44 protein-coding genes and 1 tRNA gene (2 of these 45 only partly in view) are annotated in these 57,671 nt (G+C 70.1%); 17 read left to right on the top strand and 28 right to left on the bottom strand.

What is annotated here, in order from left to right; translation table 11 throughout:
* Window positions 1-327, bottom strand: the 5' portion of a protein-coding gene (locus tag OG562_RS15500; protein ID WP_266397784.1) for an ABC transporter substrate-binding protein. 1,002 nt of this gene lie to the left of the window's left edge; the window shows 327 of its 1,329 coding nt (coding positions 1-327); the start codon lies at window positions 325-327; its stop codon lies off the left edge, out of view.
* Between the two features lie 348 nt (window positions 328-675).
* On the opposite strand from OG562_RS15500, the gene OG562_RS15495 reads away from it, so the two are divergent.
* Window positions 676-1,731 carry a LacI family DNA-binding transcriptional regulator gene (locus tag OG562_RS15495; RefSeq protein WP_266397781.1) on the top strand — a complete coding sequence of 352 codons (1,056 nt, stop codon included), beginning with the start codon at window positions 676-678 and terminating at the stop codon, window positions 1,729-1,731.
* Window positions 1,732-1,775: 44 nt separating this feature from the next.
* Here OG562_RS15495 and OG562_RS15490 read toward each other — a convergent pair whose 3' ends face one another.
* The 5 genes from OG562_RS15490 to OG562_RS15470 all read right to left on the bottom strand — a co-directional run bounded on the left by OG562_RS15490 (window position 1,776) and on the right by OG562_RS15470 (window position 5,292).
* Window positions 1,776-2,288, bottom strand: coding sequence for a GNAT family N-acetyltransferase (locus OG562_RS15490; protein ID WP_266397778.1), 513 nt, complete (start codon window positions 2,286-2,288; stop codon window positions 1,776-1,778).
* A gap of 66 nt (window positions 2,289-2,354) precedes the next feature.
* A tRNA-His gene (locus OG562_RS15485) sits at window positions 2,355-2,427 on the bottom strand.
* 141 nt (window positions 2,428-2,568) lie between these two features.
* Complete coding sequence (gene orn, locus OG562_RS15480) at window positions 2,569-3,171, bottom strand: oligoribonuclease (RefSeq protein ID WP_266397775.1); 603 nt, start codon at window positions 3,169-3,171, stop codon at window positions 2,569-2,571.
* Window positions 3,172-3,337: 166 nt separating this feature from the next.
* Window positions 3,338-4,579, bottom strand: a complete 1,242-nt coding sequence (locus tag OG562_RS15475; RefSeq protein ID WP_266397773.1) for a helix-turn-helix domain-containing protein — start codon at window positions 4,577-4,579, stop codon at window positions 3,338-3,340.
* Window positions 4,580-4,956: 377 nt separating this feature from the next.
* Window positions 4,957-5,292: a hypothetical protein gene (locus OG562_RS15470; protein WP_266397772.1), complete on the bottom strand. Its 336-nt coding sequence runs from the start codon at window positions 5,290-5,292 to the stop codon at window positions 4,957-4,959.
* Between the two features lie 454 nt (window positions 5,293-5,746).
* On the opposite strand from OG562_RS15470, the gene OG562_RS15465 reads away from it, so the two are divergent.
* Window positions 5,747-6,274 carry a universal stress protein gene (locus tag OG562_RS15465; RefSeq protein WP_266397770.1) on the top strand — a complete coding sequence of 176 codons (528 nt, stop codon included), beginning with the start codon at window positions 5,747-5,749 and terminating at the stop codon, window positions 6,272-6,274.
* Between the two features lie 115 nt (window positions 6,275-6,389).
* On the top strand, window positions 6,390-6,962 hold the full coding sequence (locus OG562_RS15460) for a GPR1/FUN34/YaaH family transporter (protein ID WP_266397768.1): 573 nt from the start codon (window positions 6,390-6,392) through the stop codon (window positions 6,960-6,962).
* Between the two features lie 225 nt (window positions 6,963-7,187).
* On the opposite strand, the gene glmS is transcribed toward OG562_RS15460, so the two are convergent.
* Both glmS and OG562_RS15450 read right to left on the bottom strand, forming a co-directional pair.
* A complete protein-coding gene (gene glmS, locus OG562_RS15455; protein WP_266397767.1) occupies window positions 7,188-9,005 on the bottom strand; it encodes a glutamine--fructose-6-phosphate transaminase (isomerizing) in 1,818 nt (605 codons plus the stop codon).
* A 44-nt stretch (window positions 9,006-9,049) separates the two neighbouring features.
* Window positions 9,050-9,307 carry a hypothetical protein gene (locus OG562_RS15450; RefSeq protein WP_266397765.1) on the bottom strand — a complete coding sequence of 86 codons (258 nt, stop codon included), beginning with the start codon at window positions 9,305-9,307 and terminating at the stop codon, window positions 9,050-9,052.
* A gap of 186 nt (window positions 9,308-9,493) precedes the next feature.
* Between OG562_RS15450 and OG562_RS15445 the strand changes: the two genes are divergently transcribed.
* The gene (locus OG562_RS15445; protein ID WP_266397763.1) at window positions 9,494-11,068 is read left to right on the top strand and encodes a metallophosphoesterase family protein; all 1,575 of its coding nucleotides are present in this window, start codon (window positions 9,494-9,496) and stop codon (window positions 11,066-11,068) included.
* Window positions 11,069-11,127: 59 nt separating this feature from the next.
* On the opposite strand, the gene OG562_RS15440 is transcribed toward OG562_RS15445, so the two are convergent.
* The 12 genes from OG562_RS15440 to OG562_RS15385 form a co-directional block, all read right to left on the bottom strand.
* Window positions 11,128-11,997, bottom strand: a complete 870-nt coding sequence (locus tag OG562_RS15440; protein ID WP_266397761.1) for a DUF4429 domain-containing protein — start codon at window positions 11,995-11,997, stop codon at window positions 11,128-11,130.
* A gap of 23 nt (window positions 11,998-12,020) precedes the next feature.
* A complete protein-coding gene (locus OG562_RS15435) occupies window positions 12,021-13,571 on the bottom strand; it encodes an RICIN domain-containing protein (RefSeq protein ID WP_266397759.1) in 1,551 nt (516 codons plus the stop codon).
* Window positions 13,572-13,735: 164 nt separating this feature from the next.
* Window positions 13,736-15,523 carry an IucA/IucC family siderophore biosynthesis protein gene (locus OG562_RS15430; RefSeq protein ID WP_266397757.1) on the bottom strand — a complete coding sequence of 596 codons (1,788 nt, stop codon included), beginning with the start codon at window positions 15,521-15,523 and terminating at the stop codon, window positions 13,736-13,738.
* Complete coding sequence (locus OG562_RS15425; RefSeq protein WP_266397754.1) at window positions 15,520-16,068, bottom strand: GNAT family N-acetyltransferase; 549 nt, start codon at window positions 16,066-16,068, stop codon at window positions 15,520-15,522. The genes OG562_RS15430 and OG562_RS15425 overlap by 4 nt, the downstream gene beginning before the upstream one ends.
* Window positions 16,065-17,333 carry a lysine N(6)-hydroxylase/L-ornithine N(5)-oxygenase family protein gene (locus tag OG562_RS15420; protein WP_323187653.1) on the bottom strand — a complete coding sequence of 423 codons (1,269 nt, stop codon included), beginning with the start codon at window positions 17,331-17,333 and terminating at the stop codon, window positions 16,065-16,067. Before OG562_RS15420 ends, OG562_RS15425 begins: the two co-directional genes overlap by 4 nt.
* A gap of 13 nt (window positions 17,334-17,346) precedes the next feature.
* Window positions 17,347-18,789, bottom strand: a complete 1,443-nt coding sequence (gene desA / locus OG562_RS15415) for a lysine decarboxylase DesA (protein ID WP_266397751.1) — start codon at window positions 18,787-18,789, stop codon at window positions 17,347-17,349.
* A gap of 145 nt (window positions 18,790-18,934) precedes the next feature.
* Window positions 18,935-19,744 carry a siderophore-interacting protein gene (locus tag OG562_RS15410; RefSeq protein WP_266397749.1) on the bottom strand — a complete coding sequence of 270 codons (810 nt, stop codon included), beginning with the start codon at window positions 19,742-19,744 and terminating at the stop codon, window positions 18,935-18,937.
* Window positions 19,745-19,890: 146 nt separating this feature from the next.
* A complete protein-coding gene (locus OG562_RS15405) occupies window positions 19,891-20,940 on the bottom strand; it encodes an ABC transporter substrate-binding protein (protein ID WP_266397747.1) in 1,050 nt (349 codons plus the stop codon).
* Window positions 20,941-21,129: 189 nt separating this feature from the next.
* Window positions 21,130-22,290: an acyl-CoA dehydrogenase family protein gene (locus OG562_RS15400; protein WP_266397745.1), complete on the bottom strand. Its 1,161-nt coding sequence runs from the start codon at window positions 22,288-22,290 to the stop codon at window positions 21,130-21,132.
* Between the two features lie 5 nt (window positions 22,291-22,295).
* Window positions 22,296-23,243 (bottom strand): hydroxymethylglutaryl-CoA lyase, encoded by a 948-nt coding sequence (locus OG562_RS15395; RefSeq protein WP_266397744.1) that lies wholly within the window; start codon window positions 23,241-23,243, stop codon window positions 22,296-22,298.
* Window positions 23,240-25,201: an acetyl/propionyl/methylcrotonyl-CoA carboxylase subunit alpha gene (locus OG562_RS15390; RefSeq protein WP_266397743.1), complete on the bottom strand. Its 1,962-nt coding sequence runs from the start codon at window positions 25,199-25,201 to the stop codon at window positions 23,240-23,242. Before OG562_RS15390 ends, OG562_RS15395 begins: the two co-directional genes overlap by 4 nt.
* A gap of 11 nt (window positions 25,202-25,212) precedes the next feature.
* The gene (locus OG562_RS15385; protein ID WP_266397740.1) at window positions 25,213-26,805 is read right to left on the bottom strand and encodes a carboxyl transferase domain-containing protein; all 1,593 of its coding nucleotides are present in this window, start codon (window positions 26,803-26,805) and stop codon (window positions 25,213-25,215) included.
* Between the two features lie 214 nt (window positions 26,806-27,019).
* Between OG562_RS15385 and OG562_RS15380 the strand changes: the two genes are divergently transcribed.
* From OG562_RS15380 to OG562_RS15365, 4 genes are all read left to right on the top strand, one after another.
* On the top strand, window positions 27,020-27,613 hold the full coding sequence (locus tag OG562_RS15380; protein WP_266397737.1) for a TetR/AcrR family transcriptional regulator: 594 nt from the start codon (window positions 27,020-27,022) through the stop codon (window positions 27,611-27,613).
* Between the two features lie 118 nt (window positions 27,614-27,731).
* Entirely contained in the window at window positions 27,732-28,889 is a 1,158-nt protein-coding gene (locus tag OG562_RS15375; RefSeq protein ID WP_266409276.1) for an acyl-CoA dehydrogenase family protein, read from the top strand.
* 35 nt (window positions 28,890-28,924) lie between these two features.
* Window positions 28,925-29,797 carry an acyl-CoA thioesterase II gene (locus OG562_RS15370; protein ID WP_266397735.1) on the top strand — a complete coding sequence of 291 codons (873 nt, stop codon included), beginning with the start codon at window positions 28,925-28,927 and terminating at the stop codon, window positions 29,795-29,797.
* Window positions 29,798-29,824: 27 nt separating this feature from the next.
* Entirely contained in the window at window positions 29,825-30,502 is a 678-nt protein-coding gene (locus tag OG562_RS15365) for a maleylpyruvate isomerase N-terminal domain-containing protein (protein WP_266397734.1), read from the top strand.
* Between the two features lie 65 nt (window positions 30,503-30,567).
* Here OG562_RS15365 and OG562_RS15360 read toward each other — a convergent pair whose 3' ends face one another.
* Both OG562_RS15360 and OG562_RS15355 read right to left on the bottom strand, forming a co-directional pair.
* Window positions 30,568-31,356, bottom strand: a complete 789-nt coding sequence (locus OG562_RS15360; RefSeq protein WP_266397732.1) for a phosphatase — start codon at window positions 31,354-31,356, stop codon at window positions 30,568-30,570.
* 110 nt (window positions 31,357-31,466) lie between these two features.
* Window positions 31,467-33,179: a helix-turn-helix domain-containing protein gene (locus OG562_RS15355; protein ID WP_266397730.1), complete on the bottom strand. Its 1,713-nt coding sequence runs from the start codon at window positions 33,177-33,179 to the stop codon at window positions 31,467-31,469.
* A 122-nt stretch (window positions 33,180-33,301) separates the two neighbouring features.
* Here OG562_RS15355 and OG562_RS15350 point away from each other — a divergent pair, with 122 nt between their 5' ends.
* Genes OG562_RS15350 through OG562_RS15340 form a run of 3 tightly spaced genes read left to right on the top strand, consistent with a single transcriptional unit; the run spans window position 33,302 to window position 37,508 of the window.
* On the top strand, window positions 33,302-34,771 hold the full coding sequence (locus OG562_RS15350) for a sodium:solute symporter (RefSeq protein WP_266397728.1): 1,470 nt from the start codon (window positions 33,302-33,304) through the stop codon (window positions 34,769-34,771).
* A gap of 56 nt (window positions 34,772-34,827) precedes the next feature.
* Window positions 34,828-35,826, top strand: a complete 999-nt coding sequence (gene speB / locus OG562_RS15345; RefSeq protein ID WP_266397726.1) for an agmatinase — start codon at window positions 34,828-34,830, stop codon at window positions 35,824-35,826.
* On the top strand, window positions 35,823-37,508 hold the full coding sequence (locus OG562_RS15340; RefSeq protein ID WP_266397723.1) for a thiamine pyrophosphate-binding protein: 1,686 nt from the start codon (window positions 35,823-35,825) through the stop codon (window positions 37,506-37,508). Before speB ends, OG562_RS15340 begins: the two co-directional genes overlap by 4 nt.
* A gap of 37 nt (window positions 37,509-37,545) precedes the next feature.
* Here the strand turns inward: OG562_RS15340 and OG562_RS15335 are convergent, their stop codons facing one another.
* Together OG562_RS15335 and OG562_RS15330 are read right to left on the bottom strand one after the other, a co-directional pair.
* Window positions 37,546-37,884 carry a CU044_2847 family protein gene (locus OG562_RS15335; RefSeq protein ID WP_266397721.1) on the bottom strand — a complete coding sequence of 113 codons (339 nt, stop codon included), beginning with the start codon at window positions 37,882-37,884 and terminating at the stop codon, window positions 37,546-37,548.
* A 39-nt stretch (window positions 37,885-37,923) separates the two neighbouring features.
* A complete protein-coding gene (locus OG562_RS15330) occupies window positions 37,924-41,226 on the bottom strand; it encodes a CHAT domain-containing protein (protein ID WP_266397720.1) in 3,303 nt (1,100 codons plus the stop codon).
* Window positions 41,227-41,466: 240 nt separating this feature from the next.
* On the opposite strand from OG562_RS15330, the gene OG562_RS15325 reads away from it, so the two are divergent.
* The gene (locus OG562_RS15325; RefSeq protein ID WP_266397719.1) at window positions 41,467-42,105 is read left to right on the top strand and encodes a DinB family protein; all 639 of its coding nucleotides are present in this window, start codon (window positions 41,467-41,469) and stop codon (window positions 42,103-42,105) included.
* A gap of 17 nt (window positions 42,106-42,122) precedes the next feature.
* Here OG562_RS15325 and OG562_RS15320 read toward each other — a convergent pair whose 3' ends face one another.
* The 3 genes from OG562_RS15320 to OG562_RS15310 form a co-directional block, all read right to left on the bottom strand.
* Entirely contained in the window at window positions 42,123-42,728 is a 606-nt protein-coding gene (locus OG562_RS15320) for a hypothetical protein (RefSeq protein WP_266397717.1), read from the bottom strand.
* A gap of 199 nt (window positions 42,729-42,927) precedes the next feature.
* Entirely contained in the window at window positions 42,928-43,734 is an 807-nt protein-coding gene (locus OG562_RS15315; RefSeq protein ID WP_266397715.1) for an endonuclease I family protein, read from the bottom strand.
* 229 nt (window positions 43,735-43,963) lie between these two features.
* Window positions 43,964-46,333 (bottom strand): glycosyltransferase family 39 protein, encoded by a 2,370-nt coding sequence (locus OG562_RS15310; RefSeq protein ID WP_266397714.1) that lies wholly within the window; start codon window positions 46,331-46,333, stop codon window positions 43,964-43,966.
* Between the two features lie 157 nt (window positions 46,334-46,490).
* Here OG562_RS15310 and OG562_RS15305 point away from each other — a divergent pair, with 157 nt between their 5' ends.
* The 5 genes from OG562_RS15305 to OG562_RS15285 all read left to right on the top strand — a co-directional run bounded on the left by OG562_RS15305 (window position 46,491) and on the right by OG562_RS15285 (window position 54,385).
* Window positions 46,491-47,345 (top strand): serine hydrolase, encoded by an 855-nt coding sequence (locus tag OG562_RS15305; protein WP_266397713.1) that lies wholly within the window; start codon window positions 46,491-46,493, stop codon window positions 47,343-47,345.
* Window positions 47,346-47,416: 71 nt separating this feature from the next.
* Window positions 47,417-48,439, top strand: coding sequence for an esterase-like activity of phytase family protein (locus OG562_RS15300; RefSeq protein WP_266397712.1), 1,023 nt, complete (start codon window positions 47,417-47,419; stop codon window positions 48,437-48,439).
* 136 nt (window positions 48,440-48,575) lie between these two features.
* Window positions 48,576-52,331, top strand: coding sequence for an ABC transporter ATP-binding protein (locus tag OG562_RS15295; RefSeq protein ID WP_266397709.1), 3,756 nt, complete (start codon window positions 48,576-48,578; stop codon window positions 52,329-52,331).
* Between the two features lie 99 nt (window positions 52,332-52,430).
* Window positions 52,431-52,817, top strand: a complete 387-nt coding sequence (locus tag OG562_RS15290; RefSeq protein ID WP_266409275.1) for a hypothetical protein — start codon at window positions 52,431-52,433, stop codon at window positions 52,815-52,817.
* A gap of 110 nt (window positions 52,818-52,927) precedes the next feature.
* The gene (locus tag OG562_RS15285) at window positions 52,928-54,385 is read left to right on the top strand and encodes a S28 family serine protease (protein WP_266397707.1); all 1,458 of its coding nucleotides are present in this window, start codon (window positions 52,928-52,930) and stop codon (window positions 54,383-54,385) included.
* A 50-nt stretch (window positions 54,386-54,435) separates the two neighbouring features.
* Here OG562_RS15285 and OG562_RS15280 read toward each other — a convergent pair whose 3' ends face one another.
* Window positions 54,436-57,671, bottom strand: partial view of a trypsin-like peptidase domain-containing protein gene (locus OG562_RS15280; protein WP_266397705.1) — the 3' portion only. 940 nt of this gene lie beyond the right edge of the window; the window shows 3,236 of its 4,176 coding nt (coding positions 941-4,176); its start codon lies beyond the right edge, outside the window — the gene reads right to left on this strand; it ends in the stop codon at window positions 54,436-54,438.

Below are 57,671 nucleotides of genomic sequence, written 5' to 3'. Positions count from 1 at the left end.
GGCCTGGACGTCCATCAGGCCGCTGTTGGTGGTGAGGTGGTTGACGAGCGCCGGGTAGTAGTTCTCGTTCTTCTCCGTGACGTTCTCGGCGATCTTGATGTCGGGGTGGAGCTTCTCGTACTCGGTGTAGAGACCGGCCTCCTTGAAGCCGAAGGTGCCGAACAGGCCCAGCGTGATCGTCGTCTGGCCCTTGCCTCCGCCCGACGAGGAATCGTCGGAAGCGCTGTCCTTGCCGTCGTCGGCACAGCCGGCCAGCAGCCCGGCGCCCAGCGACGCGACGGCCGCGAGGACCACCACCCGGCGGGTGGTTCGGGTACGTGCTCGCATTGCGTCCTCCTGTTGCCCTGACGTGCCGACCCCCCGGCCAACTGCATTGTTGGGCCCGTTAGTTACTCGCTGCGGCTCGGGCGGGGAACGTGCGGGATGTGTATGTGTCAGGTACCGTGGGAGCGCTCCCACAGGTGATGTGTTGAAGAGTCGTCGGTTCGGGCGGGGGTGTCAAGGGTGGGGGCGCGGAGAGATGCGTTCAGTTATCGGGCTGTTAGCTAACCCCGGAGAGTGGTGCACATATGGCCCATTTCGGGATAGAACAGACTGTCGGGCGACGATCGGTCGAACAGTCGGGACTGTTAGATTCCAGGCCAGCGTGATGACGACGGCGGGAAGGCGGAGCCCATGGCAAGCCACGGACCACGGGGGCGGAGCGGTGGTCGGCCGACCCTCGAAGAGGTGGCCGCACGCGCCGGCGTCGGCCGCGGCACCGTCTCCCGGGTGATCAACGGCTCGCCGAGAGTCAGCGACGCGACCCGCGCGGCCGTCGAGGCGGCGGTCGCGGAACTCGGCTACGTCCCCAACACGGCCGCCCGCGCCCTCGCCGCCAACCGCACGGACGCGATCGCCCTGGTCGTCCCCGAGCCGGAAACCCGTTTCTTCGCCGAACCGTACTTCTCGGACATGCTGCGCGGTGTGGGCGCGGAACTCGCCGACACCGAGATGCAGTTGCTGCTGATCTTCGCGGGTAGCGACCGCGAACGGCGAAGGCTCGCCCAGTACCTCGCGGCGCACCGCGTGGACGGCGTGCTGCTGGTCTCGGTCCACGCCGACGACCCGCTCCCCGACCTCCTCTCCCAGCTGGAGATCCCGGCGGTGATCAGCGGCCCGCGCTCGGCCGCGGAGACCCTCCCCTCCGTGGACTCCGACAACTACGGCGGCGCGCGTTCGGCGGTCGAGCATCTGCTGTCCCGCGGTCGCACCCGCATCGCCCACATCACCGGCCGCCTCGACGTCTACGGTGCTCAGCGGCGCGTCGACGGCTACCGCGACGCCCTGCGCGACGCGGGCCACGAGGTGGACGAGGGCCTCATCGAGCTGGGCGACTTCACCGAGGAGGGCGGCCACCGGGCGATGACGGACCTCCTCGCCCGCACCCCCTCCCTCGACGCGGTGTTCGCCGGCTCGGACGTGATGGCGGCCGGCGCCCGCCAGGCCCTGCGCGAGGCGGGCCGCCGCATCCCCGAGGACGTGGCCCTGGTCGGCTACGACGACTCGGCGATCGCCCGCCACATGGACCCGCCCATGACCAGCGTCCGTCAGCCCATAGAGGAGATGGGCCGCAGGATGCTGGACCTGCTGCTGACGGAGATCGCGGACCGCCGCCCGGCGGTGTCCCGGGGCCTGGAGCCGCGCCAGGTGGTGCTGGCCGCGGAGCTGGTGGGACGGGCTTCTTCCTAGGGCCGGTCCGGCGGATCAGGTCGGAGGGCGGGTGCGGCGGCTGATCAGCGGGGCAGGTCGAGTCGCCATCTGGTCTCGCCGTCCTGCTGTTCCTCCGTCGGGGACAGTCCGGCCGCCGCGGCCACGGCGGCCGACGCCCGGTGCTCGGGATGGATGTGCGCCACGACCGTACGAACGCCCTGTTGCCGGAGCCACCCGACGAGTCCCCGGGCCGCCTCGGAGGCGAGTCCGCGGCCCTGCCAGGGGACGCCGACGACCCAGGCGATCTCGGCGAGACGCCCCTCGTCCGTGACGGTCGCCTGGACGGTGCCGACCAGGCAAGTCCCTTCCCGCAGCACCCAGTTGCACCAGCCGACGCCCGGATCCGGGGACCCGGCGACGAGCCGCTCGTAGCGCGCCCGCAGCGCCTCGGCCGGGTGGGGGGAGCCGCCGATGAAGGTGTGCAGCGCGGGATCGTCGAGAACGGCGGCCATCTCCCGCGCGTGTGCGACGCGCAGGGGGAGGAGGGCGAGGCGGGCGGTGCTGATCGGCTCGGCGGGTATGGCGGACGACCGCATGACTGCTCCCGGGAAACACATCAGCCGGTGACCTCCCTTACGGGAAGTCACCGGCTGATGACTCAGGGTGAGTGACGGGACTCGAACCCGCGGCATCCTGGACCACAACCAGGTGCTCTACCAGCTGAGCTACACCCACCATGACCGGCGGTTCACTTGGTGGTTTCTCCGACCGGCTGAGAAAAAGTGTACAGGGTCCGAAGGGGTGCTCGCGCACGGCTTTCTCGGGGCCGTTCGCGGGACTTCTGCGGGGCTTCCAGCGGGGCTTGTGGCGGGGGTTCTAGTGGGTGGGCAGGACGTGCTTGGCGGCGATCGCCTTGGCGGTGTCGGAGTCCGGTCCGGGCTGGGGCACGAACACGGCCTCGCGGTAGTAACGCAGTTCCGCGATGGACTCGCGGATGTCGGCGAGGGCGCGGTGGTTGCCGTTCTTCTCGGGGCTGTTGAAGTACGCCCGCGGGAACCAGCGCCGGGCCAGCTCCTTGATCGAGGAGACGTCCACGATGCGGTAGTGGAGGTAGCCCTCCAGCGCCGGCATGTCCCGCAGCAGGAAGCCGCGGTCGGTGCCCACGGAGTTGCCGCACAGCGGCGCCTTCCCGGGCTCCTTCACATGCTCCTTCACATACGCGAGCACCTGCTCCTCGGCCTCGGCGAGCGTCGTCCCGCCGGCCAGCTCCTCGAGCAGCCCCGACGTGGTGTGCATCTGGCGCACCACGTCCGGCATCGTCTCCAGTGCCCTGTCCGGCGGCCGGACGACGATGTCGACACCGTCGCCGAGAATGTTCAGCTCGGAGTCGGTGACGAGGGCGGCCACCTCGATGAGAGCGTCTTCGGACAGCGAGAGGCCGGTCATCTCGCAGTCGATCCACACCATGCGATCGTTCATGCGACCACCCTAAAGCTGACGTCGGCTTTTAGGACGCCCCAGGTCGGTGCCGACCTTGCTGGGGGCTGTCGCCCCCCGGCCTCCGCTTCGGCCCTGAAGGGGCCTCGTGCTCGAACGCCGGACGGGCTGAAACACCCGTCCGGCGCTTGAGGAATCCCTTACACGGTCACATGCCGCTGCGCTGCCCCGGCAGGCTCGCCCGTGATGCGTACGCGTCACGGCCGTGGTCCGACAGGGACGATCCCGAACCCACCGCGCCCGCGGAGGCGGTACGCCTCAGCTGGGGCGGCACCGGACCCGGGCCCTCCGGATGCAGCACCGACGGCGGGCCCGTCGGCGCGCCCGAAGGAGCCGGCTCCCGCGGCTCGCTCTCCGTCGGGCGTTCGGCCTGCGGCCTGCGGGCCCGGTACGCCGCCCGGTACGCGGCCGGGGACGAGCCCAGCTGACGGCGGAAGTGGCCGCGCAGGGCCACCGGCGAACGGAAGCCGCAGCGGCCCGCGACCTCGTCCACCGAGTAGTCCGACGTCTCCAGCAGGCGCTGCGCCTGCAGGACGCGCTGGGTGATCAGCCACTGGAGCGGTGCGCTGCCGGTCAGGGACCGGAAGCGACGGTCGAACGTCCGGCGGCTCATGTACGCGCGCGCGGCCAGCGTCTCCACGTCGAACTGCTCGTGGAGATGCTCCAGCGCCCAGGCGACGACCTCGGCGAGCGGGTCGGCGCCGATCTCCTCTGGTAAAGACCGGTCGAGATAGCGCTCCTGGCCGCCCGATCGGCGCGGGGGGACCACCAGACGCCGGGCCAGCGCGCCCGCCGCCTCGTTGCCGTGGTCCGTCCGCACGATATGAAGACAGAGATCGATTCCGGCCGCCGTACCCGCCGACGTCAGTACGTCGCCGTCGTCCACGAAGAGTTCTCGTGGATCCACGTGCACCGACGGATAGCGCTTGGCCAGCGTCGGTGCGTACATCCAGTGGGTCGTGGCCGGTCGGCCGTCCAGCAGGCCCGCCGCAGCCAGCACGAATGCGCCGGTGCACAGGCCCACGATGCGGGCGCCCTCTTCGTGCGCCCGGCGCAGCGCGTCGAGCGCCTCCTCCGGTGGCGGAGAAGTGATCGAACGCCAGGCCGGTACGACGACCGTGCCCGCTCGCGAGATCGCTTCCAAGCCATGTGGCGCGGTGAGTTCCAGGCCCCCTGTGGTGCGTAGCGGACCCTCTTCGCCGCCGCACACCAACAGGCGATATCGCGGCACGCCGGCGTCCTGGCGGTCAATCCCGAACACCGACAGCGGAATGGAACTCTCGAAGATGGGGCCGCCGCTGAACAGCAGCACCGCGACGATCTCCTTGCGGCGTCGCCCGGAAAGTTTCCGGGCCGCGGCTTCCGGCGCGGCAGTGGAGTCGTGGCTCATACTGCTAAGCCCCCCTCGGTGGTCGCGGCTCCTCGGTTGTGTCGCTCCTGCACGTTTCCCCTCGGTCCTGCACGAGTCCCCCGCCGTAGACAGTCAAGATCGAATCTACTGTGTCGCGTGGTGCCGGAGTGGCCAGTTCACCACCCGGCAGATTGTCGACTTGGCAACTTGGCGTGAAGCATTCGATCACGAAGCGTTGCACTCGTGGGCCGTGCAGGGAAGTGCGCCTCGTCGTGGTGGCCAATCCCCGTAGGGTGCGCAGGTCCCCTGAGGCCCTTTCCGTGCAGGTGGAACGGGGGGTGGGGGGTGGTTACGGCAAGGGATGCACAGGGGACGGAAGTTGGCTGAAAAGAAGCGGGCGCGTGCGTGAAAACCGGTCAACCGACCGGTGAGTTTCCCCCGGAGTGACGAGCGCCACGATGAGAGCCCGTTCCGGAGCGCTGGCGGCGGCCCCGATGGTGCGGGTGCGGCGGCTCCTCCTCGGCGAGCAGCCGGGCCGCGTACCGCTCGGACCGGCGCAGCAGCAGTCGGCACACGGCCGTGACGGCGGCCAGGCCCAGGGCGGTGCCGGCCGCGCCGGCGAGGGAGGCGCCGTACCAGAGGAGTACCACCGGGACGAGGACGCAGCTGAAGGCCGCCCAGCGGATCAGGTCGGTCGCCCGGTCGTCGCCGGCGGCGGCGGGCGCTTCGGGGGTGCTACGGGACGAGAGCATGGGGCCGGCTCCTCTCCTTCGGCGGTGAACGGCGGTGAACGGCGGTGAACGGCGGGAAACGCCGGTGGGGCGATGGGACGGCGGTGGGGCGGCAGTAGGTGACGGTACGCGGCGGTGCACAGGGTTCAACGCGTGTTCGAGCGGTCGGTCACTCACCTGTGTGTCCCGGATAAGCGAACCCTGTGCAAACCGCCTGTACGGGGCAGCAGCCATTGCGTTACGGGCGGCTGCTCGTGCATGCTCCCTGGAACCCCCACCGACCGTGGGCGGGATCTGGGCCGAAGAGGCGTGCCGCCGTACCCTTGGGGGTATGGGGTTGGGAAGATGATTCCCGGACACAGCTCCGGTGCTCATCGCCGTCCCACCCGCACAAGGCACGCACCACGTTCCACCTCGCACCACGTACAACAAGGACTGTCGTCCCCCGCATAAGGATCGATTCGCCGAGACAGCCATGGCCGGTCACGAATTCTTCGAACCCGCGGACCGCAAGCGGCCCGTCGCCGATCCCACGGCGGCCGAGCCCCTGGCGGCGGAAGAGGCACGCCCCTCCTGCGATCCCGCCTTCAAGCACGGTGTCGTCGTCGGCTTCGACGGCTCCACCTCCAGCGAACGCGCCCTGGCGTACGCGATCGGCATGGCCCACCGCTCCCGCGCGGGCCTGATCATCGTGCACGTGGCCAACCGGCTGCCCACCACGGTGTGGGCCGGCTGCGAGCCGCCGGTCTTCGTGGACGTGCCGGACCATCGCACCGAGGTGCTCGGTCTGGAGCTCGCCTGCGCGGAGTATCTCGCCGAGGTGCCCTGGATCCTGGTCGAGCGCGGCGGCGACATCTGCCATGAACTCGAAGAGGTGGGGCGGGAGTACGAGGCGGACGCGATCGTCGTCGGGTCCACGCACGGCATCGTGGGCCGGATCTTCGGCTCTGTCGCCGGACGGCTCGCCAAGCGGGCGAAGCGGCCTGTCATCGTGATTCCGTAACTCTCCCGGAAATCTCCCGGAACTCTCCTGAATTCGCGGTCCTCTCAGGGTGTTTGTGCGTTTGTGAAGGGCATATATCGCTCACACAAGTGCACATGCATGAAGGGAGCCCGCCGTGGACAACGACGTCTCTGCGGGAAGCACGGGAAGCACCACCGTGATCGCCGGCCGACTCGCCCTGGGCGTCACCCTGTTGGCCTTCGGCCTCGGGTACACCGATCTCATCGACGGCGTGACGGCGGCCGACGCCGTCTCCATCGCCCACTACGTCGGGGGCGTCGCGCTGTTCGTCGCCGGCCTGCTCGCCCTCCGGGACCGCGACTCGGCCACCGGCACCGCCTACACCGTCCTGGGCGCGTTCTGGTTCACCTGGGCCGTCTCCTCCGGGGCACAGGTCTCCGACAACGCCGCAGGGCTCTTCCTGCTCCTGTTCGCCCTCGTGGCGCTCTCCCTGACCCTCGCCGGCGGCGAGCCGCTCGCCCAGGGCGCGCACGGGCTGTTCTTCGTCTCGCTGGTGCTGCTGGCCGTCGCCCGCTTCGCCGACAGCGACAGCCTCACGAAGGCGGGCGGCTGGTTCGCCGTCGCGGCGGGGGCGGTCGCGTGGTACGCGGCGACGGCGGCGCTCGCGCACTGGCCTACGGCGTTTTCGCGACGGGCTGCCCGGCCCGGGGTGACGGCTACGGGTTGACGGCAGCCGGTGCCGGGGGTTGGGCTGCCCCCGGCTGACGAGAGCGGACCCCCCGCGACAGGTGGCGTCACGTGGGGGTCCGTTCTGTTCGTGTGGCCTCTGCGGGGGCGGGTGGGGGCTGGTCGCGCCCACGCGGCGGAGCCGTACGTCGGTAAAGCCCCGCGCCCCTGAGAAGCCTGCCTCCTCGCGCCCCTGAAAAGCAGCCGCTACTCGACGAGAACCGTGCTACTCGACCGTCACCGACTTCGCCAGGTTCCTCGGCTTGTCGATGTCTCGGCCGAGGGCCTTGGCCGTGTAGTAGGCGAGGAGCTGGAGGGGGATGCCCATGAGGATGGGGTCGAGCTCGTCCTCGTTCTTGGGGACGACGATCGTCTGGTCGGCCTTCTCCTGGCACTCGTGCGCCACGGCGAGGATCTTGCCGCTGCGGGCCTTGATCTCCTCCAGGGCCGCGCGGTTCTTCTCCAGCAGGTCGTCGTTCGGGACGATCGCGACCGTCGGCAGCGCGGGCTCGATGAGGGCCAGCGGGCCGTGCTTGAGCTCGGAGGCCGGGTAGGCCTCGGCGTGGATGTAGGAGACCTCCTTGAGCTTCAGGGAGGCCTCACGGGCCACCGGGTAGCCCCGGACGCGGCCGATGAAGAGCATCGAGCGGGCCTCGGCGAACTGCTCCGCCAGCTTCTCGATCTCCGCCTCCTGCTCCAGGATCTCGGCGATCTGGCCGGGCAGCTTGCGCAGACCCTCGATGATCCGCTTGCCGTCGCGCACGGACAGGTCGCGGGTGCGGCCCAGGTGCAGGGCGAGCAGCGCGAAGGCGACCGTGGTGTTGGTGAAGCACTTGGTGGAGACCACGCAGACCTCGGGGCCGGCGTGCACGTACACACCGCCGTCGGCCTCGCGGGCGATCGCCGAGCCGACCACGTTGACCACGCCCAGCACCCGCGCGCCCTTGCGCTTCAGCTCCTGGACGGCGGCCAGCACGTCGTACGTCTCACCGGACTGCGAGACGGCGATGTACAGGGTGTCGGGGTCGACGACCGCGTTGCGGTAGCGGAACTCGGACGCGGGCTCGGCGTCCGCGGGGATGCGGGCCAGCTCCTCGATCATCTGCGCGCCGATCATGCCCGCGTGGTACGAGGTGCCGCAGCCGAGGATCTTCACGCGGCGGATCTGACGCGCCTCGCGGGCGTCCAGGTTGAGGCCGCCGAGGTGCACGGTGGAGAAGCGGTCGTCGATGCGGCCGCGCAGCACGCGGTCCACGGCGTCGGCCTGCTCGTGGATCTCCTTGTGCATGTAGGTGTCGTGGCCGCCCATGTCGTAGGAGGCGGCCTCCCACTCCACGGTGGTCGGCTCGGCCGTGGTGCGGGTGCCCTCGGTGGTGTAGGTGCGGAAGTCGTCGGCCTTGAGGGTGGCCATCTCGCCGTCGTCCAGCGTGACTATCTGCCGGGTGTGGGCGACCAGCGCGGCGATGTCCGAGGCGACGAACATCTCCTTCTCGCCGATGCCGAGGACGACCGGGGAGCCGTTGCGGGCGACGACGATGCGGTCGTTGAAGTCGGCGTGCATGACGGCGATGCCGTACGTGCCCTCGACCACGCGCAGCGCCTCGCGGACCTTGTCCTCGAGCTTCTCGGCCTGGGAGCGGGCGACGAGGTGGACCAGGACCTCGGTGTCGGTCTCCGAGAGGAACTCGACGCCGTCGGCCTCGAGCTTCTTGCGCAGGTCGGAGGCGTTGTCGATGATGCCGTTGTGCACGACGGCGACCTTGAGGTCGGCCGACATGTGCGGGTGGGCGTTCACGTCGGAGGGGGCGCCGTGGGTGGCCCAGCGGGTGTGGGCGATGCCGGTGGTGCCCCTGAAGCGCGCCGGGACCTTGGCCTCCAGGTCGCGGACCCGGCCCTTGGCCTTGACCATCTTCAGGCCGGTCGCCTTCGGGGAGGTGACGACTATGCCCGCGGAGTCGTACCCGCGGTACTCCAGGCGCTGCAGGCCCTCCAGGAGCAGGGGAGCGACGTCACGCTTCCCGATGTATCCGACGATTCCGCACATATATACGTATTCCCCAAGTTCAATGAGTACGGCTGAGTAGCGGCTCAGCCGTAGACCATGCGGCGCAGCTGCCTGAGCGTGAGCTCCGGCGGCGCCACCGCGCGGTATTTCAGGTCCGCCTCGATCCGTTCGAAGATCTCCGCGTTCACCAGACCCTGCGCCTGGAGCTCGCGGTGGCGGCGACGGACGTAGTCCTCGGTCGTCTCGTCGAAGTAGGCGAGCACGTCCTGGATCACCCGCAGTGCCTCGCCCCGGCTGAGGGGTGTGGAGCGCGTCAGGTGATCAACAAGTTCGTCGTGCACCCGGTAGATCCTGAGGTACGCGAGCCGCTCATGCAAGAAACCTGCCCGATTTCGGGCAAGCCCCTGTTAAGAAGCCTTGGGGGAACATTGAATGTGTTATGAGCGCCTGTTCGTGAACCGTCCATTTGGAGTCTTGCGGCCCGTCGCCCCGGGCGACGATTTTCAGACCTCATGGACACTCCTCGCATGGGCGTACCCGAGCAGCTCGCCGAGCGCATGAGCATGGCCGAGCAGCACGAGTACCTGCGCGCCAGATTCTCCCGGCGCACGATGATCAGAGGCGGCGCGGTCACGCTGGGCGCCGTCACGGGCGGAGCGTTCGTCACCGGCGCCACCGCACAGGCCGCCGTACAGACCTCCGCACCCACCCAGACCTCCTCGCACACCCCGAGCGTCGACGGCGCCCTCGTCGCTCCCTTCGGCCGCCACCTGGCCTACGGCGCCGACCCGCGCACCGAGATCACGGTCTCCTGGCAGGTCCCGGTCGCGGTGAAGAAGCCCTTCATCCGGATCGGCGCCCGCCCCTGGGACCTCTCCCGCAAGATCGAGGCCGAGGTGCGCACGCTCCACACCCCGGCGGGCGTCGGCGCCAGCGGCGACCACACCCAGTACTACCTGCACGCCGAGCTCACCCACCTCAAGCCCGGCAAGACGTACTACTACGGCGTCGGCCACGCCGGCTTCGACCCGGCCGAGCCGCACCTCCTGGGCACCCTGGGCACCTTCACCACCGCCCCCGCCCACAAGGAGCCGTTCACCTTCACCGCCTTCGGCGACGAGGGCGTCAGCTACCACGGCCTCGCCAACAACAGCCTGCTCCTCGGCCAGAACCCGGCCTTCCACCTGCACGCGGGCGACATCGCCTACGCCGACCCGGCCGGCGCCGGAAAGACCGCGGACACCGGTTTCGACTCGCGGATCTGGGACCAGTTCCTCGCCCAGACCGAGTCCGTCGCCAAGTCCGTCCCGTGGATGCCGGCCTACGGCAACCACGACATGGAGGCCTGGTACTCGCCCAACGGCTACGGCGGTGAGGAAGCCCGCTGGAACCTTCCCGACAACGGCCCGGACGCCAAGAACCTCCCCGGCGTCTACACCTTCGTCTACGGCAACACGGCCGTCATCTCGCTCGACGCCAACGACATCTCCTTCGAGATCCCGGCCAACCTCGGCATCTCCGGCGGCACCCAGACCAAGTGGCTGGAGGCGCAGCTCAAGAAGTACCGCGCCGCCAAGGACGTCGACTTCATCGTGATCTTCTTCCACCACTGCGCCTACTGCACCTCCACCGCGCACGCCTCGGAGGGGGGCGTGCGCCAGGAGTGGGTGCCGCTGTTCGAGAAGTACACGGTGGACCTCGTCATCAACGGCCACAACCACCAGTACGAGCGCACCGACGTCATCAAGGCGGGCGCGGTCACCAAGAAGCTCCCGATCGGCGGCACGGCCTACCCCGAGACCGAGGGCGTCGTCTACGTGACGGCGGGCGCGGCGGGCCGCAGCCTGTACGCGTTCACCGCCCCGCTCTCCTACGAGGGCCACGAGAACGAGGTCGACTCCGTGGCCTCCTTCATCAACACCAAGGACGGCAAGGTCAACGAGACGGTCGCCTGGTCGCGCGTGCGCTACCTCGACTACTCGTTCCTGCGCGTGGACGTCACCCCGGCGGCCAAGGGCCGCACGGCCACGCTGACCGTGCGCGGCATCGCCGAGACCGGCGACCAGGTCGACCACTTCACGGTGGCCCGCAAGGCCAAGTAAGGCCGTACATACGCCCGGAAGGCAGGGCGTAGGCACGACGGGGGCGGTCCTCACCCGCGCTACATGCGCCTGAGGACCGCCTGCTTGGCCACGGTGAACTCCTCGTCCGTCAGCACCCCGGCCCGGTGCAGCTCACCCAGCTCCCGCAGGCGTCGCAGCAAGGCGTCGTGGTCGTCCACGGGCTCCAGCGGTGGTACGGCGTCCTCGACCCCCGTAGGCCCCTTGGCCGCCGCCGGATGCGGCAGCCGGGCCTGTACCGCCGCCGCGACCAGCGCCATCAGCGGATCCTTCTTGAAGCCCCACAGCTCGACGGCGTGGGGGTCGTACTTCGGCGGGGCCTTCGTGGCCGCGCCGCGCACGGTGAAACGCAGGCAACCGTTCTCCAGGCCGACCGCCGGATGCCACTCGACTTCGGCGATGTCCGCCACCGCGATCGTGCGGGCGCCGCCGGCGGCCTTGGCGTCCTCCGTCTTCCAGTTCCACTCCAGGCGCACCCGCTCGCCGTCGAAGCTCGCGGTGCCGTCCCCGGCGGAGGCCGACAGGGGCACGGCCGGGCCGGGCAGCAGGTAGGCGTCCACGGGGTCGGCCGGGATCCGGTCCAGGGTCAGCGCATGCCGCACCTCGTCGGCGACGTACTCGGCGACGCCGTACCGGTCGGACTCCACGGCCAGTTGGTACGGGTCGTGCGGCTCGGTCAGCCGGCCGCCGGTCGCGAGCAGCAGTGGATCGGCGCCGTCCCGCAGCCGCAGCCTGAGCCGCCCGGACTTCTTCCCCTGCTCGAACGACACTCCCGCCAACGCCCCTAGCGGGACGACCAGTTCACCCAGTTCCCTGCGCACCAGCGACACGCTCTTGTCCCGTCCGGGCGTCAGCCGCAACGCGTCACCGTCGAAGACCCAGGTGCCGTCCTTCTGGATGATTTCCGCCATGGGGGAATTCTGGCATCGGGCCGTCACAAGCCCAGCGCGTCCGCCTCCCCGTCGTCGAGCGCGAAGCGAACCGCCTTGCCGTAAGCGCCGGTTGTCCGCATCGCGGGCTCGCCGGAGCGCACCCCGAGGGCGATCTCGGGGTTGTCCTGGCAGATCAGGGCGAACGAGTCACCGTCCACGGACCTGGGCAGGAACGCCTGGTCCTCGGGGAAGGGCGCGTCGGCGCCCCGCTCGTACGCGCACGGCCGCTGCTGCATCCCGTCGCCCTCGACCCGGTCGCCCGCGATGTCCAGACAGAGCTTCGAGGCGACGTTCACCAGGGCGACCGCGCCCTTCTCCAGGCGGACCACCCGCCACTGCTGCGCCTCGCCGCCGCCGTCGCCGTCGCAGGCGGCCAGGACGGGGTCGGGTGCGAGGGCGGGGCCGGGGCCCGAGGAGGCGTCGGCGGCGGGGCCGGTGACACAGCGTCCGGTGGACACGCTCTCCAGGGTGATCGTGCCGGTGGAGGCGCCGGTCGTGGGAGACGCGGACGGGGACGCGGACGCGGACTCCTCCGGCGAGGGCGAGACGGACCCCTCCGGAGCAGGCGCGGCGGAGGCGCTCGCTCCGGCCCCGGGGCGCTCGGCCCCCTCGGCGGAGTCGGAGCCGGACAGCAGCCTCAGCACCGCGGTGGTCAGCACGGCCGTGACGACCACGGTGACCGCCACCAGGAACACCGGCCGTCTGCGCCGCCTGTCCTCGCCGTCCTCGGGCCGGCCGCGCCGGACGTCCCCGGCCGGCCCGGGAGGCGTACCGGACTCGACGGCCGGCGCCTGGTCCGCCGGGCGGGCCTTCCGGTACGCGGCCCCACCCCACACCAGCACCTGGTCGACCAGCAGCCGCCGCACCTCCTGCGCATCGCCCGACGCGAGCGTGCGCAGCAGTCGCAGGTCATGGGCGCAGAAGCGGCAGGCGTCCAGATGCTGCCCGAGGTCCGCGGGCGCCTCACGATGCGTGCCGCGGGCGATGGCGCCGAGCATGCCGCCGTAGCGGACGCAACAGGGGTCGGCGGTGCGGTCGGCGCGCACGCGCAGGAAGGTGTCGACCAGGCGGCTGCGGGCCGACTGCGCCAGGGACTCGGCGAACTCCTCGGACGTGTTCAGGATCCTGGCCGCCGAAGCGCTCTCGGCCTCGGCCAGGCACAGCCACAGCGCGGCCCGCGACTGGTCGGCCAGTTGCTCGAAGGCGGCCAGGAACACCGAGCTGCGCTCCGCGCGGCGCAGCGTGTCGGTGGGACCGAAGGCGTCGGCGGCCCGTTTCGACCAGGCGCGGAACTCCGGGTGCAGCAGCCCGGAGCGCCCGTCGCGCAGCCAGCTGTCGGCGGTGCGCCGCACGTCGGCGAGGAGCGCGGTCCGTAACGCGGGCCCCTCTGACTGCGAGCCGCGTGCGAGGACGTGGCCGGCCAGGTCGGTGGCGTCGCGCGGCTCCACGCAGAAGGCCTCGGCGTACGCGCGGACGGCAGGGGCGTGTTCCGGGAGGGTCCCGGAGACGGACCTCGGGTCGTGCAGGGCTTGCTGTGCGAGGTGCTCGTACATGAATCGACTCCCCACGGAGCGGGCACGGCAAGACACAGACCGTAGTGCCACTCTCTGTGACGGGGCTGTACGTTCATATGCCCGTGCTGTCGGCACGGAGAACGGGCCGCAGACGACGACGGATCCCCCCGGGGACCGTACTCGGGGGGATCCGTCTGTCTTGATCAGAACCCTGCGACGGGATTCTTCAGGGTGCCGATCAGCTGGAGAGCGCCCGCGGGGTCCGCCAGATCCACCATCTGCCTGTTGTTGCGCAGCTGGAGACGGTTGAGGCAGGACAGGGCGAATTCGGGGGCGAACATGTCGTACTGGCGGAACTTGTCGGCCAGTTCGGGGTTCGCCTCCTGGTAGGCGTGGGTGACCTCGGCGACCGTGCGCCAGAAGTCGTCCTCCGCCAGGATCCCCTCGGCGGCGAGGTCGGCCGCGAGGAAACGGAAGAAGCAGTCGAAGACGTCCGTGAAGAGGGAGAGGAGCTTCGTGTCCTCGGGGACCTCCACGCGCAGTCGCCGGACCTCGGGCGGCAGCACCGCGTCCGGGTCCATGACCGCGATCTCCTCGGCGATGTCCTTGTAGATCGCCCGCTGCACGACGCCGTCCTTGAGGACCAGGATGGTGTTCTCGCCGTGCGGCATGAAGACCAGGTCGTAGGCGTAGAAGCTGTGCAGCAGGGGCGTGTAGTACGCGGTGAGGTAGCTGCGCAGCCACTGCGTCGGGGGCAGGCCCGACTGCTCGATGAAGGCGCCGGCCACCGACCTGCCCTCGTGGTCCACGTGCACCAGGGAGGCCATGGTGGCCAGGGACTCGCCCTCGGCGAGGGAGGGGACCGGGCTCTCCCGCCACAGCGCCGCCAGCATCTTGCGGTACGGCGAGTAGCGGTCCGTCGCCGCCTCGTACTCCAGATGCCGGTAGCCGACGGCGGCCCGCTCCCGGATGATCGACAGACCCGTCGACTTCAACACGGGGTCGTTGTCGATGAGTTGGGCGAGCCAGTCGTTGATCGCCGGGGTCGCCTCCATGTAGGCGGCGGACAGACCGCGCATGAAGCCCATGTTGAGGACGGACAGCGCCGTCTTCACATAGTGCTTCTCGGGCCGCGAGGAGTTGAAGAACGTCCGGATGGACTGCTGGGCCAGGTACTCGTCGTCGCCCTCGCCCAGGCACACCAGGTTGCGCCGCGCGACCTCGGCGGCGAAGGTGACGGTGAGCTTGTTCCACCACTGCCAGGGGTGGACCGGGATCAGGAAGTAGTCGGCCGGGTCGAGCCCCTGCTCGCGCAGGACGTCGTAGAACCGTTCGACGGTCCGCTCGCCCAACTCCTCCCGCACGAAGGACTCGTACTCGATCCCGACGCCCGCCGTGAACGCGGCCCGCGACCGGTGCGCCGCCAGCCACACCAGCCGGACCGGGCTCGCCGTCTCGGGGGCGTACGACAGGTACTCGTGGACGCCGAAGCCGAGCCGCCCGTTGTTGGCGACGAAGCACGGGTGACCCTCGGTCATCCCGGTCTCGATCGCCTGGAAGCCGCTTCTCGCCAGCTCGGCCGAGGTCGGCTGCGGCTTGGCGAGCTTGTAGCAGGCGCCGGAGACGGTGGAGGAGATCTCCTCCAGATAGACCGGCAGGATCTCGTCGCTCAGGCCCAGCGTCCGCTTCAGCTCGATGAAGAAGTCCAGCGCGGCGACGGGGAGTTCGACGTCGTCCCGGGTGCGGGTGATCGAGTCGGCGTCCACCTGCCAGTGGTCGAGGGCGCGGCGGACGGCGGTGTAGCGGTAGTACGTCAGCCCGTCGTCGCTGCGCACGACGTACCGCTGGTCGTCGTCCTGCCCCGAGGGCTCCTCCTCGGGCGTGATCAGGCGCTCGTGCGCGAACTCGGCGAGGGCCTTGCGCACCAGCAGTCGGTTGGCCTTCTCCCAGCGTTCGGGGGAGAGGTGGGCCACGGCGTCGGCGAGGGTCATACCAGTACCGCCTTCTCGAACTGCTCGCGTGTGCAGAAGCTCAACAGCGCTTTCTTCTCCGGCTTCCGGATCTCCCGCTCGGGCACGAACCCGACGGCCTCGTTGAGCGTGTGCACGGCCTTGTTGGACACGTCCGGCTCGACGACCACGCGGGCGGTGGCCGGGTCCTCGAAGAGGCGGGCCATCACGGCGGTGATCACGGCGCGGGTGAACCCGTGCACGGGCCGGTCGGTGGGGGCCACGAGGAAGTGCATCCCGACGTCCCCCGGCCGCGGCTCGTACAGCCCGACCAGCTCGCGGTGGGCCGGGTCGTAGTACTCCATCAGGAACGCGGGCGCGCCGTCGTGCAGACCGAGGAGCGCGTGGTGGTGCGGATCGGCGGCGATGTCCAGGTAGGCGCGCTCGACGTCCACCGGTTTCGCGTCCTGCATCATCCAGTAGGCCGCTTTGGGGTCGGTGACCCAGCCGTGCAGCAGCTCGGCGTCCTCGAGGGGGTCGAGCGGGCGGAGGGTGAGACGGCCGACGGCCGTCGTGGTGGTGGTCATGCGCTGAACTCCTGGAACGCGATGCTCTTCTCGACCGGGTAGTACTCGCTGCCGAGCAGCTCGCGGATGATGTAGCTGTTGCGGTACGCGCCCATGCCGAGGTCGGGCGAGGTGACGCTGTGCGTGTGCACGCCCGCGTTCTGCAGGAACACTCCCCGGCCCGTGGTGTCGATGGCGTAGTTGCGGGCGATGTCGAAGTTGCCCTGGGAGTCGTAGCGCAGCCGGTCCTTGACCGGGGCGAGGAACTCCGGCTCGGCGTACCTGTAGCCGGTCGCCAGGACCAGTCCCTCGGAGTTCAGCTCGAAGTCCCTGCCCTGCTCCTCCTGCCGGAAGGCGAGCGTGTACGTGCCGTCCTCGTACGTCGCCCCGGTCAGCGCGGAGTTGGTGAGCAGCCGGGTGGGGACGGGACCGCCGAGGTTCTTCTGGTAGAGCAGGTCGAAGATCTCGTTGATCAGGTCGCCGTCGATGCCCTTGAACAGGCCCTTCTGCTCGGCGGTGAGCCGGTAGCGGGTCTGCTCGGGCAGCTCGCGGAAGTAGTCGACGTACTCCGGGGAGGTCATCTCCAGCGTGAGCTTGGTGTACTCCAGCGGGAAGAAGCGCGGGGAGCGGGTGACCCAGTTCAGCCGGTAGCCGTGGACGTCGATCTCGCTGAGCAGGTCGTAGTAGATCTCGGCGGCGGACTGCCCGGAGCCGACCAGCGTGATCGACTCCTTCTTCTGCAGCTGAGCCTTGTGCTCCAGGTAGCGGGAGTTGTGCAGGAAGTCCCCGCCCAGCCCGGCGCAGGACTCCGGGACGTACGGCGGCGTGCCCGTGCCGAGGACCAGCCGGCGGCCCCGGAACTCCTCACCGGCGGCCGTCCTCACGACGTACGCCTCGTCGTCGTACGTCACCTCGGTGACCGTCGTCGAGAAGCGCACGTTGCTCAGCTTGTTCGCGGCCCAGCGGCAGTAGTCGTCGTACTCGACGCGCAGCGGGTAGAAGTTCTCCCGGATGTAGAACGAGTACAGCCGGCCCTTCTCCTTCAGGTAGTTGAGGAAGGAGTAGGGCGAGGTCGGGTCGGCCAGGGTGACGAGGTCCGACATGAACGGCGTCTGGAGGTGGGCGCCCTCGAGGAACATGCCCGCATGCCACTCGAAGTCGGGCTTGGAGTCCAGGAAGACGCCGTCGAGTTCGGTGATCGGCTCGGTGAGGCAGGCGAGGCCGAGGTTGAAGGGGCCGAGCCCGATGCCCACGAAGTCGTAGGTCTTTTTCGCGGCGCCGTTCAAGGCGACAGTGGGCTCAGGAAGCGCGGTCAAGGGACTCTCCCAGGTACTGCTCGGCGTGGCCGGCGATCAGGTCGAGGACGGCCGTGATGTCGTCGGCCGTCGTCTCGGGGTTGAGCAGGGTGAACTTCAGGTAGTGGCGGCCGCTCACCTTGGTGCCCGCGACCACCGCGTCGCCGGAGGCGAACAGGGCCTTGCGGGCGTGGAGGTTGGCGCGGTCGATCTCGGCCGGGTCGGTGACGGCGGCCGGGATGTAGCGGAAGACCAGGGTGGACAGCGACGGCTGTACGACGACGTCGAAGCGGGGGTCGGCGGCCAGGATGTGCCAGCCCTCCACGGCCAGGTCGCACACCTCGTCGAAGAGCTGCCCGATGCCGTCGGCGCCCATCGTGCGCAGCGTCATCCACAGCTTGAGCGCGTCGAAGCGCCGGGTGGTCTGCAGGGACTTGTCCACCTGGTTGGGGATGCGCTCCTCCACCATCCGGCGCGGGTTGAGGTACTCGGCGTGGTAGGTGGCGTGGCGCAGGGTGGCCGCGTCCCGGACCAGCACGGCGGACGAACTCACCGGCTGGAAGAAGGACTTGTGGTAGTCCACGGTGACGGAGTCGGCGCGCTCGATGCCCTCGATGCGGTCCCGGTACTTGACGGAGGCGAGCAGTCCGCAGCCGTAGGCCGCGTCGACGTGCATCCACGTGCCGTACTGGTCGCACAGCTCGGCTATCTCGGGCAGCGGGTCGATCGAGCCGAAGTCGGTGGTGCCGGCGGTGGCGACGACGGCCATGGGGGTCAGGCCGGCGCTCTTGCAGCGCTCCAGCTCATGGGCGAGCGCGACGGTCTGCATCCGCTTGTCGGCCCCGACGGGGATCGAGACGACCGAGTCCGCGCTCAGCCCGAGCAGTTTCGCCGACTTCTGCACGCTGAAGTGGCTGACCTCGGAGGCGAAGATGCGCAGTTCGGCCAGGCTGTCGGTCTTGGCCTCCTCGCGGGCGAGCAGCAGCGCCTGGAGGTTGGACTGCGTGCCGCCGGAGGTGAACACGCCGTCGGCGGCCGGGCCGAGGCCGATCCGGGCGGTCGTCCAGTCGATCAGTTTGCGCTCGATGAGCGTGCCGCCGGCCGACTGGTCCCAGGTGTCCAGGGAGGAGTTGACGGCGGAGAGCACGGCCTCGCCGAGCACGGCGGGGATGACCACGGGGCAGTTGAGGTGGGCGAGGTAGCGGGGGTGGTGGAAGTAGATCGCGTCGCGGAGGTAGACCTCCTCCAGCTCGTCCAGCACGGCCGCGGTGTCGCCGAGGGGCTGGTCGAGGTCGATCCCGTCGATGCGCGGCGCGAGCGAGTCGACGCTGACGCCGGTGAACGGCCGGTCGGTGGCGGCGAGTTTGGCGGCCACCCGCTCGACTCCTTCGGTCACGGAGCGGCGGTACTGCTCCGCGGTCGTGTCATTGAGCAGGTGCGAGCGCATGGTGGGGGTCCTCCGGGGGAAGGGGACGGGTCCGCTGCGGAACGGACTCAGGGGCGGAACCTCGGCTTCAACTTAGGTAAGCCTAACCTAAGTAACTCCGTGGAGGCCCCGCCCCTGTCGTGACTGTGATCACGTCTGCGAACGCCTACTCCTGCTCGCGGAGTTGCTCCTCGCTGAGCCCCTGCCGCCAGTACCCGACGAAGGTGACCCGACGCCGGTCGATCCCGCGCTCGCCGACGAAGAGCCGGCGCAACGCCTTCACGGACCCCGACTCGCCCGCGATCCAGACGTACGGGTGCGCGGCGACGGGCAGCCGGGCGGCACGGAGCGCGTGGAGGGACTGCCCGGCGTGCAGCCAGGTCACCTCGGCGTCCGCCGGGGAGGTCAACTCGTGGACGTTCCCGGAGTCGTGGGCCTCGATCCACGCCCGGACGCGCAGCCCGGCCGGGAGGGTCTCCAGGATCGACGAGATCGCCGGCAGAGCGGTCTCGTCGCCCCACAGCACCACCAGATCGGTGTCCCGCGGCGGCCGGAACCGGATCGCCCGGTTGTCGGCGACCGCCGGCCCGAGCAGCACGACCCGATCCCCGACGGCGGCACGCGCGGCCCACGCGGAGGCGGGCCCTGCCGGAGCGTGCAGCACGAAGTCGACGTCGATCTCGTCGGGATCGCGCCGCAGCGCCCGCAGCGTGTACGACCGCATCACCGCCCGCACGTCGTCCGGCAGTTCCCGCCACCCCTGCCACCACCCGTCCCCCAACTCGAAGGGAACCTGCGGCTCCCGCTGCCCGGGATGCGGCAGGAAGAGCGACAACGACTGGTCGTGTCCGTCGGAGAAGAAGTGCTCGAGATCCGGTCCGGCGAAGGTGACCCGGACGAGCGACGACCCGATCCGCCGAGCCCGCACGACCTGAAGCGAGAAGAACCGGAAGGGCGCGACAACGGCGGTGGTCATGTGTACTCCTGTAGCTCCGTCAGGCTCTGAGTGGGGGTGGGGCAGCCGACCGAGGGGTGCGGGGCCGCATCGATGTGCGGCTCCGCCGCGTGGGCGCGCCCGCCGCTGACGGCCTGCGCAGTCACCCGCGCTGCCCAGCGGAGCGCCTAGCTGACCTTCTTCGCCTTCTCGAGAGCCTCCGCAAGGTTCTCCAGCAGCGGCACGCACTTGTCGTACGACAGAATCGGCTCGGGCGACCGGGCGATGACCTGCCCCGCCTTCACCGCAGGCAGCTTCTTCCAGGTCGCCTCGGTGATGTCAGCCGGCTGAATCGTCGAGGACCGATCGTCCATCATGATGACGTCCGCCGCGTACTTGTCGACGTTCTCCCAGCTCAGCGACTCGTACCAGCCGCCGCCCTCTGCCTTCGCGCTCTCCGGCGGCTCGACGAAGTTCACGCCGAGGGCCTTGAAGTACTCCAGGTCGATGGAGAGGTCGGTGCCGGAGACGTAGAACAGCTCGGCGCTGGCGGAACCGGCCATGACCTTGATGTCGGGCTTGGCCTTCGCCGCGGCCCGCAGTCGGGTGGCGGCGGTCTCGAACCGCTTCTTCGCGTCGGTGACGGCGGCCGCGGTCATGTCCGCGCCGAGGGACTCGGCGAGCTCCCACATGCGCTCCAGGGGAGCGGTCAGCTGACGGTCGTAGACGGAGACGCCGACGCTCGGGGCGAGCTTGGCGATCTTGTCCTTGGACGCCTCGGGGACGTACCAGAGGGTGCCGGCGTCGTCGAACATCGTGGAGATCAGCACGTCGGGCGCGAGGGTCGCGTACTTCTCGACGTTGAACTCGTCCCAGACGTTGCCGAGGATCGTCACCTTGGAGACGTCCATGTCACCGGCCTGGACGTCGGCCTTGCCGTCGGCGGTCTTGGTCGGGCCGAAGACGCCCTTGACCTGGATGCCGTAGTCGAAGAGGGCGGCGCCGACGCCGGTGAAGGCGACGATGTTCGCGGGGATCTCGTCGAGCTTCACCGTGGTGCCGCGGTCGTCCTTGAACGCCCAGGGACCGGACTTGGCGGAGGCACTCGTCGTCGCTTCCGAGCCACCGCTTTTCGCGTCGTCGTCCCCGCAGGCTGCGAGTGCGGCACCGAGGCCGAGGGCGCCGCCGGCGGCGAGGAGACCGCGGCGGGTGAGGTGGGTGGCTCTGGCGTTGGACATGAGAGTGGCTGCTTTCGAACGTGCGGATCACCGCCGGACAATTCGAAGGTAGGTTAGCCTAACCTCAGCTCGTGTCCAGGGGCAGGGGTCACAGGATCCCGGCCTGTGGGATGCCTGTGACCTGCCCCGTCTCTCAATTTGCCGTTTGTAAAAGGAAGTTGAAGGGGAGGGTCGAAGGGAGCCGAGCGGTCAGCCCACCAGCCCCAACTCCCGTGCGATCAGCATCCGTTGCACCTCGCTCGTGCCCTCGCCGATCTCCAGGATCTTGGAGTCGCGCCACATCCGCGCCACCGGATACTCGTTCATGAAGCCGTAGCCGCCGTGCACCTGGGTGGCGTCGCGGGCGTTGTCGACGGCGATCGTCGACGAGTACAGCTTCGCCAGGGCCGCCTCCTTCTTGAAGGGCTCGCCGGACACCAGCCGCGAGGCCGCGTCCCGCCAGGTCAGCCGCGCGGTGTGGGCCTTCATCTCCATGTCGGCGATCTTGAACTGGATGGCCTGGTTGGCGCCGATCGGACGCCCGAAGGCGTGCCGTTCCTTCGCGTACCGCACCGACTCGTCGACACAGCCCTGTGCCAGGCCGGTGGCCAGCGCCGCGATGGCGATGCGGCCCTCGTCGAGGATCCGCAGGAACTGCGCGTAGCCGCGCCCCTCTTCGCCCAGCAGGTTCGCCGCCGGGACGCGCACGTCGGCGAAGGCCAGCTCACGGGTGTCGGACGCGTTCCAGCCGACCTTCGAGTACGGCGCCGCGACCGTGAAGCCCGGTGTGCCGGACGGGACGATGATCGCGGAGATCAGCGGCCTGCCGTCCGGCTTGCGCCCGGTGACCGCGGTGACGGTCACCAACCCCGTGATGTCCGTGCCCGAGTTGGTGATGAAGCACTTGGTGCCGTTGATCACCCATTCGTTCGTCTCCGGGTCGAGGCGGGCCGTCGTACGCGTCGCCCCCGCGTCCGAGCCGCCGTCCGGCTCGGTGAGTCCGAACGCGCCCAGGATCTCCCCGGAGCACAGCCGCGGCAGCCACTCCCGCTTCTGCTCGGGCGTGCCGAAGAGGTGGATCGGCATCGCGCCCAGCGAGACGCCGGCCTCCAGGGTGATCGCCACGGACGAGTCGACGCGCGCGAGCTCCTCCAGGGCGATGCCGAGGGCGAGATAGTCGCCGCCCATGCCGCCGTGCTCCTCCGGGAACGGCAGCCCGAACAGGCCCATCCGGCCCATCTCGCGGACGATCTCGTAGGGGAACTCGTGGCGCTCGTAGAGGTCGCCGATCTTGGGGGCGACGACATCGTGCGCGAACTGCTCGACCGTGCGCCGGAGTTCTTCCAGCTCGGGGGAGAGACGGTGGTCCATGCTGATCACTGGTCCTTGTGGGGCTGTGTCGTTTTACCGAGTGCGCGGACGGTGCGGGACGGGCTGGGCCGGCCCAGTCGCTCGGCCATCCACACGCTGGTGGCGGTCAGTCGGCCGAGGTCGACCCCGGTCTCGATGCCGAGGCCCTGGAGCATCCACACGAGGTCTTCGGTGGCGAGGTTGCCGGTGGCGGACTTGGCGTAGGGGCAGCCGCCGAGGCCGCCGGCGGACGCGTCGACCGTCGTGACGCCGTGTTCGAGGGCGGCGTAGGTGTTGGCGAGCGCCTGGCCGTAGGTGTCGTGGAAGTGCACGCCGAGGACGTCGGTCGGCACGCCCTCCTCGTTGAGCAGGGAGAGGAGTTCGAGGACATGGCCCGGGGTCGCGACCCCGATCGTGTCGCCGAGGCTCAGCTCGTCGCAGCCCATGTCCCGCAGCGCCCGGCAGACGCGCACCACCTGGTGGAGGGGGACCGCTCCCTCCCAGGGGTCGCCGAAGCACATGGAGACATAGCCGCGGACATGGACGCCCTCGGCCTTGGCCCGGTGCACCACCGGCTCGAACACCGCGAGCGACTCCTCCAGCGTGCGGTTGAGGTTGGCCTTCGCGAAGGACTCCGTGGCGCTGGCGAAGACGGCGACCCGACGCGCGCCGAGCGCGAGGGCGCGGTCCAGTCCGCGCTGGTTCGGCACCAGCACGGGGAGCGCTGCCGGCAGATCGGCGACGAGCGGGAAGAGGTCCTCGGCGTCGGCGAGCTGCGGCACCCACTTGGGGTGGACGAAGCTGGTCGCCTCGATCGTCGTCAGGCCCGCGTCGGCGAGGCGGCGGACGAACTCCGCCTTGACGGCCGTCGGCACGCTCGTCTTCTCGTTCTGCAGCCCGTCGCGCGCGCCGACCTCGTGGATCCGCACCCGGGCGGGCAGGCCGGTGGCCGGCACGATCATGGGGAGCGTCATTTCTCCTCCTCCGCAGGGGTGGCGACGGCGGTGACGACGGGGGTGATGACGGCCAGCACCTGGTCCATGGCGACCGTCGTGCCCGGCTTCACGTCCAGTTCGGCGACCGTGCCGGCGTGCGGGGCGGAGATGACGTGCTCCATCTTCATCGCCTCCACCACCAGCAGGCTCTGACCCGCGGCCACCTCGTCGCCGACCGCGACCTTCACGACCGTCACCGTGCCGGGCATGGGCGCGGTGAGGGAGTCGGTGCCCGCGTGGACGGCGCCGGAGAGGGACGCGGCGACCGGGTCGTGGTCGCGCACGTGCCAGGCGTCGCCGTCGCGGCCCAGCCAGGTGCCGTCCGGCAGCGCGGCGAAGGTGTGGACGACTCCGTCGAGGGTGACGGTGACCCGGTCGGGCGTGACCGTGTGCGTCCCCCGTGGGCGGTACTCCACCGGGTCCTGAACGCGCAGCGGGAAGGCGACGGACTTCGGTGTGCCTCCCAGACGCCATCCGCTGGGCACGTCGAAGGGGTCGACCCAGCCCTCGCCCTCGCGCGGACGCAGCGCCTCCAGCCGTACGGCCGCCGCCGCCTCGTACACCTCCTCCGGCACGTCCGTGGTGACCAGCTCGTCCACCACCCGCTCCACCAGCCCCGTGTCCAACTCGCCCGCGACGACCGCCGGATGGGCCAGGAGCCGGCGCAGGAAGCCCGCGTTGGTCTGCACGCCCAGGGTCACCGTCTCCGCCAGGGCCGCCCGGAGTTTTCTGAGCGCGGTCTCCCGGTCGGGCCCGTAGGCGATCACCTTGGACAGCATCGGGTCGTACAGGCTGCCGACCTCGGCGCCCTCGCTGAGCCCGGAGTCGGTGCGCACGCCGTCGCCCTGGGGTTCGTACAGCCTGAGCACGGCTCCGCCGGAGGGCAGGAACCCGCGTGCGGGGTCTTCGGCGCAGATGCGCGCCTCCACCGCGTGCCCGGTCAGCCGTACGCCCTCCTGTCCGAAGGACAGGGCCTCGCCCGCCGCGACCCGCAGCTGCCACTCCACCAGGTCCAGCCCGGTGACCAGCTCGGTGACCGGATGTTCCACCTGGAGACGGGTGTTCATCTCCATGAAGTAGTACGAGGAGGGGTCGCCGCCCGGCACGATGAACTCCACCGTGCCCGCGCCCGCGTACCCGCAGGAGCGCGCCGCCTGTACGGCCGCCTCGCCCATCGACGCGCGCGTGGCCTCGTCGAGCAGCACGCTCGGCGCCTCCTCGACGACCTTCTGGTGCCGCCGCTGGAGGGAGCACTCGCGCTCGCCCAGGTGCACGACGTTGCCGTGGCCGTCGGCCAGGACCTGGATCTCGATGTGGCGGGGCCGGTCGATCCACCGCTCGACGAGGAGCGTGTCGTCGCCGAAGGAGGCGCGGGCCTCGCGGCGGGCGGCGGCGATCTCGTCGGCCAGCAGGGACACGTCCCGCACCAGCCGCATGCCCTTGCCGCCCCCGCCTGCGGAGGGCTTGAGGAGCACCGGCACGCCGATCTCCTGGGCCGCGTCGGCGAGTTGCGCGTCCGTGAGTCCGCTGCCGCTGGACCCCGGGACGACCGGGACCCCGGCCGCCTCGACGGTCTCCTTGGCGCGGATCTTGTCGCCCATGAGGGAGATCGCGTCGGCGGGCGGCCCGATGAAGACGAGCCCCGCGTCGGCGCAGGCGCGCGCGAAGCCGGCGTTCTCCGCGAGGAATCCGTACCCCGGGTGGACGGCCTGCGCGCCGGTCCGAGCCGCCGCCTCCAGCAGCCGCTCCACGGACAGATAGCTCTCCGCGGCCGGCGCCGGACCGATCCGTACCGCCGTGTCGGCCTCCCGCACATGCCGGGCGTCCGCGTCGGCGTCGGAGAAGACGGCCACCGAGCGCACGCCCAGCGAACGCAGCGTGCGGATGACGCGGACGGCGATCTCGCCCCGGTTGGCCACGAGCACTGTGTCAAACATGAGTCCCCTCCTCACATCCGGAAGACGCCGAACTGAGGGTCGCTCAGCGGCGCGTTGGCGCAGGCGGTCAGGGCGAGGCCCAGCACCTGACGGGTCTCCAGCGGGTCGATCACGCCGTCGTCCCAGAGTCGGGCGGTCGCGTAGTAGGCGTTGCCCTGGCGCTCGTACTGCGCGCGGATCGGTTCCTTGAAGGCCTCTTCGTCCGCGGCGGGCCACTCCTCGCCGCGCGCCTCCGACTGGTCCCGCTTGACGGTCGCCAGCACGGACGCGGCCTGCTCGCCGCCCATGACGGAGATCTTCGCGCCGGGCCACATCCACAGGAAGCGGGGCGAGTAGGCGCGGCCGCACATCGAGTAGTTCCCCGCGCCGTACGACCCGCCGACCACGACCGTCAGCTTCGGCACGCGGGCGCAGGCGACGGCCGTGACCATCTTCGCGCCGTGCTTGGCGATGCCCCCGGCCTCATAGTCCCGGCCGACCATGAAGCCGGAGATGTTCTGCAGGAACACCAGCGGGATCCCGCGCTGGTCGCACAGTTCGATGAAGTGGGCGCCCTTCTGGGCGGACTCGGAGAACAGGATGCCGTTGTTGGCGACGATGCCGACCGGGTGGCCGTGGATCCGGGCGAAGCCGGTGACCAGGGTCTGCCCGAACTCCGCCTTGAACTCGGCGAAGCGGGAGCCGTCCACCACGCGCGCGATGACCTCCCGTACGTCATAGGGGGTGCGGGAGTCGACGGGCACCGCGCCGTACAGCCCATAGGGGTCCACCTTGGGCTCGACGGCGGGCACGACGTCCCAGGGGAGGGCCCCGCGCGCGGGGAGCGTGGAGACGATGGTGCGCACGATCCGCAGCGCGTGCGCGTCGTCCTCGGCGAGATGGTCGGTCACGCCCGACACGCGCGCGTGGACCTCGCCGCCGCCCAGCTCCTCCGCCGTGACGACCTCGCCGGTGGCGGCCTTCACCAGCGGGGGGCCGCCCAGGAAGATCGTCCCCTGATTGCGGACGATCACGGCCTCGTCGCTCATCGCGGGCACATACGCCCCGCCGGCCGTGCACGAGCCGAGGACCGCCGCGATCTGCGGGATCCCGGCCCCCGACATCCGGGCCTGGTTGTAGAAGATCCGCCCGAAGTGCTCCCGGTCCGGGAACACCTCGTCCTGCATGGGCAGGAAGGCCCCGCCGGAGTCGACCAGATACACACAGGGCAGCCGGTTCTCCAGGGCCACCTCCTGCGCCCTCAGGTGCTTCTTCACCGTCATCGGGTAGTACGTGCCGCCCTTGACGGTGGCGTCGTTGGCGATGATCACGCACGTCCGTCCGCTCACCCGCCCGATGCCGGCGATGACCCCGGCGGCCGGGGCCTGTCCGTCGTACATCCCGTCGGCGGCCAGGGGAGCGAGCTCCAGGAAGGGCGACCCGGGGTCCAGGAGGCCGTCGACCCGGTCGCGCGGCAGCAGCTTCCCGCGCGCGGTGTGCCGGGCCCGCGCCTTCTCGCCGCCCCCGAGCCGGGCGGCGGCGAGCTTGCCGCGCAGCTCGTCGACGAGCACGCGATGCGCCGCCTCGTTGGCCCGCCAGGCCTCCGACGCGGGATCTTCCCCCACGCTCGAAAGGACTCGCGCGGGGGGACCCCCATCGCTCGTCAGCTCCGGTGCCTCTTGCATCCTGCGGTCCCCTCACCCGGTGTGCGGACAGTGCCTCGATCGGTGCCTCGATCAGTGCCTGTGCCGGCGGCCGGCCATTGATCGACCTGTTAATGAGCGTTAACCATTTCCTCTAGGTTAACGACCGCTAACCTCCCTGTCTAGAATTGCTTTCATGGCCACCAGAACCGACGCACCCACCCGCCGCGAGCAGATCCTCAAGGAGGCCGCGCGGCTGTTCGCCGAGCGCGGTTTCCACGGTGTCGGGGTGGACGAGATAGGGGCCGCGGTCGGCATCAGCGGCCCCGGTCTCTACCGGCACTTCCCCGGCAAGGACGCGATGCTCGCCGAGCTCCTGGTCGGCATCAGCGGCCAGCTGCTGACCGGCGCGAAGCGCCGCCTCCAGGAGGCCGACGGGGCGGGTCCCGAGCCGGCCTTGGACTCTCTCATCGAGGGCCATATCGACTTCGCCCTCGACGACCGCCCGCTGATCACGCTGCACGACCGGGAGCTGGACCGCCTGCGCGACAGCGACCGCAAGCTGGTGCGCCAGCTCCAGCGGCAGTACGTCGAGCTGTGGGTGGAGGTCGTCCGGGAGGTGTACCCGGCCCTCGCCGAGCCCGCCGCCCGCTCGGCCGTCCACTCGGTCTTCGGCCTGCTGAACTCCACCCCCCACCTGGGCCGCCCGGGCGCCCTGCCGGGCCGCGCGGTCACCGCGGAGCTGCTGCACCGGATGGCCAGGGGGGCCTTCGCGGCCGCCGGGGCGTGACGAGCGTTACCCCCGTCCTGCCCCGTCCCACCCTGGACGCCTCTCCCTACCCGCCGGTACGGTGAGGTTCTGAGCAAGCGCTTAGACGCGGAACTTGAGCCAGGTGGAGGTGGCGGCGGTGCGCCGTACCGTATTTGACGAGGATCACGAGGCGTTCCGGGAGACCCTCCGGGCCTTCATCGAGGCCGAGGTCGTCCCCGTCTACGACGAGTGGTTCGCCGCCGGCCAGGCGCCGCGCGACTTCTACTACAAGCTCGCCGAGCTGGGCGTCTTCGGCATCCGCGTCGACGAGGAGTACGGCGGCGCCGGCATCGACTCCTACAAGTTCGAGGCCGTCCTGTACGAGGAGACCGCGCGCGCGGGCGTCTCCTTCGGCGGCTCCGGCGTGCACGTGCTGCTCGGCCTGCCGTACATCAAGCTGCTCGCCACCGACGAGCAGAAGAAGCGCTTCCTGCCGAAGTTCGTCTCCGGCGAGGAGATGTGGGCGATCGCGATGACCGAGCCGGGCACCGGCTCCGACCTCGCGGGCATGAAGAGCACCGCCAAGCTCTCCGAGGACGGCACGCACTACGTCCTCAACGGCTCCAAGACCTTCATCACCGGCGGCGTCCACGCCGACCGCATGATCGTCTGCGCCCGTACCTCCGCGCCCACCGCCGAGGACCGCCGTCACGGCATCTCCCTCTTCGTCGTGGACACCAAGGCCGAGGGCTACTCCGTCGGCCGCAAGCTGGACAAGCTCGGCCTGAAGACCTCCGACACCGCCGAGCTGGCGTTCGTCGACGTCAAGGTGCCCGTCGAGGACCTGCTGGGCGAGGAGAACAAGGGCTTCTACTACCTCGGCCACAACCTGGCCTCCGAGCGCTGGGGCATCGCCTACGGCGCGTACGCGCAGGCCAAGGCCGCCGTCCGGTTCGCCAAGCAGTACGTGCAGGAGCGGGTCGTCTTCGGCAAGCCGGTCGCGCACTTCCAGAACACCAAGTTCGAGCTGGCCGCCTGCCAGGCCGAGGTGGACGCGGCCGAGGCCGTCGCCGACCGCGCCACGGAGGCCCTGGACGCGGGCGAGCTGACCCCGGCCGAGGCCGCCAGCGCCAAGCTGTTCTGCACCGAGGTCGCGCACCGCGTCATCGATCGCTGCCTCCAGCTGCACGGCGGCTACGGCTTCATGAACGAGTACCCGATCGCCCGCCTGTACGCGGACAACCGCGTCAACCGCATCTACGGCGGCACCAGCGAGATCATGAAGTCGATCATCGCGAAGGACATGGGCCTGTAAGGTCCGCGAAATTGCTCGCCGGTAGAACTGGGCTCATGAGTCAGGCACTACACGATCTCCTCGATCTCCTCGACCTGGAGCAGATCGAGGAGAACATCTTCCGCGGCCAGTCCCGGTCCGCCGTCGTCCCCCGGGTCTTCGGCGGGCAGGTCGCGGCCCAGGCGCTCGTCGCCGCCGGGCGGACGGTCTCCGAGGACCGCCTCGCCCACTCCCTGCACGCGTACTTCCTGCGCCCCGGCGACCCCGGCGCGCCCATCGTCTACACGGTCGACCGCATGAACGACGGCCGTTCCTTCACCGCGCGCCGCGTCCTCGCCGTCCAGCACGGCCAGCCGATCTTCGCCCTCTCCGCCTCCTTCCAGCGGTACGAGGAGGGCTTCGAGCACCAGGCCCCCATGCCGCCGGCCCCGGACCCGGTCACACTCCCCACCTCCGCGGAGCGGCTGCGCGGCTACGACCACCTCGACCCCGAGGTCGTCGAGAAGTTCCTGGAGGCCCGTGAGGCGGTCGACCTGCGCTACGTCGACGAGCCGCCCTACGGCCAGTACGGCGAGCCGCGCGAACCGCACTCCCAGGTGTGGTTCCGCGCCAACGGCAAGCTGGCCGACGACCCGCTCCTGCACGTCGTCCTCGCCACCTACGTCTCCGACATGACCCTCCTCGACTCGATCCTCCTCGCGCACGGCCGCGGCGGCTGGGCGGTCGGGGACGTGGTCGGGGCCTCGCTGGACCACGCGATGTGGTTCCACCGGCCCTTCCGCGCCGACGAATGGCTCCTCTACGACCAGGAGTCCCCGTCGGCCCACGGCGGCCGCGGCCTCGGCCAGGCCCGCATCTACACGCAGGACGGACGCCTCGCCGTCTCGGTCGTCCAGGAAGGCGTGGTCCGCGCACCTCGGGAGCGCTGAGGGGCAGCCGCCCTGTTGGATGGGCCCATGACCGTCACGGAAGAGTCGTGGAACCAGTACGGCGCACGCCTGCGGCAGGCCTACGCGGAGGCCGTCGCCGGGGTCGCCGACCTGCTCGCCGCCCCCGCCGTCGCCACCGCCTGGAACCGGCCCAGCGCACTGGCCGACCTCGGCGTCGGCGGCCTCGCCGGGCACGCCGTCCGCCAGGACCTCGGCCTGCCGGACCTGCTCGCCGGCCCCGAGCCCCAGGAACCCGTGATCTCCCTGCGGGAGTACTACGTCGAGCGGGTCACCTGGCTGGACGCCGGTGTCGACGGCGCCGTCAACCGGCGCATCCGCGCGAGCGGCGAGGAGACGGCGGCGGACGGACACGGGGCGCTTCTGGCGCGCCTGCGCGGGACGGTCGTACGACTGCGGGAGGAGCTGCCGCACGCACCCGCCGCGCGGCCCGTCCGGATGGCGTCCTGGGGCGACTGGTCCCTCGACCTCGACGACTTCCTGCTCACCCGGCTGATGGAACTCGTCGTCCACGCGGACGACCTGGCGTACAGCGTCGGGCTGCCGAACCCGCCGTTCCCGGAGCGGGTCACCGCCCCGGTGGTGGACCTGCTGGCCCGGCTCGCGGTGCGCCGGCACGGCACCGCGGCCGTGATCCGGGGGCTCGCCCGCGCCGAGCGCGCCCCCGCCTCGATCGCGGGCGTCTGACCGGTCCCGAGCCGCGGTTCGGCCGGTTTCCGGTCAGGGCTGCTTCCGGTCAGACCGGCTTCCGGCTAGGAGAGCCCCGCCTCCGCCAGGAGATACGCCGTCAGCGGGTCGTAGTAGCGGGGGCTGACGACGTGGTCGTCGAGGGGGACCGTGACCTGGACGGTGCCCTCGGCCTCGGCGAGGAACAGCGCCGGGTCGTTGGAGTCGGCGTATCCGACGGAGTCGACGCCGTGCTGGCCGGCGTAGCCCGCCCAGCCGTGGTCGGCGACGACCAGGTCGGGCAGCGGGCGCTCGGCGCGCTCCAGAGCGGTGAGGATCTGGCGCATCGGCTCGCCCGAGTGGGTGTGCCACAGCGTCGCGCCGTGCTCCAGCATCGCCACGTCCGCGAACTGCATGACGTACCCCTCCTCCGTCTGCAGCCCGTCCGGGATGACGAGGATCTCGCAGCCGGCCGTGCGCAGGGCGGCGGCCGTGGCGCGGTGCACGTCGAGCAGACCGCCCGGGTGACCGGTGGCGAACAGCACCCGCTGCTGTCCGTCGGCGGCCTTGCGCAGCCGCGCCGCCAGCCGGTCCAGGCCGTCGACCGTCAGCTCGGGGTCGATGGTGTCCTGGCCGTAGCGGTACTCGGGATCGTCGTTCACGCCGACCCGCTCCGCCATCACCGCGAGCACGTCCTGCTCGTCGGTCCAACGGTCGCCGAGTTCCAGGCCGAGCCAGAAGTTGCGGACGCCGTTGGCGAGCTGACGGTAGTGGGAGAGGTTGTTCTCGCGCGGGGTGGCGACGTCCCCGGCGATACGGGTCTTGACGAGGTGGTCGACGAGTTCGGCGCGGCTGGGCGTCCCGGGTATCGGCATGGTTTCCATTGTGGGGCAGTGGACTGCGCGCGTCTGCGCTGTTCCGGACGCTGGGACGTCCCTCACAGCCCACCCTCGTCACCCTTGTCCGTACCGGCCGCGCCCGCCCCTCACCCCTGCTTCAGCGCGAACCACAGCTCCATGCGTACGTCGGGGTCGTCCAGGTCGGCGCCGAGCAGGGCCGCGCAGCGGGCGATCCGCTGCCGCACGGTGTTGCGGTGCACCGACAGCGCCACCGCCGTGCGGTCCCAACTGCCGTGCAGGGACAGCCAGGCGCGCAACGTCTCGCCGAGCGCCGGGGCGTCGGCCAGCGGCCCTAGGAGGGCACGGGCGTGCGCCTCGGCCGCGTCGCGCGGGACGAGCTCGACGAGCCCGGCCCGGCCCCCGTGCCGGACCAACGGCGCGCGGACGGCGTGGGCCCGGGCCAGCGCACGGGCGGCCTGGGCGTCGGCGGCCGGCCAGTCGCGCGGACCGACGGGTGCGCTGACCCCGAGGGTCCAGCCGGGCTGCGGGGCGGGTTCGCGCTCGGCCGGCACGAGGACGCGTACGACGTCGGCGGCGAGGTCGACCAGCGGGGAGCCGAGGGCCGCGCCGAGGGCCGAGGCCGCCACGGGGTCCGGCCGCTGCGCCTCCGGCCGGGCGTGCACCACGAGCCACCGCCGACCGGCCTCGCCCCGCTCGCCTCCCTCGCCCCGCTCGCCGTCGAGCAGCGGGGCCACCTCCTCGGGCGGACTGCCCAGCAGCAGCCGTACGAGGGCGGAGGAGCGGGCCGCTCCCGAGCCGCTGTGGTGCTCGCCGGTGAGGAGGGAGAGCAGCACGGCGGCGACGGAGGCGATGGTGTGGTCGCCGGGTTCGCGCCCGGGGGCCGCGACCCCCAGCACGAAGCCCTGCCCGGATCCGAGGGCGTAGGCGGCGAGATGGACGCCGGAGGCGGTGGTGGCGCTGGCGGTGGTGGCGCTACCGGAGGCGGTGGTGGAGGTGGCCGTACCGGAGGCGGCGGGAGGGGAGACGGCGCTACCGGAGACGGCGGTCGTCGCGAGGCTCGTGCCGGTCCGGGAGGGGGCGGTGGTGTTCGGGCCGGTCCGGGAGGATCCGGTGCTGCGCGGGCCGGTCGCGGAGGGCCCGGTGGTGTTCGGGCCGGTTGTGGAGGGCCCGGTGCGGTGCGGGCCGGTCGAGGGGCGGCGGGTGACCACGGCGGCCAGCTCGGCCAGGGCGTGGCTCACCGGGGCGCCGGGCTCCTGTCCCGCCCCCGCGATCTCCGCGCCCTCCGGTCCGAACAGCACCGCCCGCCCGCCGACCCGTCGCGCCAGGTGCCGTAGCACCGAAGGCACCGGATCCGGGCGCGCCGCGGCCGCCGCCAGGCCCTGCTGGGCCTCGGTGACGCGGCGCAGCTCGGCCAGCCGGGCCTGGGCCATGAGCTGCCAGACCGCGCGGGCCACGCCCGAGAACGTGGTCTGCGGAGGGACCTCCAGGAGCGGGAGTCCGTAGGCGTCGCAGGCCGCGACCAGCGCGCGCGGCACCGTGTCGTGCACCGGCGCCAGGCCGAAGCCGAGGGCCGCGCCGCCCGCCGCGACGACCCGGGACACGTAGTCGTCGAAGTAGGTCCCCGACCCGACCGCCTCCGGAATGTGCACCCCGGCCGTCAGCAGCAGCTCACCGCCCAGGAGGTACGGGTACGGGTCGGCCATCTCCGAGGTGTGCGCCCAGTGGACGACGATGCCGGGATCGGTGGGCCCGGCGATCTGGCGCAGGGCCAGGTCCTCGCGGGCCAGGAGGGACGCGAGGGGCACGGGGGGAGTGGGCGGCACGGCGGGATCCGGCATGGTGTGCGTTTCCTCCATCCTGTTCGCCTCGAATGGATGAAACGTACACTTCGCAGCCGTCTTCCGGCCACCTAGTGTCGGTCCTCGTCATCCGCTGCCGAGAGCGAGCGAAGGAGGGCCCCATGGCCGTCGACTACACCGTGATCGTCGTCTATCTGGCCGGCATGCTGGCCATGGGCTGGTGGGGCATGCGCCGCGCCAGGTCGAAGAGCGAGTTCCTGGTCGCGGGCCGTCGGCTCGGGCCGGTGATGTACTCCGGCACCATGGCGGCGATCGTCCTCGGCGGCGCCTCGACCATCGGCGGCGTGGGCCTCGGCTACCAGTACGGCCTCTCCGGAGCCTGGATGGTCTTCGCCATCGGCCTCGGCCTGCTCGCCCTCTCCGTCTTCTTCTCGGCCCGCATCGCCCGCCTGAAGGTCTACACGGTCTCCGAGATGCTCGACCTGCGCTACGGCGGCCGGGCGGGCGTGATCTCGGGCGTCGTCATGTGGGCGTACACCCTGATGCTCGCCGTCACCTCGACCATCGCCTACGCCACGATCTTCGACGTCCTCCTCGACATGAACCGGACCCTCGCGATCGTCCTCGGCGGCTCGATCGTCGTCGCGTACTCGACGCTCGGCGGCATGTGGTCGATCACGCTGACGGACATGGTGCAGTTCGTCGTCAAGACGATCGGCGTGCTCCTGCTCCTGCTGCCCATCGCGGTCGTCAAGGCGGGCGGCTTCGGCGAGATGAGGGCGAAGCTGCCGACGGAGTACTTCGACCCGCTGGGCATCGGCGGCGAGACGATCTTCACCTACGTCCTGATCTATACGTTCGGCATGCTCATCGGCCAGGACATCTGGCAGCGCGTGTTCACCGCCCGCGGCGACCGGACGGCGAAGTGGGGCGGCACGGTGGCGGGTACGTACTGTCTCGTGTACGCGCTCGCCGGAGCGGTGATCGGTACGGCGGCCAAGGTGCTCTACCCGGACCTGGCCTCCGCGGACGACGCCTTCGCGACCATCGTGAAGGACGAACTCCCGGTCGGCGTACGGGGGTTGGTGCTGGCCGCCGCGCTGGCCGCGGTGATGTCGACGTCGTCCGGCGCGCTGATCGCCTGCGCGACCGTCGCCAACAACGACATCTGGTCGCGGCTGCGGGGCGTCGCCGGCCGGGCGTCCGACGACGACGAGCGGGACGAGGTCAGGGGCAACCGGGCCTTCATCCTCCTCATGGGCGTCGCGGTGATCGGCACGGCGATCGCGCTGAACAACGTGGTGGAGGCGCTGACCGTGGCGTACAACCTGCTCGTCGGCGGGCTGCTGGTGCCCATCCTCGGCGGACTGCTGTGGCGGCGCGGCACGGTCCAGGGCGCGCTCGCCTCGGTCGTGGTGGGCGGCGTCACGGTGATCACCCTGATGGCGACCTTCGGCATCCTCGCCAACGAGCCCGTCTACTACGGCCTCCTGGCCTCCCTCGCCGCCTACGTCGCCGTCTCCCTGGCCACCCGCCCGACCGACCCCGCCGTACTGGCCGCCTGGCGCGAGCGGCTGGCCGGGCGTACCCCCGGGACCACCCTCTCCTCGCCCGTCCCGACGCCCCGGTAAAGTCGTACGAGAAGTAGTACATACGCAATGAAGCGTGAGAAAGAAGGCATTTGACCATGAGCAGCAACGAGACGCCTCGCGGCCCCGTCGACTCGTCCCGCGTCCCGCGGTACGCCGGCCCCGCGACCTTCGCCCGGCTGCCCCGCCTCGACGAGGTCGGCCGCGCCGACGTCGCCGTGGTGGGCGTGCCGTTCGACTCGGGCGTCTCCTACCGGCCGGGTGCCCGCTTCGGCGGCAACGCGATCCGCGAGGCGTCCCGGCTGCTGCGGCCGTACAACCCGGCGCAGGACGCCTCCCCCTTCGCCCTCGCCCAGGTGGCGGACGGCGGGGACATCGCGGTGAACCCGTTCAACATCAACGAGGCCGTCGAGACGATCGAGGCCGCGGCGGACGACCTGCTCGGGACCGGGGCGAGGCTGATGACCCTCGGCGGCGACCACACCATCGCGCTCCCCCTGCTGCGTTCGGTCGCCAAGAAGCACGGCCCGGTGGCACTGCTGCACTTCGACGCGCACCTCGACACCTGGGACACGTACTTCGGCGCGGAGTACACCCACGGCACGCCGTTCCGGCGGGCGGTGGAGGAGGGCGTCCTCGACACGTCGGCGCTGTCGCACGTGGGTACGCGCGGGCCGCTGTACGGCAAGCAGGACCTCACGGACGACGAGAAGATGGGCTTCGGCATCGTGACGTCCTCCGACGTCTACCGGCGCGGCGCGGACGAGGTGGCCGACCAGCTGCGTCAGCGCATCGGCGACCGGCCCCTCTACATCTCGATCGACATCGACTGCCTGGACCCCGCGCACGCGCCCGGCACCGGGACCCCGGAGGCGGGCGGCATGACCTCCCGCGAGCTGCTGGAGATCCTGCGCGGCCTGGCGTCCTGCAACCTGGTCTCCGCCGACGTCGTCGAGGTGGCCCCCGCGTACGATCACGCCGAGATCACGTCGGTGGCCGCATCCCACACGGCGTACGAACTGACCACGATCATGTCCCGCCAGATCGCAGCGGCCCGTGCGGCGGGTAAGACGGCCGAGGAGACCGAGACCAAGTGACCCACGACCACGACCTGGTGCTGCGCCCGACCCAGGCGCAGATCGAGGCCGCTCTGCACCCTCCCGTCGGCCGCAACGGCGGAGACCTGGTCGTGGAGACGTTGGCCGGCCTCGGCGCGACGACCGTCTTCGGCCTGCCGGGACAGCACGCGCTCGGCATGTTCGACGCCCTGCGCCGCTCGTCGCTGCGCTACGTCGGCCTGCGGGTGGAGAACAACGCGGGCTTCGCGGCGGACGCGTACGGCAGGATCACCGGCGAGGCGGCCCCGCTGCTGCTGTCGACGGGCCCGGGCGCGCTGACGTCCCTGGCGGCGCTCCAGGAGGCCGCCGCCGCCTCCGCCCCCGTGCTGGCGATCAGCAGCCAGATCCCGACGGCGGGCCTGGGCGGCGGCCGCCACGGCTATCTGCACGAACTCCCCGACCAGTCGGCCTCGTTCCGGGGCGTGGTGAAGTCGGTCCACACGGTCCGCGCCCAGTCCCAGATCCCGTCGGCGCTCGCGGAGGCCTGGAAGTCGGCGCTGACGGCTCCGCACGGCCCGGTCTGGGTGGAGATCCCCCAGGACGTGCTGCTGGCCGAGACCCCGCTCCCGGTGGTGACGGCGGTGGACGCGACGCCGGAGGACCTGGTCCCGCGCCCCGAACTGACGGCGGTGGCGGCCGACCTGCTGTCGCGCGCGTCCCGCCCGGCGATCATCGCGGGCGGCGGGGTGATCCGCGCCGACGCCTCGAAGAAGCTGCGGCACCTGGCGGAGAAGCTCCAGGCCCCGGTCGTCACGACCCCCGGCGGCAAGGGCGCGTTCCCCTGGACGCATCCCCTCTCGCTCCAGTCCTGGCTGGAGGACCGCCACACGACGGACTTCCTGGAGGACGCGGACGTACTGCTGGTGGTGGGTTCGGGCCTGGGTGAACTGTCGTCGAACTACCACACGTTCGCCCCGCGCGGCCGGGTGATCCAGATCGAGGCGGACCTCGGCAAACTGGAAGCGAACCACCCGGCGCTGGGCATCCACGCGGACGCGTGGCACGCGGTGCAGGCCCTGCTGGAGACGGTGACCGAGCGAGCGGACGCGACGGCGGCGGAGCGGGTACGGGAGCTGCTGGCGAAGGTCCGGGAACGCATCGACGCCCAGGAACTGACCCTGGAACAAGGCGTGTTGGAGTCGGTACGCAAGGCGCTGCCGGCCGACTCCCCGTCGTTCTGGGACATGACGATCCTCGCGTACTGGGCCTGGTCGGCCTTCGACGCGAAGGGCCCCAACCATCTCCACTCCGCCCAGGGCGCGGGCGGCCTCGGCTACGCCTTCCCGGCGGCGCTGGGCGCGGCGGCCGCGGACCCGACCCGCCCGGTCCTCGCCGTGTCGGGCGACGGCGGAGCCCTGTACTCCCTCGCCGAGTTGGCGACGGCCCGCCAGTACGACCTCGACGTCACCTGGCTCATCATCGACGACGGCGGCTACGGCATCCTCCGCGAGTACATGACGGACGCCTTCGGCGAGACGACGGCGACCGAACTGACCCGCCCCGACTATGTGGCCCTGGCGGAGTCCTTCGGGGTGCCGGGGGTACGGACGTCCCCGGAGACCTTGGAAGCGGACCTGACGAAGGCCCTCTCCACACCGGGACCGTCGGTGGTGGTCCTCCCGGCGGTGCTGCGGATGTTCGCGGCTACGCATCTGGGGTGAGGGGACCTCTTGCGTCATTGAGGTAGCTGTCGTCGGGCTATTCGGAGGATCGAGGCTCGTTCCGGTTCCAGGTGAGGGTGACAGTGAAATTGGCTGTGGTGCTGGCGGCGGCAATGAAAGCGCCTGCCTGGGCGTGCAGGTTGAGACCGAACTCGACCTGGACTTCGTCGGGAGACTGAGTCGCTGATTGAAGATGGGAGACTACCGCCTGCATGGCCGGCTGCAGGCGGTGTACGGCTTCCTCGAAGGTCTGCTGTGCGCGTTCGGATATCGTGGATCCATTGATCCCACGCGTCACCGTTCCGATCGATTGGTCGCTGACTTCGACGAGTACGGTACTGCCGTCCGCCGTGGGGAATTCAACAAGTCGTCCCATGGTTTCTTCTCCCTCATTCCGGGGAGCCCCTAAAGGATGCTATCGAAGTTCCCACACCTTGACGGCGCGCTGGGTGCCCGTGGCGAGTCGAGTGCCGTAGGAACTGAATGCCACCGATCGAACAGGGGATCCGTGGGTTATCTCGCAGATCAAACGTGCGCCGAAGACGTCCCAAATCTGCGTGATGTGATCTTCGCAGCCGGCGGCTAGAAGAGTGCCGTCAGGGCTGAACGCCACTGATCTGACGGAGCTGTCGTGGTTGAATTCATGAATCTGGCGTATGGGGGCGTTGGCAACCCAAAGTCGCGTGGTGTGATCCTTGCCGCTGGTGGCGAGAAGGGTGCCATCAAGGCTGTGCGCCACTGTATTCAGAACATCTTTACGGCTACGATCTTCAAAAATTTTCCGATCGGCGAAGAAGTCCCATATATGTAGCCCGTCTTGATCGGCGACAGCCAGCTGATTACCGTCCGGACTGAAGGAAATTGACCTCACCGAACGCTGGGGTTGCCAGAAGATCTTCTTGCCGGTGTTCGCATCCCAAATATGAATCGAGTCGTAGGCTCCGGTGGCAAGAAGGGTTCCATTCGGGCTGAAAGCAGCTGCGGTAACCCCTTTATTTGCAGGTACTTGAAATATTTTTTTGCCTGTGAAGGCGTTCCATATCGTGCCACCTGTCCTGACATTGCTGACGAGGCGTGCGCCGTCTGGGCTAAATGCCAGGGCGTAAGGGCCCGACTTGTCTCCCATTATTCCTGTTCTGATGTTTAGCCGCTCGCCGCCGGTCGAGTTATAAACGCGAATTCGCGCGCCGCCCCAGGTGCTGACGGCTATTATTCGCCCGCTTGGATCCCAAGCCAGGGCCCCGCAAGGAGTAGTTATTCTGACTGCTTCAGTTGGATTTACGGTTGTTTCGTCGCGGGTGTCGGATATCGGCTTGGCGATTCTCGTGCGATCCAGGCAAATTTTGCGACGTTGCGCGCTGTCCTTGTATTCAAGGCCGTCACGCAAAAGGGTGTCGTAGTTGCTGATGGCGGTGTCCCAGTCCTCGGAGTTTTCGGCTGCTCGGGCGCTGGTGTACAGGTTTTCCAGTTCGGCGGCGTTTTGAGCTTCTTGCATTGCTTGGTGGGCGCGTGTGGCCAGTCCTTCGGGGTCGGTGGTGGTGGGGTCCAGTTGGTTGAGTTCTTCGTTGATGTCGAGGACGGTCTGCCAGCGGTCTGCGTCCGCGTGATGGCGCATTTTTTGCTGGAGGTGGGTGATGTACTGGCGGTTGCGGCAGAAGTCGCGTCGTGAGAGGACGTCTCGGTATTCCGGTTCTGTCTGCAGGATCTGCTCGTAGTTGTTGATGGCGGTGGCCCAGCCTTCGGCGTTTTCGGCTATGCGGGCGCTGGTGTACAGGTTTTCCAGTTCGGCGGTTTGTTGGGCTTCCTGCATTGCTTGGTGGGCGCGTGTGGCCAGTCCTTCGGGGTCGGTGGTGGTCGGGTCCAGTTGGTTGAGTTCTTCGCTGATTTCGAGGACGGTCTGCCAGCGTCCTGCGTCCGCGTGGTAGCGCATTTTTTGCTGGAGGAGAGTGATGCGCTGACGGTTGCGGCAGAAGTCGCGTCGTGAGGCGGCATCTTTGTACTCGGGGTCTGCCTGCAGGATCTTTTTGTATCTGTGGATGGCGGTGGTCCAGTACTCGGAGTTTTCGGCTGTCCGGGCGCTGGTGTACAGGTTTTCCAGTTCGGCGGTTTGTTGGGCTTCCTGCATTGCTTGGTGGGCGCGTGTGGCCAGTCCTTCGGGGTCGGTGGTGGTCGGGTCCAGTTGGTTGAGTTCTTCGCTGATTTCGAGGACGGTCTGCCAGCGGTCTGCGTCCGCGTGGTACCGCATTTCTTCCTGGAGGTGGGCGATGCGCTGACGGTTGCGGCAGAAGTCGCGTCGTGAGGCGGCATCTTTGCGCTCGGGGTCTGTCTGCAGGATCTGCTCGTAGCTGTCGATCGCGACCGACCAGTCCTCGGATTTTTCGGCTTCTGTTGCCTGGGCATGGAGCTTGATGAACTGCTCCTGGCCGACGGCCTCGGCGCGCAGCGCGATCGCATCTTTGTGCTTTGGGTCGAGGATGAGCAGGTCATCGAGCAACTCGATGGCCTTGCCGGGATCGCCGATGCGCAACTCTGCCCTGGCCATCACGTAAAGCGAACCCAACCGCACATTGTGGTGGTCACTTTCCTCGATTTTCCGTGAACCGTCTGTTCGGGGCGGTGGCGTGGGCAAAGCAAAGAGAAGGGTGGCCTCGCCTCGCACGTACAACACGGGAGTGATCCACTCAAGAGACTGGCTGGCACCAAGCATGGAGATGCGTCCACTTCTGACGGCATCGTCGACCCTGCGACCATGAGCCAGCGCCGTGTAGAACCCCTGAGCGAAGCGCACTGAGGCCCGGTCGCTGACCGCAAATTGCATCGCTGCCACGGCGCTGATTCCACCGCGCACGAGGGCTGCTCCCACGCTTGAGAATCCGTCGTCGCCCCCTCCTTGAGCGGACGCACAGGAATTCAGCACCATCAGCCGCGGTGCCGGGTCCGCCTCTCCCAGCAGGTCCGCCAGACGGGAAGCCTCCACCATCTGCGTGCCGCCGCCCTCGCCCATCAGCGCGATCAGCCCCTCCTCGGAACGGACGTCGTAGTCACCGTGGCCGATGAAATGGAGCACGTGCCATGGGCCATCCAGGAGGTAGGCGTGCAGGCTTTGCCAGCTTGCGTCCGTCAACCAGACCAACTCCACCCGGCCGGCCGCGACTTGCGGTGCAAGCGCCTGCTCCAATCGTTCGCGCTCGGCGTCGGTGTCCAGCAGGGGAAGCCCGCGCGGAGAGGCGATCACCACAAGGATCCGCAGCGGCGGCTCTACGGGCAGAGGGGTGGGCGTGAACGAGGCGGGAAGATGTCGAACCATCGGCTCGTGCCGGCACACGTAGGCGTCCGTATGTGGGTCGAACAGGGTTTCCCAGGGCAGGAGCGTCAGCTCTGGCGCTTCCAGACGCAGCACTATTTGCAGCCGCTCCTGTCGCTCCCGCGCAACGCTCAGGCTCGCGCGGTAGGTTCCCGAGACCAGGCCTACGAACAGCGCTTCAAACAGTTGCCGTCCCACACGTTGTACGGCCTGCTCACTCACCGGCACTGCCCGACGAGCCGCGGCCGCGGAGGCGAGCACTTTGTCTTCCAGCTCAGGACGCTGTGCCAGCAACTCGTCGACATTGAGCCTCAGCGGGGCTCGGGGCTCACCGCCGGCAGCTGCCTTCACCACGCGCACTTCATACTCGCCCGGGTGAAGTCGGCAGATCTGCAGTTCCAGGACAGTGGCCATAGCCACCCCGTTCCCGGTAGACCCGGAGGCCGTGCAGGCTTGCGGGCATCCGTCGTGACGGGAAGCGGCCGGTCGCCTCTCCTTCCATTATGTGACGACGCCGATGCGCTCGCACGTCGACCCGAAGCTGCGAAAGGCGGCCTCTTTCGGAGGCTTCTCGGCGTCGGCCTGCTCTCTGAGGTGGCCGATATCTCGGCGCGATGCCCTGCCGGGCAGGGTGATCATTGATACGGTCCCGGGATGTCTGATGCCCCTGTCACCGCCGATGACGTCGACTTCGCCGTACGTCTGGCCGTCGCCGTACTCCGGGATGCCGAGGCCGCGGACTGGGACGCCAAAGCCGGTTCGCTGGAGTGGACTTGCTGGGAGACCGTCGAGCATCTCGCCGACGATCTGTTCGCCTACGCCGCTCAGCTGGGGCCGCGGCGACCGCCGTTGGAGTCGGAGGTGCCCTTCGTGTGGAGCGCGAAGAGGCCCGGGGGGCCGGCGAACGTCGTTTTTGCGGATCGGGATGCCGGGCCGGCCGGGTTGGTTCAGGTGCTGGAGGCCTGCGGGGCTCTGTTGACGGCCGTGGTGCGGACGACGCCGGCGACTGTCAGGTCGCATCACAGCTTCGGCGTCTCCGACCCCGAGGGCTTCGCCGCGATGGGGGTCGTCGAGACGCTGGTGCATGTGCACGACGTGGCCGAGGGGCTCGGCGTCGGGTGGACGCCGGACGCCGATCTGTGCGGTCGGGTTCTGGGGCGGCTCTTTCCGCACGCCCCGGCCGACGCCGACCGGTGGGCCACCTTGCTGTGGGCCACCGGTCGGGGTGAGATTCCCGGGCACGCACGCCTCACGCAGTGGCGTTGGCACGGCGCTCCCCGGAGTGAGCGGTAGCGGTAGGGGTCAGGACCTCAGCAGAACCAGAAGAAGATCGTGTCGTCCGTGCGCCCCAGTCGCTGGGTCGTCTCCCATTCCGCCGCCTCGAACCGCATCAACTCCGCGAACCTGCCCACCGTTTCCGTGAACTCGGGATCCACGTGACGCAGCACCCTCTCGTACGCCTCCGCCAGCGCCGCCGCCCGCTGGACCGGCAGCACGCCGATCTGTGGCATCGCGTCGCCGGGGTGCGGCAGCCGCAGGGGCGGTCCGCTGAAGAGGAAGGACGCCGGGAGCAGTTCCGCGGGGACGCCGAGCCGGGCCAGTTCGGTGTCCAGGGCGTAGAACCAGGAGGGCCTGTGCCATACGCCGAGGTCGGTCGTGTCGGAGAAGTGCGGTGCCACGGCCTCGTGGAAGGCATAGGTGTAGGAGGGGCACAGCTCCGCGCTCGGTGTGGTTCCCTCGACCAGTTCCTCCAGTGCCCGGCTCACCGACACCTCCAGGTCGATGCCCTGCTCGCGCAGCCGTGCGTCGGTCTTCTCGCACCGCTCGCGCACGATGGCGAACATCCGCTCCTGCGCCTGCGTCCGCTCCACCGCGGTGAGCAGCCGGACGACGCTCCGCATGTCGCCGGTGCTCATCTCCAGGCAGTAGCCCACTGATTCCTCCCCGTTCCCCGTTCCCCGTCTCCTGGTCACCGTCCATGATCCAGTTTGCGGTGCGGGAGGTGCCCGGCGGGGTGCGGATGAGCCGTTCGGAGGTCTCGGAGGTCGACGCCGCAGGGCCCTTTCCCGAACGTCCGGGAAAGGGCCCTGAGTTACGGCTGCTCCTACCGCTGCTCTACCAGATCGCCTCGACCCACTCCGGGTGGTCGATGAACGGGTTGCGGTTGTGCTGGTATGTGTCGTAGATGACCTGGTTGCGCTTCTCCTCGAAGGCGCTCGGCGGGTCCTCGTCGTTCCACTGCTTGAGGACGGAGAGCTTGCCCATGTAGGGGTTGCTGCCGTTGTTGACCAGCTCGTTGGGCTCCAGGTTGGCGAAGCCGTCGTCGCCGTCGTAGCGGACCGCCATGTAGAGGATCATGCGGGCCACGTCGCCCTTGTCGGCGTCGCGCGGCTCGAAGGAGTCGGAGTCGGTGAGGCTGCCGCCGCCGTTGGTGACCGTGCTGCCGCCGTTGTCGAAGTCCTTGTTGCCGCGGATGCTGTTGACCTGCACGTCCGCGGGCCGCAGGTGGTGCAGGTCGGTGCCGGGACCCGTCACCTCGCCGAAGTCGCCGTGGGACTTGGCCCAGGTGTGCTCGCGGTTCCAGTCGCCGACGTCGCCGCCGTTGAGGGACTTGGCACGCGAGACGCCGCTGTACAGCAGGATCACGTTGCTGCTGTTGTTCGGGTCCTGGTCGGTGACCATGAGCGCGTTCCAGACCGCGGAGTACGAGATCTTCGAGACGTTGGCGCTGATGATCGTGTGCAGGGACGACTTCAGGCTCGTGCCCGTCTTGCCGACGGCGTTCTTGTAGTAGGTCGCGTCGTACGCCGTCGTGGTCGCCGCGGCGGGGGTCGCGGTGAGCGCGGGTGCGGTGAGGCCGACCAGGACGGCAGTGGTGGCAAGCGCCACCGACTTCCATCGGCCTATGCGTGTCGCCAGCATGTGGGGTGTCCGATCTACGCGTGTTGACGGGAGGCGGCAATCGGGAGAGTGACATGCACATGCGGCCCTGTAAATGAATCTGACATGTCGATCGGATGACGGGATCCGGCAAATCGCCCCTTGTCTACGCGAGTTGATATGCCAAAACGGCCCCTGACGGGAGAGTCAGGGGCCGTTGGGGCTGTACCGGCCGGCTGTACCGGTCGGGTGGACCGGCCGGCTGTGCGGGTCAGCTCACGTCCGACGCGTCCAGTCGGTAGACGGTCGACTGGTTGCTCTGCGTGGAGGACGAAGACTCCGACTCGGACTCCGACTCCGACTCCGACGAGGAGTTCGACTCGGACGAAGCCGTCGAGCTGTACTCGCTCGCCTTCACCGCCGTCCCGTTCTTCTCCACCCACGCGGTGATCTCGGAGTTGAGGCTGCTGTTGCCGCCCATTCCGCCGCCGCCGAGCTGGATGTAGTGCAGCTCGCCCTTCTTCACCAGCTCCTTGAGTTTGGCGAGCGTCATCGCCTTGTCGGAGCCGGTGAAGCCCCACATCGAGATGACGGGCTTGCCGGTGCTGATGATCATCTGGCCCGCGCTCTGCGAGTTGGACACCGCGATCAGCCACTTGGCGCCGTCCTGGTGCTTCTCCAGGTACGAGATGAGCTGGCTGTCGGCGCCGCCCATACCGCCGCCGCCACCGCCCATGCCGCCACCGGGCCCACCGGCCGTGCCGCCGCCGGTGCCGCCGGGCGCGCCGCCACCCTGGGCGCCGCCGCCCGGGAACTCCCCGGTCGCGCCGCCCTGCTGGCCGTCCTGGCCGTCCTGGCCGCTGGGCGCACCGCCGCCCTGCGGGAGTTCGCCGTTGCCGCCGCCGGGCGTCACCTGCCCGTTGCCGCCGCCGGGGAACTCGCCGTTCGCCTGGCCGCCCTGCTGGGTGCCGCCGGGCGCCGCGCCGTTCTCGCCGCCCGGACCGCCGTTGCCGCCGCCGAAGCCGCCCCGGCCACCACCGCCGCCGCCGGGACCGCCCATGCCGCCCCCGGTGGACGGGCCCGCGGTCGGGTTGGTGCCGCCCATGCCGCCGCCCGCGGAGGAACCGAAGGCCGGCGAGGCGGCGTACGCCGTCGGACCGGCGAGGGCCGCGACGACCGCCGCGGCGACGGACACGCCGAGCAGCCGGACCCTGGTGCCGGAGGTCGCGGACCGCAGGACGAACAGGCCCACGATCGCGAGGACCATGACCACGCCGACGACCGGCCACAGCCAGGTGTTCCAGCCGGTGGCGCGGCGCAGCAGCACGATCGCCCAGACGCCGGTGACCGCGAGCCCCGCGGGCAGCACCCACGACCACTTCGCGTCGCCGCCGCGGAAGGCGCGCCACAGCATGACGCCGCCGCCACCGCACAGCGCCGCGATGCCCGGGGCGAGCGCGGTCGTGTAGTACGGGTGCATCGTGCCCTCGGCCATGGCGAAGGTCAGGTAGTGCAGCACCAGCCAGCCGCCCCACATCACCAGTGCGGCACGGGTGGCGTCGGTGCGCGGGGCGCGCCCGCACAGCACCAGACCGGCGACGAGCGCGATGCCCGCGAAGGGGATCAGCCAGGAGATCTGGCCGCCGAGGATGTCGTTGAACATCCGGCCGAGGCCCGCGGTGCCGGCGAAGGTCCCGCCTCCGCCGCCCCCGCCTCCGCCGTTGCCCTCGCCGCCGAGGACCCGGCCCAGGCCGTTGTAGCCCATGATCAGGTCCCAGGCGCTGCCGTCGGTCGAACCGCCGATGTACGGACGGTCGTCGGCGGGCACGAGCGACACGGCCGTGGCCCACCAGAAGCTGGAGACGGCGAGTGCCACGGCCGCCAGCGCCAGGTTGACGGCCTTCTTCTTCCAGCCCAGCTTCGACGCGTACAGGTACACGGCGAAGACGGCCGGCAGGGCGATGTAGCCCTGGAGCATCTTGGTGTTGAAGGCGAGCCCGAAGCAGACCGCCGAGCCGATGAGCGGCAGCAGCCGGTCGTCGCGTGTGGCGCGCAGCGCGAGGGCCGCGCCCGCGACCATCAGCAGCACCAGGATGGTGTCCGGGTTGTTGTCGCGGTTGATGGCGACCGTGATCGGCGTCAGCGCGAGGACGAGCGCCGCGACGGTGGCGGCCACGTGCCCGAAGACCCGCTTCACGGAGGAGTGCAGGATCCAGATCGTGCCCAGCGCCGCCGCGATCTCCGGCGCCATCATCTGCCAGGTGCCGAAACCGAAGATCCGGCAGGACAGGCCCATGATCATGAGCGCGAACGGCGGCTTGTCGACGGTGATGAAGTTCCCGGCGTCGAGCGAGCCGAAGAACCACGCCTTCCAGCTCTGCGTACCGCTGTAGATCGCGGCGCTGTAGAAGCTGTTGAGGCTGTTGGACGACAGGTTCCAGCCGTAGAGCACGGCCGCCAGGGCCAGGATCGCGAGCAGCGCCGGCAACGACCAGCGCGGCGCCTTGTCCGGTGGCGGCGCCTGGGCGGTCGCCGTCGGCGGGGCCCAGTCGGGGGACACGTCGTGGGAGGCGTCGGGGGACGCGTCCGGGGACACGGGGGACTCGGTCGCGTGGGGGAGTGGATCGGTGGCAGATGTCACCCTGCGCATGCTGTACGTCGGTTGTGGGCGGCCGCTGTGCCGAAGCTGGCCGCAACCTGTGAAGACGCACAGGGGCCGGTAACGGGTTGCCCAGGCTTTGCCCAATACCCCAGGGTGTTCGTACAACCATTCATACGAACTGGTGAGTCAACTGGGCATGACTCACCGGACTCCCAGACGCAGGAGAGGACTGGTCGCCACCGCGCTCGGCACCGGCGTCCTCATCACCGGCGTGGCGACCGCGGCACCCGCCTCGGCCGCCACCCCGACCGTCAGCTGTACGTCGTCCAAGGCGGCCCTCGCCACCAAGCTGAAGAAGGACATCACGGCCGCGCTCGCGAGCCGCAAGGGCACGGTCGCCGTAGGCCTCTACGACCGCACCACCGACACCACCTGCACCCTGCGCCCCTCCACCGCCTACGACTCGGCCAGCGTCGTCAAGGTCACCGTCCTGTCCACGCTGCTGTGGGACGCGCAGAAGACGAACCGCGCGCTCACCAGCCGTGAGAAGACGCTCGCCACCAACATGATCACCAAGTCGGACAACGCCTCCACCACCACCCTGTGGAAGCAGCTCGGCATGACGAAGATCAAGGGCTTCCTCGCCGCCGCCAAGATGACGCAGACCAAGCCCGGCGCGAACGGCTACTGGGGCCTGACCCAGATCACCGTCACCGACGAGCAGAAGCTGCTCAAGCTGATCACCGCGTCGAACACGGTCCTCACCACCGCCTCGCGCTCCTACGTCAGCACGCTGATGGGGAAGGTCATCTCCTCGCAGCGCTGGGGCACCCCCTACGGCAGGCCCTCCACCGTCTCCTGGCACGTCAAGAACGGCTGGCTGTCACGCGCCACGCACGGCTGGCGCGTCCACAGCGTCGGCACCTTCAAGGGCGGCGGCCACGACTACATGATCACCGTCCTCACCCAGGACAACAGCACGATGAACTACGGCATCACGACCATCCAGGGCGTCGCCAAGGTCATCCACAAGGACCTCGCGGCGTCCTGACCGGCCTGAACGGAACGACCCTTCACGCTTCGTCTCCCCGCATGTCACCGTCCCGCCCTACGGTGACGCCCATGCGTCTGCGAACCGTACTCGCCACCTTCACCGCCGGCCTGGCGGCGGCCGCCAGCCTCACCGCCGCCGGGCCCGCGCAAGCCAACGCCCCGCAAGCCAACGCCTGTTCGCCCGCCGTCTCCCTCGACCGCTTCTCCGACGCCCTCGACAAGACGACCTACGACGGCGCCTTCGTCGGCAACCTCTCCGCCCTCGCGCTCGACTGGGACGGCTCCCTCGCCGCCCTCTCCGACCGCTCCGCCCTCTTCGACCTGGACGCGAGAACCCTCGCCCCGAAGAAGGTCGTCCCGCTCGCCGACGAGAACGGCGCGGCGCTGGACTCCGAGGGCCTGGCGATCGACGGCGACGGCACCCGCCTGATCACCTCCGAGACCGAGCCGTCCATCCGCCGCTACGGCGCCGACGGCACGATCCTCGACCGTCTCCCGGTCCCGGCCTCGCTCCTCGTCGCCCCCGCCGGACGCGCCACGGCGAACCAGACCTTCGAGGGCCTGACCCTCCTCCCCGGCGGCCGCACGCTCCTCGCGTCGATGGAGTACGCGCTCTCCGGCGACACCGCCGGCCTCGTCCGCTTCCAGACCTGGCGGCGACACCACGGTCGTTTCGAGCTCGCCGCCCAGTACGCCTACCGCACCGACGCCGGCCTCGGCGTCCCCGAGGTCCAGGCCCTGCCCGACGGCCGCCTCCTCGTGCTGGAACGCGGCTTCACCGCAGGCGTCGGCAACACCGTCCGCCTCTACCTGGCCGACCCCCGCCACGCCACCGACACGAGCAGCGTCGAGAACCTGACCGGCCAGACCGACGTACGCCTGATCAAGAAGACCCTGCTCACCGACATCGTGACCTGCCCGTCACTGGGAGCGACCGCCAAGCAGCCCCAGCCGAACCCGCTCCTCGACAACATCGAGGGCATGGTGATCACCGGCCACGCCCAGGGCCGCCTGAAGGTCCTGCTGGTCAGCGACGACAACCAGAACGCCGTACAGACGACCCGCTTCCTCTACCTGCGGGTACGCGTCTGACCTCGCGCTCGCCCCCGCTCGCCCCTTCACGCCCTTCTCCCCTCCGATTGTTGCGGAGGGATGAAATCCGTTACGCCCGGCGTTGGTGCCTTCCGGTAGATCAGGTCAGTCAGGTCAGCAATCGGAGGGCATCGGCGTGGGCGACAAACGGGGATGGGCACGACGGCTGGCGGGCTACGCCTGGCGGCATCCGAAGGACGTCGTCCTCGCCCTGGGCTCCTCGCTGGCCGGCATGGCCGTCATGGCGCTGGTCCCGCTGGTCACCAAGGTGATCATCGACGACGTGGTCGGCGCCCACACCCGTGACATGGCCCCCTGGGCCGGCCTCCTGATCGCCGCCGCCGTCCTCGTCTACGCCCTCACCTACGTCCGCCGCTACTACGGCGGACGGCTCGCCCTCGACGTCCAGCACGACCTGCGGACGGAGATGTTCGAGACGATCACCCGGCTCGACGGCCGCCGCCAGGACGAGCTGTCCACCGGCCAGGTCATCGGCCGCGCCACCAGCGACCTCCAGCTCATCCAGGGCCTGCTCTTCATGCTCCCGATGACCGTCGGGAACCTCCTGCTCTTCCTGCTCTCCCTGGTGATCATGGCGTGGCTGTCCCTGCCGCTCACCCTGGTCGCCCTCGCCGTCGCCCCCGCGCTCGCCTGGATCGCCAAACGCAGCCGCGTCAAGCTCCACCCGTCCACCTGGTACGCGCAGGCCCAGGCGGCGGCCGTCGCGGGCGTGGTCGACGGCGCGGTCAGCGGCGTACGGGTGGTGAAGGGCTTCGGGCAGGAGGACCAGGAGACCGGGAAGCTCCGGGAGGTCGGCCGCCGTCTCTACGCCGGCCGGCTGCGCACGATCCGTCTGAACTCGACGTACACCCCCGCCCTCCAGGCCGTGCCCGCGCTCGGACAGGTCGCCATGCTGGCGCTCGGCGGCTGGCTCGCCGTGCGCGGTCACATCACCCTCGGCACCTTCGTCGCCTTCTCCACCTACCTCGCCCAGCTCGTCGGCCCCGTCCGGATGCTCGCCATGGTCCTCACCGTCGGCCAGCAGGCCCGCGCGGGCACCGAACGCGTCCTGGAGCTGATCGACACTGAGCCGACGATGACGGACGGCACGAAGGAGCTTCCCGCCGACGCCCCGGCCACGGTCGAGTTCGACGACGTCTCGTTCGGCTACGACCTCGCCCCCGGCAAGACCCGACCCGTCCTCGACGGCCTCAGCCTGGAGATCCGCTCCGGCGAGACCCTGGCCGTCGTCGGCTCCTCCGGCTCGGGCAAGTCCACGGTCTCCCTCCTCCTGCCCCGCTTCTACGACGTCACCCGGGGCGCCGTCCTGATCGGCGGCCACGACGTCCGCGAGCTCACCCTCGACTCGCTGCGGGCCGCGATCGGCCTGGTCCCCGAGGACTCCTTCCTCTTCTCCGACACGGTCCGCGCCAACATCGCGTACGGCCGTCCCGACGCGACCCAGGAGCAGATCGAGGCGGCCGCGCGCGCCGCCCAGGCCGACCGGTTCATCGCCGAGCTGCCCGACGGCTACGACACCACGGTCGGCGAGCACGGCCTCACCCTCTCCGGCGGCCAGCGGCAGCGCGTCGCGCTCGCCCGCGCGATCCTCACCGATCCGCGGCTGCTGGTCCTCGACGACGCGACCTCCGCCGTGGACGCCCAGGTGGAGCACGAGATCCACGAGGCCCTCAAGGAGGTCATGCGGGGCCGCACCACCCTCCTCATCGCCCACCGCCGCTCCACCCTGGGCCTCGCCGACCGCATCGCCGTCCTCGACGCCGGCCGCCTCGCCGCCCTCGGCACCCACGAGGAACTCCAGGAGCACTCCGCCCTCTACCGCCGCCTGCTCACCGACCCCGACGAGCTCGGCGGCGTCTCACCGGGCCACGCCCAGCCGCAGGCGCGGGGCGACGACACCGCCGTACACGACTCCGTACACGACTCCGTGCGGGACGAGCTGGACGCCGAGTTCGACGCGGAGCGGGGCATCACGCCGCGGCTGTGGGCGGGGGAGCGGGCGCCGCGGGACACCGCGATGGACGGGATGCCGGCCACTCCGGAGCTGCTCGCCCAGGTCGAGGCGCTGCCGCCGGCCAACGGCGTCCCGGACGTCGACGAGGCGCGCGCGGTCATGCCCGAGGAGTCGTACGGTCTGCGCAGGCTGCTGCGCGGCTTCGGCCTGCCCCTGCTGGCCAGCCTCGGCCTGGTCGCCGTGGACGCCGGCATGAGCCTGTTGCTGCCGGTCATGATCCGGCACGGCATCGACCAGGGCGTGACGAAGGCGGCGCTGGGCGCCGTCTGGGCGGCCTCGCTGCTCGCACTGCTCGCCGTGATCGTGCAGTGGGCGGCTCAGCGGGGCGAGACGCGGATGACCGGCCGTACCGGAGAACGCGTCCTCTACACCCTCCGGCTGAAGATCTTCGCCCAGCTCCAGCGCCTCGGACTCGACTACTACGAGCGGGAGCTGACCGGCCGGATCATGACGAGGATGACGACGGACGTCGACGCGCTGTCGACCTTCCTCCAGACGGGCCTGGTCACGGCCTTCGTCTCGGTCGTCACCTTCTTCGGCATCATGGTCGCCCTGCTGGTGATCGACGTACAGCTGGCCCTGGTCGTCTTCGCCACGCTCCCGCCGCTGATCATCGCCACCTACTTCTTCCGCAAGGCCAGCGTGAAGGCGTACGAACTGGCCCGTGAGCGGGTGTCGGTGGTCAACGCGGACCTCCAGGAGTCCGTCTCCGGGCTCAGGATCGTGCAGGCCTTCCGGCGCGAGCGGGACGGCGGGGCGCGGTTCGCCGAGCGCAGCGACAGCTACCGCAGGGCCCGCATCCGCGGCCAGTGGCTGATCTCGATCTACTTCCCGTTCGTGCAGCTGCTGTCGTCGGTGGCCGCCGCGGCCGTGCTGATCTCGGGCGCGGGCCGGGTGGACGCGGCGACGCTCACCACCGGCGCGCTGGTCGCGTACCTCCTCTACATCGACCTGTTCTTCGCCCCCGTCCAGCAGCTCTCCCAGGTCTTCGACGGCTACCAGCAGGCCACCGTCTCGCTGGGCCGCATCCAGGAACTCCTCCAGGAGCCGACCTCCACCAAGTCCGCCGACGAGCCCCTCGACGTCCTCTCCCTGCGCGGCGAGATCGCCTTCGAGGACGTGCACTTCCAGTACGGCGACGAGGAGGAGGCCCTCGGCGGGATCGACCTGCACATCCCCGCCGGGCAGACCGTCGCCTTCGTCGGCGAGACCGGTGCGGGCAAGTCGACCCTGGTCAAGCTGGTGGCCCGGTTCTACGACCCCACGTCCGGCCGGGTCACCGTCGACGGCACGGACCTGCGCTCCCTCGACATCACGTCGTACCGTCACCGTCTTGGCGTGGTCCCGCAGGAGGCGTACCTCTTCCCCGGCACCGTCCGCGACGCCATCGCCTACGGCCGTCCCGAGGCCACCGACGCCGAGGTGGAGGCGGCGGCGCGGGCGGTCGGCGCGCACGAGATGATCGCGACGCTCGACGGCGGCTACCTCCACGAGGTCGCCGAGCGCGGCCGCAACCTCTCCGCGGGCCAGCGCCAGCTGATCGCCCTGGCCCGCGCCGAACTGGTCGACCCCGACGTCCTGCTCCTCGACGAGGCGACGGCGGCCCTCGACCTGGCCACGGAAGCCCAGGTCAACCAGGCCACGGACCGCCTCGCAGGCCGCCGTACGACCCTCGTGGTCGCCCACCGACTGACCACGGCGGCCCGCGCCGACCGGGTCGTGGTGATGGATCACGGGCGGGTCGCCGAGGACGGCACGCATGACGAGCTGCTTGCCCGGGACGGGCGTTACGCGCGCTTGTGGAGGGTGTTCGTGGGGGCGGCCGGGCCGGAGGAAACGGTGGGAGCTTCCCGCTGACATTCGCGCAACCGTTCGGCACACGTCGTGCGTCCGTACATCAGTACGGCGACGGTAGGAGGGGACGTGGGCTGTGGTGCGCGGGGTGCGCGGGGTGCACTGGGTACGGGGCTGCGTCGGCGGCTGGTGCTCGCCGTGGCCGTGCTGACCGCGTCCGCACTGCTCGGGCTCGCCGCTCCGGCCAGCGCCGAGGCCGCGTCCTCCCACTGCGCGGGCCGGAAAGTGCGGACGCTGTCCTTCAGCACCGGCTCCGTACAGGTCTACAAGCGCAACGGCTACGTCTGCGCCGTCACCCTCCCCGCCAACCCCGGCGGGAAGAAGAAGATGTCGGTCAGCGTGCAGGCGCGCGGCAACCGTCCCGTGAAGGACGAGGGACGCTACTCCCTGCGCGCCGGCCCGGTGACCGTGCACGCCGGACACCGCTGCGTGTGGGTGAAGGGCGCGGTGGGGCGGGGGTCGATCAGCTCGGGCTGGATCCTGTGCTGAGCCGACCGAGGTAACTCCCTCTCGTGTGGCCGGTGTTGCGCCCTGGTGCGACCGGTGTCGCGCCGATAGCTTTTCGGCGCACATCGATCTCACAGGGAAGGTGCACGCGCATGCGCAAGGCGCTCAGACGGCTGCTGGCGCTCACGGTGCTCATAGGCACACTGAGCACGACGGCCACGGCAGGGGCGGCCACCGCCGCCGAGCCGAATGCCACCGGCACCACCAGCACCACCAGCACCACCGAGACCACCGACATCAAGGACCAGCTGCTCGCCGTCCCCGGCATGAGCCTGGTCCAGGAGAAGCCGTACCCCGGCTACCGCTACTTCGTCCTGAACTACACCCAGCCGGTCGACCACCGGCACCCCTCCAAGGGCACCTTCCAGCAGCGCATCACCGTGCTGCACAAGGACGTCAGCCGCCCCACGGTCTTCTACACCGGCGGCTACAACGTCTCCACCACCCCCAGCCGCCGCGAACCCACCCAGATCGTCGACGGCAACCAGGTCTCCATGGAGTACCGCTTCTTCACCCCCTCCCGCCCCGACCCGGCCGACTGGTCCAAGCTGGACATCTGGCAGGCGGCGAGCGACCAGCACCGCATCTTCAAGGCGCTGAAGAAGATCTACGGCAAGAAGTGGATCTCGACCGGCGGCTCGAAGGGCGGCATGACGGCGACGTACTACGAGCGCTTCTACCCCCACGACATGGACGGCGTGGTGGCGTACGTCGCCCCCAACGACGTCGTCAACGACGAGGACTCCGCCTACGACCGCTTCTTCGCCGCCGTCGGCACCAAGGAGTGCCGCGACCGGCTGAACGCCGTACAGCGCGAGGCGCTGGTGCGCCGGGAGCCGCTGGAGAAGAAGTACGAGGCGTACGCGGCGGAGAACGGCTACACGTTCACCACGATCGGCAGCCTGGACCGGGCCTACGAGGCCGTCGTCCTCGACTACGTCTGGGGCTTCTGGCAGTACAGCCTGCTGTCCGACTGCGACACCATCCCGGCGAACGCGGCGACCGCGACCGACGACGAGATCTGGACGTCGATCGACACGATCTCCGGCTTCTCGTTCTACACGGACCAGGGCCTGGAGCCCTACACCCCGTACTACTACCAGGCGGGCACCCAGCTCGGCGCCCCCACGATCCGCTTCCCGCACATCGAGAAGAAGTACGTCCGCTACGGCTACCAGCCCCCGCGCAACTTCGTCCCCCGGGACATCGCCATGAAGTTCCAGCCGGGCGCGATGCGCGACGTCGACACCTGGGTCAAGCACAACGCCCGCCACATGCTCTTCGTCTACGGCCAGAACGACCCGTGGGGCGCGGAGCGCTTCCGCCTCGGCAAGGGCGCGAAGGACTCCTACGTCTTCACGGCCCCCGGCCTGAACCACGGCGCGAACGTGGCCGGCCTGACCGCCGACCAGAAGACCCTGGCCACGGCCCGGATCCTGGAGTGGGCGGGCGTTTCGCCGACTGCCGTCTCCCAGGCGAAGCCACTGGCGAAGTTCGACTCGAGGCTGGATGTGCGGGACGTGGAGCGGGAGCCTGCGCTGCGTCCGTGACGTTCCGTTGAGAGGTTGATCGCTGACGGCGGGCTCGGCAGGGCCCGTCGTCAGCGGGCGGGGCAGGCGGGATCCACGGATTCGTCGTGGAGGTAGGCGGTGCTTTCCTGGGGGGTGAGGCCGCGGTTGACGACCCGGCAGATCCTCTGGATCGCCTCGGAGGGACTGGCGACGGTCTCCGCGTCCCACAGGCGCACTGTCTTGTCGGCGCTGGCTGTGGCGAGGGTGTGGCCGTCGGGGCTGAAAGCCACCCAGAACACCGTGTCGACGTGCCCGGTGAGGAGAGTGCGGGTCCGGCCGGTGTCGGCGTCCCACAGCCGGGCCGTCTTGTCGTCGCTGCCGGTGGCGATGGTGTGGCCGTCGGGGCTGAACGCCACGCCCCACACGACGTCCGTGTGCCCCCTGAGGATGGTGCGGGGCTTGCCGGTGTCGGCGTCCCACAGCCACGCCGTCTTGTCGTCGCTGGCGGTGGCGATGGTCCGGCCGTCGGGGCTGAACGCCACCGCGTTCACCACGTCGGCGTGTCCTTCGAGGACGGTGTGTTGTTTGCCGGTGTCGGCGTCCCAGAGTCGGGCTGTCTTGTCGGCGCTGGCGGTGGCGAGGGTGTGGCCGTCGGGGCTGAACGCCACGCCCCACACCACGTCCGTGTGCCCGTTGAGGATGGTGCGTTGTTTGCCGGTGTCGGCGTCCCAGAGTCGGGCTGTCTTGTCGGCGCTCGCGGTGGCGATGGTCCGGCCGTCGGGGCTGAACGCCACGAACAGGACCAGGTCCGTGTGCCCCTCGAGGATGGTGCGTTGTTTGCCGGTGTCGGCGTCCCAGAGTCGGGTGGTCTCGTCGTCGCTGGCACTGGCGAGGGTGTGGCCGTCGGGGCTGAACGCCACGCCGTTCACCACGCCGGTGTGCCCCTTGAGGATGGTGCGTTGTTTGCCGGTGTCGGCGTCCCAGAGTCGGACTGTCTTGTCGGCGCTGCCGGTGGCGATGGTGCGGCCGTCGGGGCTGTACGCCATCGCGTTCACCGTGTCCGGCTGTTTGGCGAGGACCTTGAGAGATCGGCCGACGTCTGTGTCCCACAGGCGTACCACCCTGTCCTGGCCGGCGGTGGCGAGAGTGTGGCCGTCGGGGCTGAAGGCCACCGCGTAGACGAAACCGGAAGGGCTGTCGAGGGCGTCGCGCGGCGTCCCGGTGGCCACGTCCCACAGTCGGACCGTGCGCTCCAGGCCGACGGTGGCCAGCGTTCGGCTGTCGGGGCTGAAGGCCACTCCGACCACTTGGTCGGTGTATCCGCTGAGGACGATGCGCGGTTTGTGGCTGGCCACGTCCCACAACTGGGTGACCCAGTCCCAGCCGACGGTGGCGAGGGTGCGGCCGTCGGGGCTGAAGGCCACAGCGAGCACCCCCGCGGTGTGTTTCCTGAGGACGGTGCGTGGCTTGTGGGTGTCTGCGTTCCACAGGATCGCTGTCTTGTCGTCGCTGGCGGTGGCGATCGTGTGGCCGTCGGGGCTGAAGGCCACCGCGTTGACCAGGTCCGTGTGTTTCCTGAGGACGGTTTGTGGCTTGTGGGTGTCTGCGTTCCACAGGCGTACCGTCTTGTCGTCGCTGGCGGTGGCGAGGGTGCGGCCGTCGGGGCTGAAGGCCACCGCGTTCACCTGGTCGGTGTGTCCGGTGAGGCGGGCGCGTGGTTTGCCGGTGCTCGCGTCCCACAGCCGTACGGTCTTGTCCTTGCCGGCGGTGGCGATCGTGCGACCGTCGGGGCTGAACACCACGGACCACACCGCGTCAGTGTGTCCTCTGAGGATGGCGCCCCGCTTGCCGGTGGCGACATTCCACAGTCGTACGGTCTTGTCCGCGCTGGCGCTGGCGAGGGTACGGCCGTCGGGACTGAACGCGACCCGGTACACCTCGCCGGTGTGTCCCGACAGGCGTCGATGCATCGGCAGGAGCGCGGCGGTGGTGCGCAGGCTCTCCACGGCCTCGGCCGTGTGGCTGCTGCGGTACGCCTGGATGGCGAGCAGCGCCGCGAGGTCGGTGTTCGTGCCGGTGACTTCGGTGGACTGAGCCGCCAACTGCCGCGACAGCGCCGCCTGCCGTGCGTCGATCACCGTCCGCCATTGCCAGATCGCACCCCCCGCGGCCACCAGCGCCAGCACCAGCAGCCCGCCGAGCACCGCGCTGAACCGCCTGCTGCGCCGGACGACCGCCCGCTGGCGCTGTCTGCTGGCCGCGAGGAACTCCGTGATGTCGGCCGGCAGATGACGCCGGCGAGACCATTCGAGCCCCTCCGCGAGTGTCGTCCCGCCGAGCAGGTCGCCCGGGTCCTTCTCGGCCGCCCAGCGGGCCTGCCGTTCATGCGTGTGGTTGAGCCATTCCTGGAAACGGTGGTCCTGGTTGACCCACTCCCGCAGCGCGCCCCAGTCGCGGATGAGCGCCTCGTGGATCAGCTCGGCCACCGGCTCCCCGGGAGGGTCGTCGGGGTGTCGCGGAGCGTGCAGTGTCTGCGTGGTGATGATGCGGTGGCGCGCGAGGGAGGCGATGACGGCGTCGACGGCCGCTGTCTCACCGTGGGCCGTGTCGCCCGGATCCGCCGCCAGATCCCGGAGCTCGTCGAGGGGCAGCTGCGTACGGACGGCCGTGACGTTGTGGCTGGGGTCGGCGGGATGCACCAGGGAGGTCAGTGCCCGCTGGGCGATGATCCGTTGCTCGGGGGACAGCTCGCTCAGGGCGCTGTCGCACCAGGTGGTCACGCTGCCGCTGACCGCCCCGATCCGCCGGTACGCCTCGTGGGTGAGGTACCCGTCCTGGCGCCGGCTCCACAACTGGCTGAGCGTCATCTCCAGCAGGGGCAGCACGGTGACCGGCGCCTCACGCGTGATGGCCGCTCCGGGGGTGATGTCCAGGACGTCGCTGATGATCTGTTCGGGCAGCCCCGGCTGGAAGCGGAGACCCACGTCCCGCGCCGGCAGGACGATGATGTCGTGCAGGTCCTGCTGACTCAACGTGCCCGGGACGTTGAGCAGGCCCGGCATCGCGGCTTCCAGCAACCGGGGTGCCAGGGAGGCAAGTTGGGGATAGAAGTCGTCACGCATGATCAGGATCACGGTGACCTTGGTGTATGCGTCGGCGGCCGTGGTGACCTCGTCGATGACGGCCAGGAACTCCCGCAGCCGGCCGTTGGCCGTCTGGACCAGGAGTTCCTCGAACTGGTCGATGACCAGGAGAACGCGCTGGTAGGAGGGCTCGGCCGCGAGCCGACGGTTGACCGCGGCCGTGATTCCCTCGTCGGCCGCCC

Origin of the sequence: Streptomyces sp. NBC_01275, assembly GCF_026340655.1 — a bacterium.
In the GTDB taxonomy this organism is placed as follows: Bacteria; Actinomycetota; Actinomycetes; order Streptomycetales; family Streptomycetaceae; genus Streptomyces.
Note: the sequence above shows the minus strand (reverse complement) of the source record. Positions and strands in the feature narration are given on the sequence as shown.

Excerpts from the sequence above, each read along its gene's own strand:
- OG562_RS15495 (WP_266397781.1), top strand. The coding sequence starts at position 676 with ATGGCAAGCCACGGACCACGGGGGCGGAGCGGTGGTCGGCCGACCCTC.
- OG562_RS15490 (WP_266397778.1), bottom strand. The coding sequence starts at position 2,288 with ATGCGGTCGTCCGCCATACCCGCCGAGCCGATCAGCACCGCCCGCCTC.
- orn (WP_266397775.1), bottom strand. The coding sequence starts at position 3,171 with ATGAACGATCGCATGGTGTGGATCGACTGCGAGATGACCGGCCTCTCG.
- OG562_RS15475 (WP_266397773.1), bottom strand. The coding sequence starts at position 4,579 with ATGAGCCACGACTCCACTGCCGCGCCGGAAGCCGCGGCCCGGAAACTT.
- OG562_RS15470 (WP_266397772.1), bottom strand. The coding sequence starts at position 5,292 with ATGCTCTCGTCCCGTAGCACCCCCGAAGCGCCCGCCGCCGCCGGCGAC.
- OG562_RS15465 (WP_266397770.1), top strand. The coding sequence starts at position 5,747 with ATGGCCGGTCACGAATTCTTCGAACCCGCGGACCGCAAGCGGCCCGTC.
- glmS (WP_266397767.1), bottom strand. The coding sequence starts at position 9,005 with ATGTGCGGAATCGTCGGATACATCGGGAAGCGTGACGTCGCTCCCCTG.
- OG562_RS15445 (WP_266397763.1), top strand. The coding sequence starts at position 9,494 with ATGGGCGTACCCGAGCAGCTCGCCGAGCGCATGAGCATGGCCGAGCAG.
- OG562_RS15440 (WP_266397761.1), bottom strand. The coding sequence starts at position 11,997 with ATGGCGGAAATCATCCAGAAGGACGGCACCTGGGTCTTCGACGGTGAC.
- OG562_RS15435 (WP_266397759.1), bottom strand. The coding sequence starts at position 13,571 with ATGTACGAGCACCTCGCACAGCAAGCCCTGCACGACCCGAGGTCCGTC.
- OG562_RS15430 (WP_266397757.1), bottom strand. The coding sequence starts at position 15,523 with ATGACCCTCGCCGACGCCGTGGCCCACCTCTCCCCCGAACGCTGGGAG.
- OG562_RS15425 (WP_266397754.1), bottom strand. The coding sequence starts at position 16,068 with ATGACCACCACCACGACGGCCGTCGGCCGTCTCACCCTCCGCCCGCTC.
- desA (WP_266397751.1), bottom strand. The coding sequence starts at position 18,789 with ATGCGCTCGCACCTGCTCAATGACACGACCGCGGAGCAGTACCGCCGC.
- OG562_RS15410 (WP_266397749.1), bottom strand. The coding sequence starts at position 19,744 with ATGACCACCGCCGTTGTCGCGCCCTTCCGGTTCTTCTCGCTTCAGGTC.
- OG562_RS15405 (WP_266397747.1), bottom strand. The coding sequence starts at position 20,940 with ATGTCCAACGCCAGAGCCACCCACCTCACCCGCCGCGGTCTCCTCGCC.
- OG562_RS15400 (WP_266397745.1), bottom strand. The coding sequence starts at position 22,290 with ATGGACCACCGTCTCTCCCCCGAGCTGGAAGAACTCCGGCGCACGGTC.
- OG562_RS15395 (WP_266397744.1), bottom strand. The coding sequence starts at position 23,243 with ATGACGCTCCCCATGATCGTGCCGGCCACCGGCCTGCCCGCCCGGGTG.
- OG562_RS15390 (WP_266397743.1), bottom strand. The coding sequence starts at position 25,201 with ATGTTTGACACAGTGCTCGTGGCCAACCGGGGCGAGATCGCCGTCCGC.
- OG562_RS15380 (WP_266397737.1), top strand. The coding sequence starts at position 27,020 with ATGGCCACCAGAACCGACGCACCCACCCGCCGCGAGCAGATCCTCAAG.
- OG562_RS15370 (WP_266397735.1), top strand. The coding sequence starts at position 28,925 with ATGAGTCAGGCACTACACGATCTCCTCGATCTCCTCGACCTGGAGCAG.
- OG562_RS15365 (WP_266397734.1), top strand. The coding sequence starts at position 29,825 with ATGACCGTCACGGAAGAGTCGTGGAACCAGTACGGCGCACGCCTGCGG.
- OG562_RS15360 (WP_266397732.1), bottom strand. The coding sequence starts at position 31,356 with ATGCCGATACCCGGGACGCCCAGCCGCGCCGAACTCGTCGACCACCTC.
- OG562_RS15355 (WP_266397730.1), bottom strand. The coding sequence starts at position 33,179 with ATGCCGGATCCCGCCGTGCCGCCCACTCCCCCCGTGCCCCTCGCGTCC.
- OG562_RS15350 (WP_266397728.1), top strand. The coding sequence starts at position 33,302 with ATGGCCGTCGACTACACCGTGATCGTCGTCTATCTGGCCGGCATGCTG.
- speB (WP_266397726.1), top strand. The coding sequence starts at position 34,828 with ATGAGCAGCAACGAGACGCCTCGCGGCCCCGTCGACTCGTCCCGCGTC.
- OG562_RS15335 (WP_266397721.1), bottom strand. The coding sequence starts at position 37,884 with ATGGGACGACTTGTTGAATTCCCCACGGCGGACGGCAGTACCGTACTC.
- OG562_RS15330 (WP_266397720.1), bottom strand. The coding sequence starts at position 41,226 with ATGGCCACTGTCCTGGAACTGCAGATCTGCCGACTTCACCCGGGCGAG.
- OG562_RS15325 (WP_266397719.1), top strand. The coding sequence starts at position 41,467 with ATGTCTGATGCCCCTGTCACCGCCGATGACGTCGACTTCGCCGTACGT.
- OG562_RS15320 (WP_266397717.1), bottom strand. The coding sequence starts at position 42,728 with ATGAGCACCGGCGACATGCGGAGCGTCGTCCGGCTGCTCACCGCGGTG.
- OG562_RS15315 (WP_266397715.1), bottom strand. The coding sequence starts at position 43,734 with ATGCTGGCGACACGCATAGGCCGATGGAAGTCGGTGGCGCTTGCCACC.
- OG562_RS15305 (WP_266397713.1), top strand. The coding sequence starts at position 46,491 with ATGACTCACCGGACTCCCAGACGCAGGAGAGGACTGGTCGCCACCGCG.
- OG562_RS15300 (WP_266397712.1), top strand. The coding sequence starts at position 47,417 with ATGCGTCTGCGAACCGTACTCGCCACCTTCACCGCCGGCCTGGCGGCG.
- OG562_RS15285 (WP_266397707.1), top strand. The coding sequence starts at position 52,928 with ATGCGCAAGGCGCTCAGACGGCTGCTGGCGCTCACGGTGCTCATAGGC.